Source organism: Dehalobacterium formicoaceticum (assembly GCF_002224645.1).
Classification (GTDB): Bacteria; Bacillota; Dehalobacteriia; order Dehalobacteriales; family Dehalobacteriaceae; genus Dehalobacterium; species Dehalobacterium formicoaceticum.
Genome location: NZ_CP022121.1, coordinates 115,343 through 171,919, shown reverse-complemented (window position 1 = coordinate 171,919; position 56,577 = coordinate 115,343). Strand labels below are relative to the sequence as shown.

At 50.5% G+C, this 56,577-nt stretch carries 64 protein-coding genes and 1 riboswitch (2 of these 65 only partly in view); of the genes, 48 read left to right on the top strand and 16 right to left on the bottom strand.

Translation table 11 applies throughout. The features are described from left to right. The 11 genes from CEQ75_RS00850 to CEQ75_RS00800 form a co-directional block, all read left to right on the top strand. On the top strand, window positions 1–190 hold the 3' portion of the coding sequence (locus CEQ75_RS00850) for a CpaE/TadZ family protein (protein WP_089608664.1). The gene continues 626 nt to the left of window position 1, outside the view; only the last 190 of its 816 coding nucleotides appear in the window; the start codon falls outside the window, past its left edge; it ends in the stop codon at window positions 188–190. Beyond that, the gene (locus CEQ75_RS00845; RefSeq protein ID WP_089608663.1) at window positions 187–1,764 is read left to right on the top strand and encodes a type II/IV secretion system ATPase subunit; all 1,578 of its coding nucleotides are present in this window, start codon (window positions 187–189) and stop codon (window positions 1,762–1,764) included. Before CEQ75_RS00850 ends, CEQ75_RS00845 begins: the two co-directional genes overlap by 4 nt. Further along, window positions 1,761–2,690 (top strand): type II secretion system F family protein, encoded by a 930-nt coding sequence (locus tag CEQ75_RS00840; protein WP_089608662.1) that lies wholly within the window; start codon window positions 1,761–1,763, stop codon window positions 2,688–2,690. Before CEQ75_RS00845 ends, CEQ75_RS00840 begins: the two co-directional genes overlap by 4 nt. A gap of 10 nt (window positions 2,691–2,700) precedes the next feature. Further along, a complete protein-coding gene (locus tag CEQ75_RS00835) occupies window positions 2,701–3,573 on the top strand; it encodes a secretion protein F (RefSeq protein WP_089608661.1) in 873 nt (290 codons plus the stop codon). Between the two features lie 16 nt (window positions 3,574–3,589). Next, window positions 3,590–4,246, top strand: coding sequence for a DUF3848 domain-containing protein (locus CEQ75_RS00830; protein WP_089608660.1), 657 nt, complete (start codon window positions 3,590–3,592; stop codon window positions 4,244–4,246). Beyond that, entirely contained in the window at window positions 4,243–4,638 is a 396-nt protein-coding gene (locus CEQ75_RS00825; RefSeq protein ID WP_089612451.1) for a DUF4320 family protein, read from the top strand. The genes CEQ75_RS00830 and CEQ75_RS00825 overlap by 4 nt, the downstream gene beginning before the upstream one ends. Next, window positions 4,635–5,183, top strand: coding sequence for a hypothetical protein (locus tag CEQ75_RS00820; RefSeq protein WP_089608659.1), 549 nt, complete (start codon window positions 4,635–4,637; stop codon window positions 5,181–5,183). The genes CEQ75_RS00825 and CEQ75_RS00820 overlap by 4 nt, the downstream gene beginning before the upstream one ends. A gap of 109 nt (window positions 5,184–5,292) precedes the next feature. After that, window positions 5,293–5,850 (top strand): DUF6550 family protein, encoded by a 558-nt coding sequence (locus CEQ75_RS00815; RefSeq protein ID WP_089608658.1) that lies wholly within the window; start codon window positions 5,293–5,295, stop codon window positions 5,848–5,850. Window positions 5,851–5,919: 69 nt separating this feature from the next. Beyond that, window positions 5,920–7,605 (top strand): DUF8193 domain-containing protein, encoded by a 1,686-nt coding sequence (locus CEQ75_RS00810; protein WP_089608657.1) that lies wholly within the window; start codon window positions 5,920–5,922, stop codon window positions 7,603–7,605. A 13-nt stretch (window positions 7,606–7,618) separates the two neighbouring features. Then, window positions 7,619–8,089: a hypothetical protein gene (locus CEQ75_RS00805; RefSeq protein ID WP_089608656.1), complete on the top strand. Its 471-nt coding sequence runs from the start codon at window positions 7,619–7,621 to the stop codon at window positions 8,087–8,089. A gap of 72 nt (window positions 8,090–8,161) precedes the next feature. After that, a complete protein-coding gene (locus CEQ75_RS00800) occupies window positions 8,162–8,500 on the top strand; it encodes a DUF3852 domain-containing protein (RefSeq protein WP_089608655.1) in 339 nt (112 codons plus the stop codon). A gap of 125 nt (window positions 8,501–8,625) precedes the next feature. On the opposite strand, the gene CEQ75_RS00795 is transcribed toward CEQ75_RS00800, so the two are convergent. From CEQ75_RS00795 to CEQ75_RS00780, 4 genes are all read right to left on the bottom strand, one after another. Then, window positions 8,626–9,072 (bottom strand): SufBD protein, encoded by a 447-nt coding sequence (locus CEQ75_RS00795; RefSeq protein WP_089608654.1) that lies wholly within the window; start codon window positions 9,070–9,072, stop codon window positions 8,626–8,628. 335 nt (window positions 9,073–9,407) lie between these two features. Next, a complete protein-coding gene (locus CEQ75_RS00790; protein WP_018213991.1) occupies window positions 9,408–9,755 on the bottom strand; it encodes a hypothetical protein in 348 nt (115 codons plus the stop codon). Window positions 9,756–10,079: 324 nt separating this feature from the next. Continuing rightward, a complete protein-coding gene (locus CEQ75_RS00785) occupies window positions 10,080–10,955 on the bottom strand; it encodes a methionyl aminopeptidase (RefSeq protein ID WP_089608653.1) in 876 nt (291 codons plus the stop codon). 49 nt (window positions 10,956–11,004) lie between these two features. Beyond that, window positions 11,005–11,346: a helix-turn-helix domain-containing protein gene (locus CEQ75_RS00780; protein WP_026184155.1), complete on the bottom strand. Its 342-nt coding sequence runs from the start codon at window positions 11,344–11,346 to the stop codon at window positions 11,005–11,007. A 346-nt stretch (window positions 11,347–11,692) separates the two neighbouring features. Between CEQ75_RS00780 and CEQ75_RS00775 the strand changes: the two genes are divergently transcribed. From CEQ75_RS00775 to CEQ75_RS00765, 3 genes are read left to right on the top strand one after another with little or no spacing between them, the layout of a single operon-like run. Beyond that, entirely contained in the window at window positions 11,693–12,370 is a 678-nt protein-coding gene (locus CEQ75_RS00775) for a DUF6088 family protein (RefSeq protein WP_242965434.1), read from the top strand. Further along, window positions 12,351–13,358, top strand: a complete 1,008-nt coding sequence (locus tag CEQ75_RS00770; RefSeq protein WP_089608651.1) for a nucleotidyl transferase AbiEii/AbiGii toxin family protein — start codon at window positions 12,351–12,353, stop codon at window positions 13,356–13,358. The genes CEQ75_RS00775 and CEQ75_RS00770 overlap by 20 nt, the downstream gene beginning before the upstream one ends. Window positions 13,359–13,376: 18 nt before the next feature. Next, on the top strand, window positions 13,377–13,799 hold the full coding sequence (locus CEQ75_RS00765) for a hypothetical protein (RefSeq protein WP_089608650.1): 423 nt from the start codon (window positions 13,377–13,379) through the stop codon (window positions 13,797–13,799). Window positions 13,800–13,899: 100 nt separating this feature from the next. Here CEQ75_RS00765 and CEQ75_RS18540 read toward each other — a convergent pair whose 3' ends face one another. Then, complete coding sequence (locus tag CEQ75_RS18540) at window positions 13,900–14,067, bottom strand: hypothetical protein (RefSeq protein WP_169008498.1); 168 nt, start codon at window positions 14,065–14,067, stop codon at window positions 13,900–13,902. 200 nt (window positions 14,068–14,267) lie between these two features. On the opposite strand from CEQ75_RS18540, the gene CEQ75_RS00760 reads away from it, so the two are divergent. From CEQ75_RS00760 to CEQ75_RS00740, 5 genes are read left to right on the top strand one after another with little or no spacing between them, the layout of a single operon-like run. Then, complete coding sequence (locus CEQ75_RS00760) at window positions 14,268–15,173, top strand: conjugal transfer protein TrbL family protein (RefSeq protein ID WP_089608649.1); 906 nt, start codon at window positions 14,268–14,270, stop codon at window positions 15,171–15,173. Between the two features lie 19 nt (window positions 15,174–15,192). Then, entirely contained in the window at window positions 15,193–15,576 is a 384-nt protein-coding gene (locus CEQ75_RS00755; RefSeq protein WP_089608648.1) for a DUF7768 domain-containing protein, read from the top strand. Beyond that, the gene (locus CEQ75_RS00750) at window positions 15,576–17,834 is read left to right on the top strand and encodes a DNA cytosine methyltransferase (protein WP_198306598.1); all 2,259 of its coding nucleotides are present in this window, start codon (window positions 15,576–15,578) and stop codon (window positions 17,832–17,834) included. The genes CEQ75_RS00755 and CEQ75_RS00750 overlap by 1 nt, the downstream gene beginning before the upstream one ends. Next, window positions 17,810–18,067, top strand: a complete 258-nt coding sequence (locus tag CEQ75_RS00745; protein WP_089608647.1) for a hypothetical protein — start codon at window positions 17,810–17,812, stop codon at window positions 18,065–18,067. The genes CEQ75_RS00750 and CEQ75_RS00745 overlap by 25 nt, the downstream gene beginning before the upstream one ends. Then, window positions 18,055–18,657, top strand: coding sequence for a hypothetical protein (locus tag CEQ75_RS00740; protein WP_476728649.1), 603 nt, complete (start codon window positions 18,055–18,057; stop codon window positions 18,655–18,657). Before CEQ75_RS00745 ends, CEQ75_RS00740 begins: the two co-directional genes overlap by 13 nt. Window positions 18,658–18,704: 47 nt before the next feature. Here CEQ75_RS00740 and CEQ75_RS00735 read toward each other — a convergent pair whose 3' ends face one another. Next, complete coding sequence (locus tag CEQ75_RS00735) at window positions 18,705–19,142, bottom strand: hypothetical protein (RefSeq protein WP_089608645.1); 438 nt, start codon at window positions 19,140–19,142, stop codon at window positions 18,705–18,707. Window positions 19,143–19,286: 144 nt separating this feature from the next. Between CEQ75_RS00735 and CEQ75_RS00730 the strand changes: the two genes are divergently transcribed. The 19 genes from CEQ75_RS00730 (at window position 19,287) to CEQ75_RS00640 (ending at window position 37,701) form a co-directional block, all read left to right on the top strand. Next, on the top strand, window positions 19,287–21,122 hold the full coding sequence (locus tag CEQ75_RS00730; RefSeq protein ID WP_089612449.1) for a VirB4 family type IV secretion system protein: 1,836 nt from the start codon (window positions 19,287–19,289) through the stop codon (window positions 21,120–21,122). Beyond that, window positions 21,122–21,622 carry a hypothetical protein gene (locus CEQ75_RS00725; RefSeq protein WP_170313359.1) on the top strand — a complete coding sequence of 167 codons (501 nt, stop codon included), beginning with the start codon at window positions 21,122–21,124 and terminating at the stop codon, window positions 21,620–21,622. The genes CEQ75_RS00730 and CEQ75_RS00725 overlap by 1 nt, the downstream gene beginning before the upstream one ends. Before the next feature lie 12 nt (window positions 21,623–21,634). Continuing rightward, complete coding sequence (locus CEQ75_RS00720) at window positions 21,635–22,672, top strand: amidoligase family protein (protein WP_089608644.1); 1,038 nt, start codon at window positions 21,635–21,637, stop codon at window positions 22,670–22,672. Between the two features lie 12 nt (window positions 22,673–22,684). Further along, a complete protein-coding gene (locus CEQ75_RS00715; protein ID WP_089608643.1) occupies window positions 22,685–23,188 on the top strand; it encodes a gamma-glutamylcyclotransferase family protein in 504 nt (167 codons plus the stop codon). Window positions 23,189–23,192: 4 nt separating this feature from the next. Then, the gene (locus tag CEQ75_RS00710; protein WP_089608642.1) at window positions 23,193–24,701 is read left to right on the top strand and encodes a peptidoglycan DD-metalloendopeptidase family protein; all 1,509 of its coding nucleotides are present in this window, start codon (window positions 23,193–23,195) and stop codon (window positions 24,699–24,701) included. Between the two features lie 23 nt (window positions 24,702–24,724). Continuing rightward, window positions 24,725–25,099, top strand: a complete 375-nt coding sequence (locus CEQ75_RS00705; protein ID WP_089608641.1) for a DUF3846 domain-containing protein — start codon at window positions 24,725–24,727, stop codon at window positions 25,097–25,099. 13 nt (window positions 25,100–25,112) lie between these two features. Next, window positions 25,113–25,370 carry a DUF6103 family protein gene (locus CEQ75_RS00700; RefSeq protein ID WP_089608640.1) on the top strand — a complete coding sequence of 86 codons (258 nt, stop codon included), beginning with the start codon at window positions 25,113–25,115 and terminating at the stop codon, window positions 25,368–25,370. Further along, complete coding sequence (locus CEQ75_RS00695; protein WP_240082207.1) at window positions 25,367–25,639, top strand: hypothetical protein; 273 nt, start codon at window positions 25,367–25,369, stop codon at window positions 25,637–25,639. Before CEQ75_RS00700 ends, CEQ75_RS00695 begins: the two co-directional genes overlap by 4 nt. Window positions 25,640–26,027: 388 nt before the next feature. Then, window positions 26,028–26,444, top strand: coding sequence for a hypothetical protein (locus CEQ75_RS00690; protein WP_089608638.1), 417 nt, complete (start codon window positions 26,028–26,030; stop codon window positions 26,442–26,444). After that, window positions 26,444–29,320: a MobP3 family relaxase gene (gene mobP3, locus CEQ75_RS00685; RefSeq protein WP_089608637.1), complete on the top strand. Its 2,877-nt coding sequence runs from the start codon at window positions 26,444–26,446 to the stop codon at window positions 29,318–29,320. Before CEQ75_RS00690 ends, mobP3 begins: the two co-directional genes overlap by 1 nt. Before the next feature lie 347 nt (window positions 29,321–29,667). Continuing rightward, window positions 29,668–30,885, top strand: coding sequence for a DUF3991 and toprim domain-containing protein (locus CEQ75_RS00680; protein ID WP_242965339.1), 1,218 nt, complete (start codon window positions 29,668–29,670; stop codon window positions 30,883–30,885). A 66-nt stretch (window positions 30,886–30,951) separates the two neighbouring features. Further along, entirely contained in the window at window positions 30,952–32,766 is a 1,815-nt protein-coding gene (locus CEQ75_RS00675; RefSeq protein WP_089608635.1) for a type IV secretory system conjugative DNA transfer family protein, read from the top strand. Between the two features lie 11 nt (window positions 32,767–32,777). Next, entirely contained in the window at window positions 32,778–33,044 is a 267-nt protein-coding gene (locus CEQ75_RS00670) for a helix-turn-helix domain-containing protein (protein WP_089608634.1), read from the top strand. A gap of 319 nt (window positions 33,045–33,363) precedes the next feature. After that, complete coding sequence (locus tag CEQ75_RS00665) at window positions 33,364–33,999, top strand: TetR/AcrR family transcriptional regulator (protein WP_089608633.1); 636 nt, start codon at window positions 33,364–33,366, stop codon at window positions 33,997–33,999. Then, entirely contained in the window at window positions 33,996–34,364 is a 369-nt protein-coding gene (locus CEQ75_RS00660; protein WP_089608632.1) for a hypothetical protein, read from the top strand. The genes CEQ75_RS00665 and CEQ75_RS00660 overlap by 4 nt, the downstream gene beginning before the upstream one ends. 499 nt (window positions 34,365–34,863) lie before the next feature. Continuing rightward, window positions 34,864–35,469 carry a TetR/AcrR family transcriptional regulator gene (locus CEQ75_RS00655; RefSeq protein WP_089608631.1) on the top strand — a complete coding sequence of 202 codons (606 nt, stop codon included), beginning with the start codon at window positions 34,864–34,866 and terminating at the stop codon, window positions 35,467–35,469. Next, entirely contained in the window at window positions 35,466–36,311 is an 846-nt protein-coding gene (locus CEQ75_RS00650) for an ABC transporter ATP-binding protein (protein ID WP_089608630.1), read from the top strand. Before CEQ75_RS00655 ends, CEQ75_RS00650 begins: the two co-directional genes overlap by 4 nt. Continuing rightward, window positions 36,308–36,991, top strand: coding sequence for a fluoroquinolone export ABC transporter permease subunit (locus CEQ75_RS00645; protein ID WP_089608629.1), 684 nt, complete (start codon window positions 36,308–36,310; stop codon window positions 36,989–36,991). The genes CEQ75_RS00650 and CEQ75_RS00645 overlap by 4 nt, the downstream gene beginning before the upstream one ends. After that, entirely contained in the window at window positions 36,988–37,701 is a 714-nt protein-coding gene (locus tag CEQ75_RS00640; RefSeq protein WP_089608628.1) for an ABC transporter permease, read from the top strand. The genes CEQ75_RS00645 and CEQ75_RS00640 overlap by 4 nt, the downstream gene beginning before the upstream one ends. A 175-nt stretch (window positions 37,702–37,876) precedes the next feature. Here the strand turns inward: CEQ75_RS00640 and CEQ75_RS00635 are convergent, their stop codons facing one another. The 10 genes from CEQ75_RS00635 to CEQ75_RS00590 form a co-directional block, all read right to left on the bottom strand. Next, the gene (locus CEQ75_RS00635) at window positions 37,877–38,269 is read right to left on the bottom strand and encodes a potassium channel family protein (protein WP_089608627.1); all 393 of its coding nucleotides are present in this window, start codon (window positions 38,267–38,269) and stop codon (window positions 37,877–37,879) included. Next, complete coding sequence (locus CEQ75_RS00630) at window positions 38,266–38,721, bottom strand: potassium channel family protein (RefSeq protein ID WP_089608626.1); 456 nt, start codon at window positions 38,719–38,721, stop codon at window positions 38,266–38,268. The genes CEQ75_RS00635 and CEQ75_RS00630 overlap by 4 nt, the downstream gene beginning before the upstream one ends. Beyond that, window positions 38,718–39,167 carry a hypothetical protein gene (locus CEQ75_RS00625; protein WP_198306597.1) on the bottom strand — a complete coding sequence of 150 codons (450 nt, stop codon included), beginning with the start codon at window positions 39,165–39,167 and terminating at the stop codon, window positions 38,718–38,720. Before CEQ75_RS00625 ends, CEQ75_RS00630 begins: the two co-directional genes overlap by 4 nt. A gap of 11 nt (window positions 39,168–39,178) precedes the next feature. Continuing rightward, the gene (locus tag CEQ75_RS00620; protein WP_089608625.1) at window positions 39,179–39,814 is read right to left on the bottom strand and encodes a K(+)-transporting ATPase subunit C; all 636 of its coding nucleotides are present in this window, start codon (window positions 39,812–39,814) and stop codon (window positions 39,179–39,181) included. Window positions 39,815–39,876: 62 nt separating this feature from the next. Continuing rightward, on the bottom strand, window positions 39,877–40,227 hold the full coding sequence (locus tag CEQ75_RS00615; RefSeq protein ID WP_089608624.1) for a hypothetical protein: 351 nt from the start codon (window positions 40,225–40,227) through the stop codon (window positions 39,877–39,879). 39 nt (window positions 40,228–40,266) lie between these two features. Continuing rightward, entirely contained in the window at window positions 40,267–42,321 is a 2,055-nt protein-coding gene (gene kdpB / locus CEQ75_RS00610; RefSeq protein ID WP_089608623.1) for a potassium-transporting ATPase subunit KdpB, read from the bottom strand. A gap of 13 nt (window positions 42,322–42,334) precedes the next feature. Next, window positions 42,335–44,062, bottom strand: coding sequence for a potassium-transporting ATPase subunit KdpA (gene kdpA / locus CEQ75_RS00605; protein WP_089608622.1), 1,728 nt, complete (start codon window positions 44,060–44,062; stop codon window positions 42,335–42,337). 21 nt (window positions 44,063–44,083) lie between these two features. Further along, entirely contained in the window at window positions 44,084–44,161 is a 78-nt protein-coding gene (gene kdpF / locus CEQ75_RS19420) for a K(+)-transporting ATPase subunit F (protein WP_089612447.1), read from the bottom strand. Window positions 44,162–44,382: 221 nt separating this feature from the next. Beyond that, on the bottom strand, window positions 44,383–45,075 hold the full coding sequence (locus CEQ75_RS00595; protein WP_089608621.1) for a response regulator: 693 nt from the start codon (window positions 45,073–45,075) through the stop codon (window positions 44,383–44,385). A 158-nt stretch (window positions 45,076–45,233) separates the two neighbouring features. Beyond that, the gene (locus tag CEQ75_RS00590) at window positions 45,234–45,728 is read right to left on the bottom strand and encodes a CBS domain-containing protein (RefSeq protein WP_089608620.1); all 495 of its coding nucleotides are present in this window, start codon (window positions 45,726–45,728) and stop codon (window positions 45,234–45,236) included. Between the two features lie 472 nt (window positions 45,729–46,200). Here CEQ75_RS00590 and CEQ75_RS00585 point away from each other — a divergent pair, with 472 nt between their 5' ends. The 10 genes from CEQ75_RS00585 to CEQ75_RS00545 form a co-directional block, all read left to right on the top strand. Next, entirely contained in the window at window positions 46,201–48,903 is a 2,703-nt protein-coding gene (locus tag CEQ75_RS00585) for a sensor histidine kinase (protein WP_089608619.1), read from the top strand. Then, the gene (locus CEQ75_RS00580) at window positions 48,896–49,612 is read left to right on the top strand and encodes a response regulator (RefSeq protein WP_089608618.1); all 717 of its coding nucleotides are present in this window, start codon (window positions 48,896–48,898) and stop codon (window positions 49,610–49,612) included. Before CEQ75_RS00585 ends, CEQ75_RS00580 begins: the two co-directional genes overlap by 8 nt. Before the next feature lie 370 nt (window positions 49,613–49,982). After that, the gene (locus CEQ75_RS00575; RefSeq protein WP_089608617.1) at window positions 49,983–50,357 is read left to right on the top strand and encodes an ATP synthase subunit I; all 375 of its coding nucleotides are present in this window, start codon (window positions 49,983–49,985) and stop codon (window positions 50,355–50,357) included. Window positions 50,358–50,517: 160 nt separating this feature from the next. Next, a riboswitch (cyclic di-GMP riboswitch) is annotated at window positions 50,518–50,606 on the top strand. 411 nt (window positions 50,607–51,017) lie between these two features. Then, entirely contained in the window at window positions 51,018–51,437 is a 420-nt protein-coding gene (locus CEQ75_RS00570; RefSeq protein WP_089608616.1) for a sigma-70 family RNA polymerase sigma factor, read from the top strand. Window positions 51,438–51,683: 246 nt separating this feature from the next. Continuing rightward, window positions 51,684–51,929, top strand: a complete 246-nt coding sequence (locus CEQ75_RS00565; protein ID WP_041271963.1) for a hypothetical protein — start codon at window positions 51,684–51,686, stop codon at window positions 51,927–51,929. Window positions 51,930–52,071: 142 nt separating this feature from the next. Next, window positions 52,072–52,458 carry a type II toxin-antitoxin system PemK/MazF family toxin gene (locus CEQ75_RS00560; protein ID WP_089608615.1) on the top strand — a complete coding sequence of 129 codons (387 nt, stop codon included), beginning with the start codon at window positions 52,072–52,074 and terminating at the stop codon, window positions 52,456–52,458. Then, complete coding sequence (locus tag CEQ75_RS18535) at window positions 52,455–52,613, top strand: hypothetical protein (protein ID WP_198306596.1); 159 nt, start codon at window positions 52,455–52,457, stop codon at window positions 52,611–52,613. The genes CEQ75_RS00560 and CEQ75_RS18535 overlap by 4 nt, the downstream gene beginning before the upstream one ends. Before the next feature lie 92 nt (window positions 52,614–52,705). Beyond that, window positions 52,706–54,286, top strand: a complete 1,581-nt coding sequence (locus CEQ75_RS00555; RefSeq protein ID WP_089608614.1) for a recombinase family protein — start codon at window positions 52,706–52,708, stop codon at window positions 54,284–54,286. Between the two features lies 1 nt (window position 54,287). Then, the gene (locus CEQ75_RS00550) at window positions 54,288–55,181 is read left to right on the top strand and encodes a recombinase family protein (protein WP_089608613.1); all 894 of its coding nucleotides are present in this window, start codon (window positions 54,288–54,290) and stop codon (window positions 55,179–55,181) included. Next, window positions 55,154–56,577: the 5' portion of a recombinase family protein gene (locus CEQ75_RS00545; protein ID WP_089608612.1), read on the top strand. 196 nt of this gene lie beyond the right edge of the window; the window shows 1,424 of its 1,620 coding nt (coding positions 1–1,424); it begins with the start codon at window positions 55,154–55,156; the stop codon falls past the right edge of the window. The genes CEQ75_RS00550 and CEQ75_RS00545 overlap by 28 nt, the downstream gene beginning before the upstream one ends.

Below are 56,577 nucleotides of genomic sequence, written 5' to 3'. Positions count from 1 at the left end.
CGTAAAACCCCGGCAGGCCGGGGAGCAGATCGGACAGGCGCTGGGCTCCGTAGCCTTTACCCTGACCCACTCGCCGGAGCTGGAGGAACAGTACCTTGCCGGGAATCTACTGGCGGATTTGTCCCTGAAGGACAGCCGCCCGTTTAAAAAAGAAATCGAAAAAATCGCAAAGGAGGTGTTCGGCATATGAAGTTGGGCAAAAAACGAAGCGCACCGGCATTTCAGAATAAGGCGGCACGCACAGAAAAAAACGGCAGTCATCCGTTATCCACAGAACCAGAGCTGATCACCGAAGTCGGGAATACCTCCGAACCCACGGCTGAGAGGTTTGCAAACTTGCAGTTCGGTTCCGATGTGGATGTTTTGAATCCGCCGGATGAGCAGGAAGCCGCGCCGTTGTGTGACAACCGCACGCTGCGTGCGCATGGTCTGTTCTTTACCCCGGAAACGGAGGGAAAGGATTTCTCCTCGGTGCTTGCCGAGGTGCAGGCGTACATTTCCGAGCATTACAGCACCCTCCTTACCGCAGGCGGCGAGGACGCCAAGGTGCAGATGAAGCGGTATATCCAGAAATTCCTGCAGGATCACCGGGTGTCAGTCAACGGCATGAGCGGCGGCAGGCTGGCGGACGCCCTCTACACCGAAATGGCAGAGTTTGGGTTTCTGACCAAATACATCTTCGGCACAGGAATTGAGGAAATCGACATCAATTCGTGGCGGGATATTGAGGTGCAGTATTCGGATGGCCGCACCGTCAAGCTGGAGGAACGCTTTGAAAGCCCCCAGCATGCTGTCAATGTGATTCGCAGGATGCTGCACATCAGCGGCATGGTGCTGGATAACGCCAGTCCCATCGTGCTGGGGCATCTCAGCAAAAACATCCGAATTGCCGTCCTCAAAAGCCCCATTGTGGACGAGGATGTGGGCGTGGCGGCTTCCATTCGTATCGTCAACCCTCAGAGTATGAAAAAAGAGGATTTTGTCCGAAGCGGTACGGCGACAGACCCAATGCTGGACTTTTTATCCCTTTGCATCCGCTACGGGATTTCGGTCTGCGTAGCGGGAGCCACCAGCTCCGGCAAAACCACCGTGGCAGGCTGGGTACTGACCACCGTACCGGATAACAAGCGCATCTATACCATCGAGAACGGCTCCCGTGAATTGGCTCTGGTGCGGGAAAAGGATGGGAAAGTGGTCAATTCGGTCATCCACACCTTGACCCGTGACAGCGATAACGACCGCCAGCGCATCGACCAGACCAACCTTTTAGATTATGCCCTCCGTTTTAACCCGGACATCATTGTGGTGGGCGAGATGCGCGGTGCAGAAGCAAATGCCGCGCAGGAGGCCGCCCGAACCGGCGTGGCGGTGCTGACCACCATCCACTCCAATTCCTGCGAGGCCACCTATCGCCGCATGGTGTCTCTGTGTAAGCGCGCCGTGGATATGTCCGATGCGACCCTCATGGACTATGTCACCGAAGCCTATCCCATTGTGGTGTTCTGCAAGCAGCTGGAAAACAAGCAGCGCCGCATGATGGAGATTCAGGAGTGCGAAATCCTGCCCGACGGCACAAGGCGTTTCCGTCCGCTGTTTCAGTATGTCATTACCGAAAACCGCATGGAGGACGGAAAATTCATTATTGAGGGGCACCATGCGCAGGTCAACACCCTCTCGGACAGCCTTGCCAAGCGGCTGCTGGAAAACGGCATGCCGCAGGCGGTCATTGAGAGTTTGCGGAGAAAGGAGGCGCAAACCGCATGACGACGGTACTTTTAATCGCCTGCATCGGCATGATCGCAGGCTCTTTCATTTTGCTTGGGCTGACCCCTATGGCATTTACAACCGCCATTTTCGGCAGGCTGACCGATCAGCCCAAAGCCCTCCGGGATGAAATCAATGAAACCACCCACAGGAAAAAGAAGTCCTATCTGCGCCGGGAAATTGCCGAGGTGCAGTCTATCCTCAAGGTCACCGGCCGGTCGGCGCGCTTTCCCATGCTCTGCGCATTGTCCCTGCTGTTCTTTGCCGTGGGTGCGTCGGTAGCTGTCATGCTCTCAAACTTTTTTTTGGTTCCTGTCATGGCGGCAGGCTGTATGCTCCTGCCGTTCTGGTGGGTGAAGCTCACGGCCAGCCACTTCAAAAAGGACATTGCGGCGGAGCTGGAAACGGCGCTTTCCATTATCACCACGGCCTATCTTCGAAACGAGGATATTCTGACGGCGGTGGAGGAAAACCTCCCGTACCTGAACCCGCCGGTGCTGTCGGTATTTCAGAGCTTTGTGTCCCGCGTCCGGCTGGTGGACCCCGATGTGACGGCGGCACTCCATGATGTGAAAACGAGAATTGACAACGCAGTGTTCCATGAGTGGTGCGATGCTCTCATTGCCTGCCAGCATGACCGCAGCCTGAAAACCACTTTGACGCCCATCGTCAGTAAGCTCAGTGATATGCGGGTGGTCAACGGTGAGCTGGAAAACATGGTGTTTGAGCCGAGAAAGGAATTCATCGTTATGGTGATTCTCGTCATCGGGAATATCCCGCTCTTGTATTTCTTGAATCAGGACTGGTATCACACCCTGATGCACACCCCGCTGGGACAGGTGGTGCTGACCATCTGCGCCGCCGTGATTTTCATTTCCACGGCGTTTGTGATCAAGCTCACCCAGCCCATTGAATATCGAAGATAAGGAGGAGCCCATGACAATCTATCTGTTTTTATTCGGAGTCCTCCTATCGACAGGACTCTTTTTCCTTGCCGCCGATCTGCTGCATCTGCCCACTCTCGCCACCCAAAAGGCGATGCTGTCGGCAGGAAAGCAGGCCAAGTCAAAGCCCAAAACCACCGATGCCCTGCTGCGAAACGCCGCCGTCGGGCTCTCCCGGTATCTCCGCATGGATGCATACAAGAAAACCCGGATGGCAAATGTGCTGTCGGCGGCAGGGCTTTCCGACTCGCCGGAGCTGTTCACGGCAACGGCTATTGTCAAGGCGGCGGCTATCGGGCTGTGTATCATTCCCTGCCTGATTGTTCTGCCGCTGCTGGCACCCATTGTACTGTTTACTGCCATACTGGTCTATTTCAAGGAAATCCGTAAGGCGGATGAGGCGCTTTCCGCCAAGCGGGGGAAAATCGAACAGGAGCTGCCGCGCTTTGTGGCTACCATCACCCAGGAGCTGAAGGCCAGCCGTGACGTGCTGTCCATGCTGGAGAATTTCAAGAAAAACGCAGGCGAGGACTTCGCCGCGGAGCTTGACATCCTCACGGCGGATATGCGCTCCTCCAGCTACGAGGCGGCGTTGACCCGCTTTGAGGCGAGGTTCAATTCGCCCATGCTCTCGGATATTACCAGAGGGCTGATCGGCGTACTGCGCGGGGACGACGGCGGGATGTATTTTCAGATGCTGGCCCACGACATGAAGCAGCTGGAGCTTCAGCGGCTGAAAGCGCAGGCCATGAAGATCCCGCCGAAAATCCGGGTGTTTTCCTTTGCCATGCTCATGTGCTTTCTCATGACCTATATGGCGGTTATTGTCTATGAAATCATCACATCCCTTTCCGGGATGTTCTAAGGGAGGTGCGAACTAAATGACGGAACAGGAAATGATGACGCTTCTGCGCAAAAAGCTGGACAACGGAATGGCGCGGTATCAAAAGGAGTGGCGGCAAAAACCGGCCTCCGAGCTGGTGGAGCTGGCAAGTGAAATTGCCGCTGCGCAGTTTGTGTATAAAGAGCTGGCCGAAGGCAGCTATTCCGCCGAATATATGGAGTATCTGCTCCGCTTCGAAAACCCGCTGGAGGTAGTAACGGATCAGTGGATATCCGAACAGAACGTTGATTTCAGCGAGGAGCTCACCCATGCGCTCTGGACGCTGTGGGACAAGGGAGAATCGGAAGCAGAGTATACTCTTGACCCGGACTATACGCCTGTTTCCGCAGAGGAAGTGAAAATCACCCTGCGGGAATTTATTGAAGCGCATCCGAACGCATCGTTTGATCTGATGACGCCCGGCGGATATGTATACCTCACACCGGAAACCGCACAGCTTCTGCTGGCGGGACAAAGCGTGAAAGGGAATCCCGGCAGCTCTGAGTTTGCCAGAGATGTTCCCGCAGAGGAACTGCTGGAGCAGGAAATCTGCACCGCTGATTTCAGCAAGGGTGCGTGGCGTATCTTAAGTGACCACAACCCGGAACCAAGGCTGGAGCAGGGACCCTTTGAGCAGGGGGTGACCATGTGCTGAGAAAACTTCTGAGAAACAAGCGCGGCGAGGGCTATCTTGATGTGGCGGTGCTGGTACTGTGCGCCATGCTGGTCATTGCCCTTGCCGTGAAGGTGTTCCCCGTCTATATCCAAAAGCAGCAGCTGGACACCTTTGCCACAGAGCTCATCCGGGAGGCGGAAATTGCCGGACAGGTGGGCGGCGAAACCAGCCGCCGTGAGCAGCTTCTACGGGAAAAGACCGGGCTTTCTCCCAGCGTAGAGTGGTCTGAAACCGGCAGAATCCAGCTGAACGAGGAAGTCACGGTAACGGTCACCTACCAGACCAACATCGGACTGTTTGGCGGCTTCGGCTCGTTCCCCATTACGCTGCGGGCGGACGCGGCGGGAAAGAGCGAGGTCTACTGGAAATGACGGATAAAATCAAGCAAATCCTACGGGGAAAAGGCGGCGCGGGCTTTCCGTTGATCATCGCAATCACCCTGTCGCTGGTCATCATCTTCACCGGCATTTCTGAATATTTCCGGCTGATGATCATAGCGCAGGGTGTTCGGGATGCAGTGCAGGCAGCTGTCATTTCCATGGTGGTGGAGAATTACGATGACGTGTACCACGGTGTGCGGGAGGGCTATTCGGGCGCGTATCAGCCCTATGCCGGAGATTTCGAGGAAAGCCTCGATTACGGCGATATTTATGACCGGCTGGACGACATCCTTGGACTTTCCTATAGCAGCGGCTATCATGAAAAGCGCACCCCGAACGGCAAGCTGGAGTTTAAAGTCTGGAATCTGGATGTGGACATCCGAAACGCGCCATTTGCATCGGGTGAACAAGCCTCCGCCCGCTTTGAGGCGGACAGCACCATCCTGCTGGAGGTTCCCGTATCCTTTGGCGGACAGCTGCTGCCGCCCATGACCATCAAGGTCAAGACCAGCGCTGGATACACACCAAGGTTTTGACTGTTATAAAAAAGTTTTCTATAATATAGATAGACTTTTTGAAAACTTCGTGGTAGGGTGTGACTTAACAAGAGACTTATCAAAATATGGTAAATAGGAGGATGCTCTTATGAAAAATATGAACCCCAAAATGAAAAAGTGGCTGGCCGTCGCCGGTGGACTCGCCCTCTGCGCTGTGCTGGTGGTGCTGATCGGGCAGCGGTTCCAGACACCCAAGCCGGTGGATGCGCCCCTCCCGTCCCAAAGCTCTGAGGTAAGCGATGTGACGGTAGACCCGTCCGAGCCGGACAGCACAGAGAAAGAAAAAGAGGTAGTGGTCACCCCGCCCGATACCACGCAGCCGGTGAGCACCGACAACGGTGCGGTTTCCAGCGGCACCGAGCAGACCATTCAGGGCGATGTGAGCAAGCCCGAATATACCGAGGAACAGCTTCAAGACCCTACGCAGAAGCCCAACGGCGAAAAGGTCACCGAGCCTCCCGCGGCTGTCGAACATGACAAGGTGGAACAACCCAAGGAAACACCGAAGCAGGAATCATCCTCTAAACCCAGCAGTGGCGGAAACAGCATTCCCGGCTTTGATAATGTGCCGGATGGCGGTGCTAATCATGGAGAAGTTGTTGACGGAGACGGTGATATCAACAAGCAGGTTGGTATCATGGACTAAATAGGAATATACCCCATGGCACGGTTGAAAGATACCGTGCCTTTTTATTTGCAGAAACAGGAGGTTAGGATGAAAAACTTACTTTTAAGAGTCTTGCCGCTGTTCCTCATTTTTTGTCTGCTCTGCCCGATGACTGCTTTTGCCGACACAGGCGGTAGCGGAAACATTGACGGCGGTGGTGGCGGTATGGGTCAGGGAACCAGCACCAATTCATGGAGTCCCGGCAATGAAGGTGTGCGTGTGACGGTGGTGCGTGCAAGCGACCATGCGGTGGTCACCACACCTTTTGATTTTACCAATAAGGCTCCCTCGGCAGGAATATACCACTTTGGAAAGGTTAGCAAACTGCAATACAATAACGGTGTTTCTCTAAACCCGGTAAAAGGTGGATATATCTATAAAAATCCCGGACAGACTATGCCCCGTATCATCAGCACCAACGGCAGCAACAACATTGAGGCCATAAAGAAATACTTCTGTTCCGAATATGTGGTTAAGCGTATCGCAGAAATTACAGGCATGAATTATGACGTTCTCATCGGCGGTAAGTATAAAATTCTTTTGGAGCCGCTGGCGTACTACAAATTTGAAGGAAATATGTTTGCTACGACCGCTACCGAAGCAGCGCTCTATGATGAGCAGACCAGCGGCCTGTTAAGGCGGCGCATGGTATCTCTCACCCACAAGAATCTGCCTCTCGCCATGTTTTTGGAGGTAAGCGACCTCGGCTATCCCGCATGGGGCGGCAGTAAGACCAGCGCCGCCACCAATGCGGATATCAAGTCCAGCCTTGGGCTTGGCATTGTCCGCTTTGAGAAAACACCGGAGGAACCGCAGATTGAAGCCTACGATTACGAGTACCGGGTCAACACCAACGTCATCACGGCGGTGCGGGTCAGCGGCGGCCAGTCCGACCCCGACAGCCCCACCCGCGTCAGCTTCAATATCGGCGGACAGACCTACAGTGTGGGCAATGTTTACTACCCCGACGGCGACAGCCAGCTTGCGTGGGTGAAATGGAAAACCCCGGATACTGAGCAGAACATGACCATTGCAGTGACGGTATCGGGCCCCGGCAGCACGGCAAAAACGACCCTCAACGTGAAAATTGTTGACCTTGATAAGAACACGCCGCCCAATCCCGTAGCGGATGACCGCAACGACAGCTTCTCCCGTGCTTCTGTCCCAAGCAGGGCGGTGAAAAGCACGGCAAGCTGGAGTGTCTGGCGTCCGTGGTGGCAGGAATATTGGGTGTGGCATGGAGACGACGAGGACGGATATTGGTGTGATCACGGCTGGTACGAATTTGACTTGGATCGCTACAGCGCCAGCCTGACCGCTGACATGAGCATCCAATGCGACAGCAAGAACCCCACTGCCAGCGGAACGGTAATGAAGTCAGGATACGGCATCAACCAGACTGTTACCGGGAGCATCAGCTCCAACCAAAGCTCGGCGGTAACCCAGCCGCAGAATGCGGTCAGCTATTTCCCCGAATTCGGCTACGAAACCTATTGGCGGCTCTTGGAGCGGATGGGTACAGGGCGGTTTGAGTTTCAGAAAAATCCGTATTCCACCTACAAAAATCGCACCCATTTCAGCCCGATCTGGATGCCGGACGGCGCCTATACCGTCAATACATGGCTCATAGATGCGTGGACGCCGGATGGAATGCTGTCCGCCAATCTGACCGACAGCCTGACCATAAAGGGCAATCTGTGGCAGGATTGGCATGCCGGTCCCCTCAAGCCGTAAGGGAGGGACGAAGATGGCATATGAACGGATTGAGGCTCCAAAGGGCAGCCTGTACCACTACACGAAAAAAGAGCGGCTGGATGCAATCCTGCAGGATGGCCGCATCCGGCGGTTCGGAGATCGGGAATGCTGGTTCTGCACCTCTCTTGCGGATACCCTGCGGCTTATGGAAATGACCGTCATGAAGGAGGGGCATCCTTACGTGGACACCCAGGGGCAGCTGCGAAAATACCCTGCTTTTGTACCGGAGGACTATGTCATCCTTCAGCTGGAACCGCGCTATCAGAACGGCGATTGGGTGCGCTGGAATCAGGAGCTGCCGCCCGGATGTTCCGCTGAGCTCCTTGCACAAGCGGAGGAATTCAGTGCGCTGAAAAAAGGGTTCCGGGGCGACCTGAAGTTTTACCGGAACCCCCAGGTGCTTGCGGTTGCCCCTCTTATGGAGGAACAGGCTCCCGGCATGGACATGACCATGCAGCTATAAAAGCAGAAAAAGAACAAGGCCGCAGGGGGTGAACTCTGCGGCCTTGTTCCTCATTTCGGAAAGGTGGTCTTTATGAAAAAATACAAAAAAATAGTGCTGGCGCTCTCGCTTGTCCTGATGATAAGCCTGCTGTTTTGCACAACCGCGTTTGCGGCAAACGGCGATGTGGCCGGGGCAATTGAGGGAACGTGGAACGACGCCTCTGGGCAGATTAAAACCGTGGTCAACAAGGTGGTATTCCCGGCAATCGACCTGATTCTGGCGGTGTTTTTCTTCGCAAAATTGGGGACGGCGTACTTCGACTATCGAAAGCACGGACAATTTGAGTGGGCCGCGCCAGCGATTTTGTTTGCCTGTTTGGTGTTCACTCTGACGGCACCGACCTATATCTGGACTATACTCGGATTATGACGGTGGAAATGAACAAGGTGCGACCAAGCCATATATGGCAGGGTCACACCTTGTTCATTAGTAATCGAATTTAGCTTTAGTAGGAAGCAAAGGCCTCATATCAAGTGAATGCTCATTTTGCTTGGTTATAGCTTTTCAATATCGTTTAAGCATTTTTGAATATCTTTTACTACCAGCGATTGCATACTTTCCTTGTATCTTGTCGGATTAGCACGATGCAGTGCATTCAATATATCCTGCCTTAAATCTGGCTTGTATTTTGCTATAACAGGTAGCACCTTAATGCATTGCCGTGCAGTAATCGGCTTATCGTCTGTAATATGCTTTAGATATTTATCGATAATTTCATCTATTTTATAGTCGCTATCCCATTGTGCATTAACAGCAATCAAAACAATGCCTCTTGTTCTGACATAAGAATTTTCATCATCGAGCATATCTGCAAATATGTCAAAAAAAGGGTACACGGCATCGGACTGACTGCTTTCACTTTTCAGTTGCTTTAAACATTCATAAGCCTTTTTATCATCATTATTCGATAACCCATAAACCAAGTCTTGAATGTTATGCACAATATCACCTCAAAGCTAATATAAATTTGCTTACTGAGCGTTAATTTCTCGTGCTACCGTTTCACAAAAGTTTTGCACGATAGATATATAAAGTAAGTTTACCATAGTAAAGCGGATCTTTCAATCAAACAAATATGAACAATAGTAAGGACACAGTTACTATGAAAGAAAAAATACGTTCACTGTCTTTATGCAAGAATACTCTGGACTATTCTTGGCATGTAGACAAAGCAAGAGCCGTCGCGTCAAGTTAGATGCAACGGCTCAATTTCGTGATAAGTCAGATTTTATTGTGTAGGTGAAGTTAAACACTAACAGAGGGTGTGCTCATACCCTTACACAATGTTTTCACCCAAAATAATTTTTGGCATAGTGGTTAAGCATCTGTTCCACCGCTTGTAAAAATGCTCTAACCCTAACTTTGACACCCTTGCGTGAGTTTCTTCATCTCTAACAGTCCAATGTAAAACATAAGTGACTTTGCCTACATTGCGTGTGAGGCGAACAGGCAATGCCCCTTCTTTAACGGCATTAAAATCTGTTTGGCGGTGGGTGCGTTTGATATATCTAACTTCAATAACACCATCCTGCTCCATATAAAAGGCGGCAACCTCTTTCATAAGTTGCTCAATTTCCTCTTGCTTTTCAATCTTTGCCTCATAGATACAAATTTCATTAAACATTTATTGCACCACCTCGCACATTATATAAACTTGCTCACCGAGCGTTAATTTCCCATGCTACCGTTTCACAAAAGTTTTACACGGTAGATATATAAAGTGAGTTTACCATAGTAAATCGGAACTTTCAATCAAACAAATATGAACAATGGAAAGGACACAGATACTATGAAAAAAGTCCGTTCACCACCCTTATGCAAGGATACTCTGGACTATTCTTGGCATGTAGTAATAATGAGTAGGTCCAGTTCTGCAAGGAGCTGGGTCTGCTCATTTAGGTTTTCATTATGCTCATAATAAGAAATTCTGGTTATTCCTAACTGTTCATTAATATGCCAACACCTCATAACCAGTTTCGGTTACTAACACCTGTTTTTCCCATTGCGCAGAAGGCTTCCCATCAGCAGTGCGAATAGTCCAATTATCGCATTTATCTGTTACTATATTGGATTTTCCCATATTTATCATAGGCTCTACAGTAAAAACAAGTCCTGGGACTAAGAGCATTCCTGTTCCTTGCTTTGTCACATAACCGACCCAAGGATCTTCATGAAATTGTAGACCAATACCGTGGCCTCCGATTTCTCGAACGACAGAATATCCATTTTCCCTTGCATGGTCTTGAACAGCTTGCCCAACATCACCAAGAAATCCCCACGGTTTTACCTGTTCAATGCCCAGCTCCACACACTCTTTCGCAACATCAACCAGTTTTTGTTTCTCAGCGGAAACAGCACCAATGCAAAACATGCGTGAAGAATCTGAAAAAAATCCGTTATAAATTGTAGACACATCAATATTTACAATATCGCCGTTTCGCAGGAATATACGATCAGAGGGGATACCATGACATACAACATCATTAATTGAGATACACACGCTCTTAGGGTATCCGTCAAAATTGAGTGTTGCTGGAACGCCTCCCAGTTCCTTGGTTTTTTCGAAGATAAGCCGGTCAAGCTCTTCCGTGGTGATTCCATCAACCGCATAATTTGCAATGAAATCCAGTAAAGCGATGTTTCGTTTGCCGCTTTCCCGAATACCTTCAATCTGTTGTTTTGTTTTAAGCAATTTTCGATAAGGCACTTCATATCCCTTTAAGCGGTAGATTTCAATTTGCTCATCAATAGGGCCATGACATTTCTTATATTTTCGACCGCTGCCACACCAGCAGAGATCATTTCTTCCAAACTTGTCAGACATTTTATCTCCTCGCATTTACAAATTCGGAGGGAGCAATACGCCCTATAGACTAAGGTGAGCTAAGAGAAACACCGGAAGTTTTCCGATATTGGCGTGGCGAGCATTGAAACGCTTGTGAAAAAGCTCTTGCAAACGCTTCAGATGACGAGTACCCATATCGAAAAGCAATATCGGTTATTCTGTCATTGGTTATGCAAAGATCATTAGCAGCAGCTTTTAATTTACATTGGGCAAGAAATTGTTTATATGTCATACCCATGTGCTCCCGAAACTTTGTAGAGCAGTAATACGGTGAATAACCAACATATGATGACATATCTTGCAGGCTTGGGCTTTCTGTTATGTTATTTTCTACCCACTTTGCCATTGTTTCTATTGTTTGAACAGACATTTGCTTCACTCCTTTCTCCAGTATATCAATTCTCACAGACAATTACCTGATATAAGTTGCACATATGAGATAAAGTGCTTGCCGATAATCTCCGTAATTTGGCTGCAGCAGGAGTTTACGGATGCCTTTAATTACTGTACAGATTATAAATAATTAGCAATTCAAATACTTGTTAAAAGTTATCGTACCATATGTTGCCGCAAATTTCCACTGTCCTTATGCAAGTATTGACTGGACGATACTTGGTATGTAAGCAGGGACAGATTGACTTCCGGTGCATAAAGTGATATTATAGTGGCAAATATAACAAATGAAAACAAGCCATATAATATCACTCGACCGGGAGGTGAAACACTTGGAGCAGATTGGATATGGAGAACACATTGCAGAAACCGTTAAAAATATTCCCTACGAAGCAGCCATCCAAACAGAAAATATAGCGGCACAGCTGGCGGGAACCTTTGACTTGCCCTATGAGCAGGCCAAGGCCCTGACCAATGTGAAGCTGAAGCGGATGGCGGACAAGGGCGAAATCGAAAGGCTGCAAAAAGGTATCTATTGCCAGGTGAAGCAGACCGTGTTCGGGAGGGTTACGCCCAGCACGGAACAGGTGATGAAGAAAACCCTGACGGAGCAAGGCGGTGTAAAAATCGGATACGAATCGGGCGCATTCCTGATGAATAAGCTGGGACTGACTACCTTGATTCCCCGCGACATGGAAATCACCACAAACCGCTATGGTGCAAAGCTGCCGAAGGATTGCCATATTAAACTCAAGAAGCCTGCTGTGCCGGTAACGGAGGACAACTGGAAATATCTCCAGTTCATCGATTTGACAATGGCGCTTGCCGATGCGCACATAGATGCACAGAGGCCGGAGCTGCTGCTGGCAGGCTACGCAAAGCAACAGGAGCTTGACGGTCTTGCCCTGCTGTTTACCGCACGTAAACATTACCCGGCAAAGGTGATCCTGCCCCTTATTGACTTACTCATGGAGGTGAACGATGAACTTACATCAGGATAAAGACGCATTTGAAGCCCTGCTCTCGGACGTCAGCCGCAGAACAGGCATCCGAAGTGACATTGTCGAAAAGGATTATTATCTGACGCTGCTGTTATGGGAACTGTCCGAAAAGCAGAATTTCCTTCCCGCATACTTCAAAGGCGGAACCGCCCTGTATAAATCCATCGGCCGCATGAAACGCTTTTCGGAAGATATTGATCTGACGGTTGCGGTTCAAGACTGTTCAAAAAGTCAGGGAAAAAAGCGGCTGGAAACATCGGCAAACGGCTATCATACTCTTTCAAGGACAACCGATAAAGCCAGAGAAAGCAATCAGAGGGGCAGCATCACCAGCGTATATGAATATGTACCTGTGACTGCGGTGGATTCCGCTGACTCACTGCAGCGTTTTGGCTATGTCAAAGTGGAAGCAACCTCCTTCACCATCAGTGAACCGGTGGAAGCCCTTGAAGTTTCACCGCTGCTTTATTCGGAGGCAACCGGTGAGCAGCGGCAAATTCTCGAATCGGCTTATGGCGTAAAGCCCTTTTCTGTGCAGACCATCAAACTGGAACGGATCTTCGCGGATAAAATACTGGCTGCGGAGTTTTATTACCAGCGGCGGATGCTGTTTGATACCGCAAAGCACCTTTATGATCTTTCCATCATGATGGAACAGGAAAGAATCCGCACCCTGCTCTCAGCGCCGGAAGAGCTCACAGCCATGCTCGCCTATAAGCGGAAAGAAGAAAGGGAGCGGATCGGAAGTGATCTGTCGGAAAAGCCGTTTTCCGAATTCACACTGTTTGATGCGGTTGGCACAGATGACGAGCTGGCGGCGGCCTTTTCAAAAATGCAGAAGATTTATGTGTTTTCGCAGCGGGATATTCTTTCACCGGTACGGTTATCCGAAAGCATGGCAGCCTTGAATCAAACCCTGCTCCAGTTGGATGAGGGGCTTGAAAGGACGCAGGCTCCCGGTGGGCAAACCCAGCAGAAAATGCTGTAATGCGCAGGAGGTGATGCGGTGAACAGCAATGATATGAAAGGGAAAATCCATAACTCCATGTATCAGCAGCTGCAAAAGAGCGGCATAGCTGTCCCCGTGCAGGTGCTGATGGATTTAGACATCCTATCCAAAGAGGATTATGAGCAGTGGCGCTTCGGCAAGGTGGATTATTTGGAGCGTGTCTGCAAAGTGAACCTCTCCAAACTGTCCCTTATCATGCGGGAAATCCGAAGCTATGCCGCGAAAAACAATCTCAAGGCTTCGTGGACCTTTTATAAGCAGTGGGGACTGAAAAACCGCCCTCACGCAAAGAAGCTCCGGTTTTCCAAAAGCGGCGGCGAGGACATTGAAAAAGCCTATGCCACCCACTATATAGACCCCGTCAGGATGAGCGAGCTGAAAAACCAATCGGAATTATGCTCCAAGGCGCACTGTGAATGAACCCATGGTGCGCTTTTTTATTTCCCCCAAAAGGCGTTTGTGGCAGCAAAACAAGGAGAGCGGCAGAACCGCTCTCCTTGCTGTTTGTAAACGAATTTCGCTATTTATCGCTGCCGTCAGGCTCGGAATCTCTTTTGAGCTCCACAATAACGCCGTCATTGCCGGAGATGAAAAGCTCCTCCGTCTTTTGCTGCGCACGCTGAAGCAGCGAAATGGCATCTGTCACATCGTTAAACAGCGAATCATACATTTTTTTGTAGTCTGCCACGCAATTGACCTCCTTTTCCTAATTTCGGTGGCCACCGTTGTGTGGTATTGAAGCTCTGAACGAGCAGATTGTCAAGTCGTTTTTGAAGTCTTCTAAATCTTTGCGCCCTGCCCGAAATTTGTTCAGACAGATATGTTGGCACACCGCAGGCATTGCTATGGTGTGCCTTTTTTATTTCCACAGAAAGGGGTGAGAATCCAATGTTTATCTGGGACTTCGTCCTTGGAACCGTCATGGATCAGATCATCGAATGGCTCTACGGACAGGTGGTCGGCTTTCTGGCCGACTTCTTTGCGCAGATGGGAAACATGGGCGTGGAGCTGTTTGAGATGAGCTGGGTACAGTCCATCGTCCTGTTTTTTTCCTATCTGGCTTGGGCGCTGTACGGAACCGGGCTGGTGGTGTCGGCGTTTGAAACCGGCATCGAATACCAGCACGGGCGGGGCAGCGTGAAGGACACCGCCTTAAACGCCATCAAGGGCTTTATGGCGGTGTCCCTTTTTACCATCGTGCCGGTGGAGCTGTTCAAGCTCTCGGTCAATCTCCAGAGCAGCCTCACGGCGGGCATCACCGGCTACGGTACCAGCTTCGGCGACCTTGCCGGGAATATCATTTCCGAGCTTGGCAGCTCACCGGATATCGGCGGCGCCATGGGCTCCGGTGTGTTCGGAGGTCTGTCTGTCATTACAAGCCCGATCTTGCTGCTCTTTATGATTATCATGATGGGCTACGCGGTCATTAAGGTGTTCTTTGCCAACCTGAAGCGCGGAGGCATCCTGCTGATCCAAATCGCCGTGGGCAGCCTGTATATGTTCTCCGTCCCTCGCGGCTACATCGACGGCTTTACCCAGTGGTGCAAGCAGATTATCGGCCTGTGCCTGACCACGTTTTTACAGGCAACCATCCTCGCCGCAGGGCTTATGGTCTTGCGAACCCATGCCCTGCTGGGGCTTGGTCTGATGCTGGCCGCCGGAGAAGTGCCGCGAATTGCCGGAGCATTCGGGCTGGACACCAGCACAAAGGCCAATGTGATGAGCGCCGTGTATACCGCACAGGCGGCCGTCAACACCACCCGCACCATCGTGCAGGCGGTTGCGCCAAAATAGCACAGAAAGGAAAAAGCCTATGAAACTAATCTATGTGGCGTCCCCCTACGCCGGGGACATCGAACAGAATACCGAATTTGCCAGGAAAGCGTGCCGCCATGTGATGAGCGAGGGGCACGCTTTTTTTGCGCCCCATCTGTTATACCCGCAGCTCCTTGATGATTCCAAGCCGCAGGAGCGCCAGGCGGGTCTGGATATGGGGCTTGCCATGCTGCCCCGCTGCGACGAGCTGTGGTGCTATGGCGACCGTATTTCCTTCGGAATGCACCTTGAAATCGAGGAAGCGGTCAGAATCGGAATCCCGGTTCGCCGGGTGATGGAACAGGAAAACGGCTTTGCTGTCGGCAGAGCCAAAGGCACCGAACCGGCCGAAGCTCCCCAGCAGGCGATGAGGATGGCCTGATGATGACGATGGGGAGCCTCTTCGATGGGATCGGAGGTTTTCCATTGGCGGCTATCCGCAACGGTATCACTCCCGTATGGGCCAGTGAAATTGAAGCCTTTCCCATTGAAGTGACCAAAATCCGATTCCCCGAAATGCTCCATGTCGGGGATATCACAAAGCTGGACGGATCGAAACTGCCGCCTGTGGACGTCATTTGCGGCGGCTCACCCTGCCAAGATTTATCGGTCGCTGGCCAGCGCCGGGGCTTGGCGGGTGAGCGTTCCGGGCTGTTTATGGAGCAAACCAGAATTACAAAGGAGATGAGAAAAGGTGATGAGCAACGAAACGTACCAGCTTACCTTGTTCGACCTCGATACCTCGTTTGGGAGAATGTCCCCGGAGCTTTCAGCTCGGCAGAGGGGGAGGATTTCAGGGCGGTCATTGAAGAGATCGTCCGCATTAAGTACAGTGCCTGTGATGTGCCTCGACCTGAGTCCGGGCGCTGGGAATCTGCTGGGGCTGTCCTTTTGGGAGATGAATTCAGCCTGGCTTGGCGTGTCATGGACGCTCAATTCTGGGGAGTCGCCCAGCGCCGCCGTCGCATCTTCCTTGTCGCAGATTTTGGAGGCACGACCGCACCAGAAATACTATTTAAGCAAGACAGCTTGTTTGGGGATATTGCGCAGAGCGGAGGCCAGAGGAAAGGAACTGCCGCTCCAGCTGAAGGATGCCTTGATGATACAGGCGGGACTTGCCTGACCCCATGGGATGTGCAGAGCCGCCGCATTTTTGAAGAAACCGGAACATGGCCCGCCCTCTATGGCGGCGAAGGCGGCGGGCACGGATATATCCAGACAGAAGAAAAAACAGCGATAGCCTTTGCCGCGAATCAGCGTGATGAAGTGCGGGATCTCCATGATGTAGCTGGTTCCTTGGGTGCGCAGCCAGGGATGAAGCAGCAGACCTTTGTGGCACATCCGCTGTTGTGCTTGAACGATCAGGGCGGCGAACGGATGGATGTCACCGAGGATGTGGCGTCCACACTGCGCGCCGGTATGGGAGGGCATCCTCCGCTGGTATCTCAGCCCAATTGCATGAACAGCTGGGACACCCAGCAAAGCCGTGTGTTCGCACCGGAGGGTGTGGCGCCGACCCTTGCCGGTGCGGACGGTGGCGGGGGCAGGAACCCGGCGGGGCTTCTGTTTGCGGCAGGCGTTGTCAGCAAAGGGGACGGGGATTGTTTTTTGACACCTGAAACGCACACCTCGCTAACCGGCGGCGGTGGACAGGCCGGACAAGGCTACCCCTGTGTGCTAACCGCAGGCTTCTGCGGCAGCGCCAGTGCCGATGCCAGAGGAATCGGCTATCAGGCGGAGTGTTCCCCTACCATTAAAACAGGCACAGCGCCATCGGTGCTGTGTCTCAACGATCAGGGCGGCAGCCAGATGCACTGCACCGAGGATATCACCGGCACCCTTCGCGCACAGGAGCATGGACACCAGCCGCTGGTGTTTGACAACCACGCACAGGATTCCCGCTTTACCGGGCCGGTGGCGGTATCGCAAACGGTATCCGCAGGCTTCGGGCAGGGCGGGAACAATCAGCCGCTGGTCATGGCAACCCAACAGGGCGGCGCTGAAATTGGCGAGGGCATCTGCCCCACCATTACAGCCAGTGCCGGGATGAGCGGAAATAATCAGCCGGTGTTGTTTGAAAATCACGGCATCGACAGCCGCTATACCGGCCCGCATGCTGTGGCGCCCACCATGTCCGCCCGTATGGGAACCGGGGGCAACAATGTTCCGCTGGTGGGGAATCCCGCAATGCAGGAAACCATCTGCATTGCGGGCAATACCATCGACAGGGAACCGGAAAACGGCGGGAACGGCCTCGGCTGTCAGTCGGACATCAGCTACACCATTACGACCTCTGATCGGCACGCAGTGTGTGAGCCATACCAAGAGGTGGTAGGTGCGTTGTGCCGGGGGGATGAGAAAGGCATCGGCAGCCAGTATGTCAGTCAGAATAAATGCATTGTCGAAAGGCGCAACCTCATCCGCAGGCTCACCCCACTGGAATGCGAACGGCTTCAAGGCTTTCCCGATGGCTGGACTCTGATTCCCGGCGCATCGGACAGCGCCAGATATAAGGCTCTTGGAAATAGTGTGGCGATACCCTGTGTGGACTTTGTCCTCCGCGGTATCGCCTATTTTTTGCGAAAAATTGATGAGGAACAGGAGGAATCACCCCCATGTACATCTACCCCGACAACCTAAAATCCAAGGCAACCCTGTGGCTGTGGGAGCTGCGTGACATCGGAATCATCGGCATCGGCTGCCTGATTTCAGTGTTCGCACTCTCACGGCTCGGCTGGCTGCCACCCATTGTCGTGACGGCGGTCTATGCCTTTTTATCCATCCGCTTCGAGGATGTGAGCATCCTTGATTTTATCCGCTACGCCGCCGCTTTCTTTTTTGGAAAGCAGCAGACCTATGAATGGAGGGCGTGAATATGAACCGGAAAAAGAAGCAGGAGGCCAGAGAAAAAGCCTCCACCCGCCAGCTCATGGACATCGAGGGCATCACCGGCCACAGCCTTGTGACTCCCCACGGCGAGCTGGTATTTTTTATGATCAAGCCTACCAATATCAGTGTCCTGTCCAATTCCAGCATCGGAGCAAGGATTTATGCCCTTATGAATGTGCTGAAAGGCATCTCGGATATTGAAATGCTGTGCCTGAACAGCCGGGAAAATTTTGAGGACAACAAAAGCTACCTGAAAGCCAGAATGGACGCCGAGCAGAACCCCGTCATCCGAAAGCTGCTGGCACAGGATCAGACAGCCCTTGACCATATGCAGGTGCAGATGGCAACGGCGCGGGAATTTTTAATCATTATACGGCTTCGGAATGAAAAAGAAAGCGATGTTCAGCCATACCTTTCCCGCATCGAAAAGAGCCTCAAGGATCAGGGCTTCACGGTGCGCAAGGCGGGTGAATCGGACATCAAGCGTCTGCTGGGTGTCTATTATGAGCAGAATGTCACGACCGAGGTGTATGAGGATTACGATGGGGAACGCTGGGTTATTTTGAATGAGTGAACAGATAAACGGAAAGCCGGAAGTATGCACCCCCGGCTTTCCGCAAATCACTTTTCCGCAGATTCATCTAAAACGTGTTTCCCTTTGGGATAAAGAATACTGTCCTTAAATATTCCGTCTCCCCAAATTTCACTTTCAGATAATGTCGTTTCGATTAACTCGATCAGCTGCTTGTTAATGATAACCATGGCGCAGCGATACCCGGCAAAAGGCTGATAAAGCGGCATGACGATTTCTTTCCCATCCAAGGCAGACTCAATATCATTCACCTTAAAAGCAACGTGAGGTTCTTTTTGGATTCTAACATCAAGTGAGGAATTTTCACCGAAAGCATGTAACTCTATTGGAAGGGACAAATCATTTTTCATATCCAACGAGTACATGTCGAACAGAGGACTGTACTTCGTATCCTTATTATCTTTAATGTTTTCTAACGGAACAGGTTTGCCTATGTGATGAAAGGTCATCTGAAAATTATCAATCATATATTTTCTCCTTAATTGAATACAGGGTTTAGAAAATAATTATACCTCACATCTTTATCAAAGTGAACCATTTTACTTCAAGCCGTCACTAATGTGGCGGCTTTTCCTATATTCAAAATCAAAATCAAAATCAGAAAGGAAGAAATGCCGATGGCAAGAAAAAGAAGTCCTCAATCTCCGCCACAGGAAGATGTAAAAATCAAGGATTTCCTTGACATGATCGCACCGGGCATCATCAAATTCAATACTGATCACTTCCTCTGCGGCAACACCTACCGCTGTGTGTGGGTGCTGCGGGAATACCCCACCACCACAGAGGAACAGGCCATCCTACGCCACCTTGGAGAAAAGGACGGCGTGACCCTGCGCATCTACACCAGACAGGTAACGGCGGCCGAGGAAAAGAAAATCATCCACAACGCCGCCAACAAAAACCGCATGGATAAAAGCAGCACCAACGACCTCCAGCAGACGGTCACCGCCGAGAGCAATTTGCAGGATGTTGTCACGCTGGTGTCCTCCATGCACCGCAACCGGGAGCCGCTCCTGCACTGCGCTGTGTTTCTTGAGCTGACCGCTCACGACTCCGATGCGCTGAAGCTCCTCCAGACCGACGTCCTCACCGAGCTGGTGCGCAGTAAGCTCAATGTGGATCGGCTCATGCTGCGCCAGCGGGAGGGCTTTCTCGCCGTAGGCCCCGCCGGATGGAATGTGTTCGCCAGCCAGTTTGAACGGGTGCTGCCCGCAAGCTCCGTGGCAAACCTTTATCCCTTCAACTACAGCGGCAAGACCGATCCTCATGGATTTTACCTCGGCAGGGACAAATTCGGCTCGAATATCATCGCGGATTTTGACAAACGCGACGATGACAAAACAAATGCCAATGTGCTGATTTTGGGGAACTCCGGTCAGGGCAAGAGCTATCTTCTCAAGCTCATTCTCTGCAATATCCTCGAATCAGGCAAGTCCGTTCTGTGCCTGGACCCCGAGCACGAATATGTGGAGCTGGCAGAAAACCTCGGCGGCTGTTTCATTGACCTTATGTCGGGCCGGTACCGGATTAATCCGCTGGAGCCGAAAACATGGGACGAGGGCGGCAGCCCGGAGGATACCGACGCGCCCCAGGCATTCCGCCAGTCCACCAAGCTCAGTCAGCACATCAGCTTTCTCAAGGATTTCTTCCGATGCTACAAAGATTTTTCAGACCGCCACATTGACGCCATTGAAATCATGCTGGGCAAGCTGTACGAACAATTCGGCATCAGCGACCGCACCGATTTCAGGAGCCTTGGCACCACGGACTATCCCATTTTGTCCGACCTGTATGCCCTGATTGAAGCCGAGTACAAGGGCTATGACAAGACCAAATATCAGCTCTACCCGCCGGAGCTTTTGCAGGAAATCCTGCTGGGGCTCCACTCCATGTGCATGGGCGCGGAGAGTCAGTTCTTCAACGGTCACACCAACGTGACCTCCGACCGCTTCATTGTGTTCGGCGTCAAGGGACTCTTGCAGGCCAGCCGGAACGTGAAGAACGCCCTGCTGTTTAACGTGCTGTCCTTTATGAGCGACAAGCTGCTGACCGAGGGCAACACCGCCGCCGCCATTGACGAGCTGTACCTGTTCCTCACCAACCTGACGGCTATTGAATATATCCGCAATTTCATGAAGCGTGTGCGTAAGAAGGAATCGGCGGTCATCCTTTCGTCGCAGAACTTGGAGGACTTCAACATTGAGCATATCCGGGAGCTGACAAAGCCCCTGTTTTCCATTCCGTCTCATGCGTTTCTGTTTAACGCAGGCAATATTGACAAGCGGTTCTATATCGACTCCCTCCAGCTGGAGGAATCCGAATATAACCTCATCCGCTTTCCCCAGCGGGGCGTGTGCCTTTACAAATGCGGCATTGAGCGGTACAACCTTGCGGTCCACGCTCCGGCGTATAAGGAGAAATTGTTCGGAACGGCGGGCGGCAGATAATGAAGAAGGGAGAAAAAATCATGAACAGACTGCAACAGCAGAAAGAAAACAAATCGGGACTCCTCGAAGATATGCTGTCCTTTATCCGCTACACCCCCAACCGGGAGGCGGATCTTTTAGCGTTTATGGAGAAGTACCAGAAAGCGGACTGCGACGAGCGCCCCGCCATTTTGGAGCAGCTCCGCAGCTGCATGGACGGCAAGGAATACCCCGATCCCTACGCCGGGAGCTACCACTATACCCCGGAGGATGTATCTCTCATGGGCCGGATTCTGGATGATTATATTGACGATCTGATGGAAGCGCAGGGCGATCCCGCCGCCGTTTCAGAGTGTGTGCGGGATACGGTATTGAAAATCAATGCGCTCAACGAGGAATGCGGACGGTATCTCATTGATACATGGCGCAGGGAGCGGCTGTGCGGATTCATCAATTCCGCGGCGGAGCTGGCGGGGCTGGCTCAGGAAAAAGACCTGACCCTGCAGCACAGGATGTGGTAAGGCGGTGGTGAAATGGAACTACAGGGTCAGGATTTTGGAATCGAAATTGAAATGACCGGGCTTACCAGAAGCCGCGCCGCCGAGGTGATTGCCGAATATTTCGGCACCACAAAAGAATATGAGGGCAGCTTCTATGACGCCTATTTTGCAAGGGATACCACCGGCCGCAAATGGAAGGTCATGAGCGACGGCAGTCTGGACTGCCAGCGGAAGGAAGGGCGCAGAAAGGTCAGCGCCGACCGGAACTACAGCGTGGAGCTGGTTAGCCCCATCTGTCAGTATAAGGATATTGAAACAGTGCAGGAGCTGATCCGTAAGCTCCGGGAGGCCGGGGCGTTTGTGAATTCCTCCTGCGGCATCCATATTCACATCAACGCCGCGCCCTTTGACGCGCCGCATCTCCGCAATCTGGTCAACATCATGGCGGCCAAGGAGGATATGATCTACAAGGCGCTGAAGGTTTCGCGGGGGCGGGAAAGCCACTACTGCCGAAAGATTGACCCCGCTTTTTTAGAGCGGCTCAACCGGCAGAAGCCCGCCACCCTCGACCGGCTGAAAAGCCTCTGGTACAACGGCAGGGACGGCAGCCGGGAGCATTATCACGACAGCCGCTACCACTGCCTGAATCTGCACAGTGTGTTCCAGAAGGGCACGGTGGAGTTCCGGGCGTTCAACGGAGAGCTGCACGCCGGGAAAATCAAGGCATACATCCAGTTCTGCCTTGCCATGACCGCGCAGGCGCTCAACCAGCGGTCGGCAAGCCCTACCAAAACCCAATCCAGCAATGAAAAATACACCTTTCGTGTCTGGCTTTTACGTCTCGGCATGATCGGGGATGAGTTCAAAACCGCCCGTAAGCATCTGCTGGATCATCTGGAGGGCTGTATTGCGTGGAAAGACCCGGCACAAGCCCAAAGACAAAAAGAACGGCTGCGGCAAAAGCGGGAGGCGGAGCGCTCCCAGGCGCAGACCCCGCCGGAAGAAGCGGTGCCAGAACCCATTATGGAAGCGGAGGACGATCAGTCCCCCGCTTTTACTATGTCCATGTAGAAGGGAGATCATATGAAAAATAAACTGTATATCGCCTACGGCAGCAATCTCAATCTGCCGCAGATGGCGCATCGCTGCCCATCCGCCAAGGTGGTGGGGGCATCCGAAATCAAGAATTATGCTCTTGTGTTCCGGGGCGGCCGAAGCGGAGCCGTTGCTACCATCGAACCCTGCGAGGGCTCCTCCGTCCCTGTTCTGCTATGGAAAATCACGCCTAAGGACGAGGCGGCGCTGGATGTTTACGAGGGCTTTCCCCGGTTCTATGACAAGGAAATGATGGAGCTGCCGCTGGACGGACAAATGGTGTCCGCCATGGTCTATGTCATGACGCCGGGGCATCGCTTGGGGTACCCATCGGACTATTACTACAACACCATCCGTGAGGGCTACAAAACCGCGGGGTTTGATCCCGCTGTTCTGGAGCAGGCGGTGGACTATACCGAGCAGCTCATGGAGAGTGAGCCGGAGCCGGAACAGCAAAACCTGTTCGGCTTTGGTGAAATGAAATGGTGGTGACGGCATGGCAGATCCCGCAACCATCACAGCGGTTGCCAAAGCCGCCGCTGCCGCGCTCTCGGATGAGCGCACCCGAAAGATCATCGGCTGGATAATCGCCGCCGTCCTGTCCCCGCTGATTTTAGTCGTCGTGCTGGTCTGTTCCTTGCTCTCCGGCACCACGGGCCACAACAACATCGCCGTGGAGCTGTGCTTCCATGGCGGTGTCATTCCGGCGAGTATGCCTGCGGAGTACCGGGAATACATCGGGGATATGCGCCAGAGCTTTACCCTCATAGACAATGCCATCAACGATGTGAACGCGGAAATGGAGGGCGGCGACAGCCTTGACGATTACCGGGTCAAGGCAATTTTTTATTCTCTGTTCTTCGGCGCGGAGTCCCCCTCCCGGCTGGAGCATCGAAAATATGTGGACTGCTTTGTGACCTACGAGGAACGCACCCGTACCGTGGACAACGGCGACGGCACCACCTCGGAAGAAACCTACACCGTAGCCGTTCCCATTGCTTCGCTGCCCACCGTCTACAACAACATCCGCGCACTGCTTGGCAGAGCCATCACCTATGAGGATCAGGCCAACGCCAACGAAATTTATTACCGCGCCCGGTACGGCACCGGCGCACCCATGGAGGGAGACGGTTCCGATTCGTGGCAGGACTGGACGCCGGATCAGATGGACGGCTTTTATTCCGATTTGCCTGTCGGAGAAACGGGCACGGAGGCTGTCCGGCTGGGGCTTTCCCGCCTTGGCGACCCGTATTCACAGGAGCTGCGCGGACAGGGCAGCTACACCGACTGCAGCTATCTTGTGCAGTGGGTGTATAAAAAGCTGGGCGTAAATCTCCCCGGCACGGCTGCGGCGCAGGGAAAATACTGCGTGGACAACGGGCTGACCATACCAAAATCCAGCCTTGCCTCCGGCGATTTGGTGTTCTGGAGCCACAAGCCCAACGGCCGCTTCATGAACATTACCCACGTCGGCATCTACGCCGGAGACGGCAAGGTGGTAGACGCATCCTCCTCGAAAGGACAGGTCGTCTACCGAGATTTGTTTGATTCCGGCAAGCAGGTTCTGTACGCAAGACCCTACGCCGAAGCGCCGAAAAGCTCGGCCTCCGGCTTGGTTTCTCCGTTGGGAAAGAGCTGGCGGTCCATGGTGACCTCCGAATTCGGCGGCAGGACGGACCCCATCACCGGGCAACAGGCAGGGCATTCCGGTATCGATCTCGGCGCCGCAAAGGGCACCTCCATCCGTGCGGCCAAGGCGGGAACGGTGAAAACCGTGGTCTATGGTAGCACCGGCTACGGCTATTACCTGACCATTGACCACGGCGGCGGGCTGGTGACTTTATATGGTCACTGCTCGGGGATTCTTGTCCGTGAGGGGCAGACGGTGAAAGCCTGGGAAACCGTTGCCAAGGTGGGCTCCACCGGGCGCAGCACCGGAAACCATCTGCACTTCGAGGTGCGGGTGAATGGCGTGAAGCAGAATCCGAGAAATTATCTGCCGTAAAAAGAGAAAGAAGGAATGATTTTATGCGTGAAAACAGGATTAAGGTACTCAAAATTGAGCCGGGGCAGGCGCCCCAAGTCAAGGAAATCCCAAATGACCTTGCCAGCCTGCAGGCGGAGGTTGGAGGGCTGATTGAATGCATCGGCTTTCCAAACGGCTGCGTTGCCGTCTGCAATGAGGAAGGCAAGATAAACGGAATGCTACCCAACAGAAGGCTGGGTGCGGACATTATCTGCGGCCCGTTTTTTGTCTGCGACACCGCCCATGACGGCAACTTTACCTCGCTCCGCAAGAGCAAGATCGCGGAATACAGCCAGCTCTTTGCTGACATTCCAGAATTCACCGGGCAGGAGCCGGAGCTTGAACCCGGCTTCACCTTTATCGGATTTGAGTATTAGGAGGGCTCCCATTATGAAAAAAGAAAGCATTACCATACAAATGGACGGCGAAAAGCTCCGTGCGGTAAAACGCTACATGGAAAAGAAGGACGCGGATCTCACGAAAGAGCTTTGTGATTCCCTGCAGAAGCTCTATGAAAAATATGTTCCGTCTTCCGTCCGGGAATACATTGACGAGGGCATAGAGGGTGAAGCTCCGGCGGAGGCTTCACCCAAAAAGCAGAAAGAAAAAATCAGGCAGACAGCAGAGCCGAGGCAGGAGGAGCAATGATGCAGTATTTTGATAAGCACAGCAATGAGATTAAGGCCGGAATGTTTCTCCGCATGGAGGACGGCAGCATAGAGGAAATATACGCCTGTACTGACGCATACGGCAAAGAGGATCTCGGCATCAATGCCAGCAATGATGAATTTCTGAAACGGCACGGCTTGGGTGAGTTTGACCGGGAATTCTATTCGCTTTCCTCTTTCAGCCTCAGAGAAACAGAACTTTGCCAATCCGAGCCTATCCAAGGTCATTCTGGCATGGAGATGAAGTAGCATACCGCCCACTGCACGTATCCCCCAGCGTTGCCCCCTGTTCGCCCCCGTGTGCCGTTTTCAGGACGGATGTGGCATCCATAACCCATCCCGCCCCAAACGGCAACGTAAAGGCTTTGTGCCGGGCGTTTGGAAAGGCGCACCGGCTCCCGAATCCGGCAGGTCCCCTCGGTCGAAAAAAGAGCAGGAGAAAGGCGGGTGGTCGCAAGCGACCGCCCGCCGCTCACTTCGCCCAGCAGTGCTGGGCGTTTTTCGCACTTCCCCATGAGGTGGTCGGATTGAGGGTTTGTCACAACCGGGGTGGTCGAAAATAGAAAAAATGCAGAGAACCACAGACTTTCTAACCGTCACCTTTGGGGTAGACGTCACACTTAAGGAGGATTTGCCGATGAAAAATAACAAGGAAAGAACCGCTGTCTGGATGTATCCCGAAACGATGGACCGGATGGACGGCTGGCTGGAAAAGGACAACTGCAAGAGCCGAAGCGAGTTCATAGAAAAGGCACTCGGCTTTTATATGGGTTACCTTGGATCGGAGGACATCACATCCTACCTCTCCAAAGCCCTGCTCTCCTCCGTTGAGGGAACCTTGCAGAAAACCGAAAACCGGGTGGCGGCTAACCTCTTTCGTCTGTCGGTGGAGATCAGCATGATGATGCATCTGCTGGCAACCACGCTCAATATCACAGATGATGAATTGCACCGGCTTCGCGGCCGATGCGTTGCCGAAGTGAAAAAGACCAGGGGCAAAATCCGTCTGGATGATGCGGTGGACTTCCAGAGCAGCCAGGATGATGAAGAATAATGGCCCGCATCGTTATAAAAAACGGTTACCTCAAGGGAGGCAGCGAAAAAACTGCCGCCCATCTGAATAACCTCGTCAAGTATATTGCCACCCGTGATGGTGTGGATAAAATAAAGAATGGCCGTGAGCTTTGGCACGCTACGAAAAAACAGCAGGCTCTCGTCAAGGAAATCCTCCGGGAGTTTCCCGACACCAAGGAGCTGTTCGAGTATGAGGATTACCTCGCATACCCAAACCGGGAAAACGCCTCGGAGTTTATCACCATCGCATTGGAACAGCATCTGGATAAAATCGGTGACCGGGAAAAATATCTGGACTACATTGCCAATCGTCCCCGCGTCGAAAAATTTGACAGCCACGGTTTGTTCACGAGCGGCGATGATCCACTGGTCTTAAATCAAGTTGCGGATGAGCTGTCCGCATATACCGGAAATGTGTGGATGCCGATTATTTCTCTCCGGCGTGAGGATGCCTCCCGGCTGGGGTATGACAATGCGCTTGCATGGAAGGCCCTGCTTTCCTCCAAGGCATTGGAGATTGCGGAGAATCTGAAAATCCATCCGGATCATCTGAAATGGTACGCTGCCTTTCATAATGAAAGCCACCATCCCCATGTCCACATGCTCTGCTACAGCACCGACCCCAAAGAAGGATACCTCACCAAGCAGGGCATCAAGAAGATGAAGTCCTCACTGGCAAATGATATTTTTCGGCAGGAGCTCATTCCGCTCTACGGGGAAAAGTCCCAGCGGCGGGATGACCTGAAGGAACGAGCTGCCGAGTCCATGCGGGGGTTAATCCGTCAGATGAAAGGCGGCGTTTTACAGAGTGACCGCATAGAGCAACTCATCACACACCTTGCCGAGCGTCTGCAAACGGTTGGCGGCAAAAAACAGTATGGATACCTCAAGGCGGAGCTGAAAAATATCGTGGACGAAATCGTGGATGAGCTGGCGCAGGATAGTCGTGTCGCGGAAGCCTATCGCCTGTGGTGGGAAACCAGGGGCAGGATCGAATCCATCTATACCGAAACGCCATCCGAGCCACCGCCTCTTTCCCGCTGTGATGATTTCAAGTCCATCCGTAACATGGTCATTCAGGAAACCTTGCTCCTTGGGACTATGACCTTCGAGGAACCGGCATCGGTGGAAACCGCTCTTCCGGAGCCGGAGAATGATCTGGAGATACCCTCCGCCGACACGGAGGATGAAGAAGATCAGGAGTCGGCAGATGATGAGGGGCGGTCCACAAGGGAAAAAAACTCTGACGGCAAGGAATCCTCTGACTCATGGTGGACGGAGGACTACACGCTGGCAAAGAAATACCTGTACGGCGATGAGGATGCCAGAATCCCGCAGGACTTTGAAAAAGCCCGTGAAATCTTCCTCGCGGAAGCGGGGGCGGATAATCCGCTTGCTCTATATGACCTTGGCCGAATGGCTGCCGATGGCCTTGGCTGCGAAGCGGATGCCGGAGAAGCGTACCAATGGTATGAAAAAGCCCTCGCCGTTTTCCATGCCGCCGAGGAAGAAAAGCCGTGGAAGTATACTGAGTACCGAATCGGCAAAATGGTTGCCGTTGGGCTTGGCACGGAGCAGGACTATCTGCAGGCGGCCGATTGGCTCACCCTCTCCGCGAATGCAAAGTATAAGTATGCTCAGTATTCCCTTGGCGGTTTGTATTACCACGGTAAGGGCGTGGAACAGGATCGTGAAACTGCCTTTGCCCTCTATACCCGCTCGGCGGATCAGAGCTTTCCCTATGCCAGTTTTGAGCTGGGTAAAATGCTGCGGGATGGAATAGGCTGTAAAAAAAATCAGCAGGACGCTGACCGCCGCTTTCAAGAAGCCTTTCTCGGCTTTGTTTCTCTGGAGGAAAAGGGCCATGATGATAAGCTCCAGTACCGTCTTGGCTGGATGCTTCTGAACGGCGTTGGTACTAACAAGAATGAAGCCAGGGCAAAGGAATACTTTGAAAAGGCGGCATCTGTGGGAAACCCCTTTGCCTGCTACCAGCTTGCCAAGCTCATCCTCTCCGATGAAAATGCACCGCAGCAAGAGGTAGAAAAGGCCCTTGGCTATCTCAGAAAAGCGGTGGAGGCAGAGAATCCCTATGCCGCATATTTTCTTGGAAAGCTCTATGAAAAGGGGCAGCACGTTGCGCAGAATACCGCCGAGGCGATACGACTCTATACCCTGTCGGCAGAACAAGACAATGACTTCGCCGCATACCGGCTCGGCAAGCTGTATCTTGGCGGTACGGGCGTACTGAAGGATGTGGAGTCCGCCGTTCGCTGGCTTACCTTTGCCGCCGACAAAAAAAATCAGTTTGCGGAATACGCCCTCGGCATCCTCTACTTCAAGGGGGAGGATGTTCCCAAGGATATCCCGAAAGCCATGGCGTACCTGAAACAGTCTGCCGGTCAGGGAAACCAGTTTGCACAGTACCGGCTTGGCAAGATTTACCTCATGGGTGAGGATGTGCCAAAAGACATACAGGCAGCCCTGCAATTTCTGACTGCCGCCGCTGAACAGGGAAATCAATATGCGCAGTACACCCTCGGCAAGCTGTATCTGATGGGCAAGGACGTTCCAAGGGACAAGGATGCCGCTGTCCGCTGGTTTACCCTCTCGGCAGCGCAGGGCAACATCTACGCTCAGTTTTTCCTCGACCATATGGACAGCTTCAAAGACCCCTCCGTCCTGCTGGCGGGGACACGGCTCCTGCATCACATGAGCCGTATTTTTTCTGACAATACGCCGCCGCTGAAGCCACCCGGTCCTCACATTGACCGAAAACGGCGTCTCAAGCTGAACGAGAAAAAGCGTGCGGCCGGTCATGCCCAGGGGGATCACGAACAGACTATGTCGCTATAACGATTGGAGGATAACTGTGAAGAAACAGAAAAATAAAATCAAGCAGCAGCCCATCAAGGGGAAATTGCTCCAGAACCATTGCCGTCCTGTAAAAAGGGCGGCTTTTTTCATAGAATCGGCAATCGCCACAGGTAGGAGGTGCATCTATGGGTGTCTATGTGCATTTTACAGATGAGCAGAAGTACCGTGCCAACAATGTGGATCTTGTGGACTTCCTCCAGCGTCGCGGTGAGAAGCTGATTCCCAGCGGCCGGGATAAAAGGTTGGCGTCCGACCGCAGCATCACCGTCCGGGGAAACGAGTGGTACGATCATTCCGCGGAGAGCGGCGGGTATTCCATTGACTTCGTGCGAAACTTTTACGGTCTCACTTTTCCCGAAGCCGTGACCATGCTGCTGGGTGGTGAGCAGGGGGAGGTCTATCGGCCCACCTCACAAAAGAAGCAGGAGCCGAAAAAGCCCTTCGCTCTTCCGGCTCCCCACAGCGATATGCGCCGTGTCTATGCCTACCTTACAAAAACCCGGCTCATCGACCGTGAAGTGGTCAGTTACTTTGCCAGATTAAAGCTCCTGTACGAGAGCTGCGAAAAGTCCAAGGACGGCACGAAGGAATACCATAACGCCGTATTTGTAGGATTCGATGAAAACGGTGTGCCGCGCCATGCCCACAAGCGGGGACTGTATACCGATGGACCCGGCTTCAAAGGCAACGTGGATAGCTGCGATCCAAACTACAGTTTCCACCATATCGGCACAAGCAACCGCCTCTATGTATTCGAGGCGCCCATCGACCTGCTGTCTTATATTACCTTGCATCCCCAGGACTGGAAGAAGCACAGCTATGTGGCTCTCTGCGGTGTATCAGAATACGCCATGATGAAGATGCTGGAGCTGTATCCAAACCTAACCCATGTGGTTCTGTGTCTGGACCATGATGAGGCTGGAATCGAAGCGTCGGAGAAATACCAGGACCTGCTGTTGGCAAAAGAGATTTCATGTGAGCGGGAGCTTTCCATGCACAAGGACTGGAATGAGGATATCAAGGCCAAACACGGATTGACGGCCATTCCCGCTGAGGAACATCCCCAGCATATTCTTCGGGATGATATCTGCCGGCAGCTTATGGAATCGGGATTGCCTGCGAAATCCGGCTGCTCTGCGGATACCCTGTCCGCCCTGCTCATAAAAACCCGTTCCCATCTGCATTGGGGACGCTTTTCCGAGGCGGATGATTGTCTTCGGGAGATGTGCCTCCACTCTATGGCTGGTGCCGTGAGGGAGTACCGGCAGATGGATCACAGCCGGGATCTCTCCGCTGTGCAGGCAAGTCTCCACAATGGGTTCAGAACCTATGAAAACCGCGGGCATCTGAAAACCCGGCTGGATTTACTGGAGTCCGACATCATGTCTCTGCGGAGCTATGAGCGTGTGGTGTCTGCCGTCGAAAAGGAAAAACTGGCAGAGTGCTATGAACACATTGCCGCCCACGGTCTCAAGGGAACCATCCTGCTGGAGAAACACCGGCAAAAGATGGAGCAGAATCAGGAAATGAAGCTGTCCATGTAAAGCCCGGCAATAGCACCACCTCCGCTTCTGACATTTCAAGTCGTCAGAAGAATAAGGAGGATCTCTATGCAATCTCAAGTTTACATCCTGATTGGCGCCGCAGCCATAATGTTCGCTGTCATCGGTGGCTTGTCTCTGCTGGCGCATTATTATACTTTAAACGGCATCAAATCCCGCACGGTAGGCGACGGGCAGCACGGCACGGCACGGTTCGCATCAAAGCAGGAAATCAAAAATACCTATAAACACATTCCATTTCAACCGGAGCTTTGGAGGCGGGGCGAAAGCCTCCCCACTGAGCAGGGAGTTATACTCGGAAGCAAGGGCGAGAAAAATGCTGTCACCGCATTGGTGGATACCGACGATGTTCACATTTTGATGATCGGCGCATCCGGCGTAGGAAAAACAGCGTTCTTTTTATACCCAAATATGGAATACGCCTGCGCCAGTGGGATGAGTTTTCTGGCATTGGACACCAAGGGTGACCTCGCCCGAAACTATGGAAGCATTGCTCAAAATTACTATGGTTACAATGTGTCAGTCATAGACCTGCGAAACCCAAGCCGCTCAAATGGAAATAATCTGCTCACCCTTATCAACCGTTATATGGATATCTGCCGCAGGGAACCCAATAATCTGGCCGCCAGAGCCAAGGCGGAAAAGTACGCCAAAATCTTGGCTAAAACCATTGTCAATCCAGAAGGGGATGCGTCCAGCTATGGACAAAATGCTTTCTTTTACGATGCAGCCGAGGGGTTGTTGACATCGGTCGTCCTTTTGCTGGCTGAGTATTTACCGCCCACAGATGAAAACCCCCAGGAGCAGCGGCACATCATTTCTGTATTCAAGCTGGTACAAGATTTACTGGAACCCTCCAAAGTAAAGGGGAAAAGCCAATTTCAACTTTTAATGAATAAGCTTCCCGGAGATCACAAAGCCCGCTGGTTTGCCGGTGCCGCTCTGAACAGTGCAGAGCAGGCGATGGCCTCCGTTATGTCCACGGTGCTGTCGCGCCTGAATGCTTTTTTAGATTCCGAGCTGGAGCAGGTGCTGTGCTTTGACAGCACCATTGATGCAGAAACCTTTGCAAACGAGAAGTCAGCCATTTTTTTAATTCTCCCGGAGGAAGATCAGACCAAGAACTTCATGGCCGGACTCATGATCCAAAACCTGTCCCGTGAACTGTTTTCCGTAGCCGATGAGAACGGCGGCAAGCTAAAAAACCGTGTGGTTCTTTTTTGCGATGAGTTGGGAACCATGCCGCCGTTTGATATCCTACCCTTGTTTTCGGCGGGGCGCTCTCGCCGGTTAACTTTGGTGCCGATCATCCAGAGTCTTGCACAGCTCGAAAAGAATTATGGCAGAGAAGGCAGTGAAATCGTGCAGGACAACTGCCAGGACACCATCTTCGGTGGCTTTGCCCCTAACAGCCAAACAGCCGAGGTATTGAGCAAGGCGCTGGGAAGCCGCACCGTCATGAGCGGCAGTATCAGCAGAGGGAAAAATGATCCCTCGCAGTCTCTGCAAATGATGGAGCGTCCCCTCATGACCCCGGATGAACTCAAATCCATTCCAAAAGGTAGCTTTGTTGTAATGAAAACCGGCACCCATCCCATGAGGACAAAGCTGCGGCTGTTTCTTGATTGGGGCATTCGTTTCGGGGAGCCTTATACTGTGGAGGAAAAAGCAAACCGAAAAGTGGTGTATGCTGATAAGCAGGCGCTGGAGGAAAATATTGTCCGTAGGCACACAGCCTGCATGATGGTGGATGAAGAAACCGGGGAGATTTTGGAGCCGCCATCTGGAACAGGAACCCTTCATACCCCGGCAGCAGAACCCTCTGAAAACACCATGCGCCGCCGTAGCACGCTCAAAACGTAAAGGAGGTTTCCGTGAGTTACTTCAACCACATTTATACCGCCTCGCCCGATGAGCTTCCCCATCGGGCGAGGGCTGTTTATATATATCTCCGTGACCGAGCTGGGAAAGGATCGGACTGCTGGCCTGCAGTAAAAACCATTGCCTACGACCTGCAGCTCTCACGTAGCACCGTCAAGCGCGCCCTCCATGATCTGGTCAAGGCGGGGCTCATTGAAAAGGAATCACGCTATCGGGAGAATGGAAGCAACACATCCAACCGTCTCATTTTAAAAAAATAGCAGGCCACGGCAGAGTGAAAAGACGAATTTACCACCAAGGGGTTGTTCCGTTTTTTCGCTGAACCCAGGTGCGGTTCACTGTGAACCCACCAGAACCTCTCACTCTAAGAAAAGATTATCACAGAAAAGAATAAAATGTATTAGTGTGGCCGATTGAAAGAAAGATATGTAGCACGAAACAGCTGGTTAGCGAAGAGGTTAGAAATGCCCATAAATAACAGCGTGAGGATATAATTTACTTCCCTTCTTGAAAAGTGAGCAGTTGTTCACTATAATGATGGTGAACAACTGCTCACTGCATTTATTGATGGAGGTTATTATGCCCAAAAACGAAACACGGGATACAAAGGAAGTTATTTTGACCGTTGCGCTAAAACTGTTTTCTGAAAAAGGTTATGATGGGGTTGGCATCCGTGACATATCAAAAGAAATCGGAATACGGGAAAGCGCCCTTTACAAGCATTATAGCGGTAAGCAAGACATTTTTGACTCAATTCTCAAAGACATTGAGCGTCGTTATCAAGAGGAAGTCTCTACTTTTCTTCCTCCTGAAGGCATAGCCAATATTCTATCGGAAGAAAGCGGCGTGAGAGAGGAACTATTCCGTATCAGCGTTACGATGTTCCAGTTCTATCTCAAAACAGAGTATGGTTCGCAACTGCGTAGAATGTTGACAATGGAACAGTATAGAAGGTCGGAGGCAAGCAAGTTTTTTAGGGAATTGATAATAGACAAGGGCTTAGATTATATATCAGACGTGTTCAATAATTTAATAGATGATAGGATTTATGTTGATGCTGACCCAATGGTAATGGCCTTGCAGTTTTATTCACCTTTGTATTTGCTGTTATCAAAATACGACAATCAGCCCAAAAAATATGAAGAAGCTTTATCTTTTTTAGAAAAACATATTACGATGTTCAATAAAACTTATTTAAGGAGCGATAAACAATGAAAGGAATTGGAATATTGGCAGCAGAGTGGTTTATAACCGGCCTGATTGTTTATGCAGGACTATCCGGCAAACAAATATTATTCATCAATGGGCCGAGATCGGCTGTTATTACTTTGGGTGCAATCGGCTTTGCAATGTGTATGATTATGCCGACCATCGGAAAATTCATCAGCAATGCACCTGCTCACCCACTCACCATCATGGGGTACATCTTTGGAACAATCGCATTACTTACAACAGCAGCACAAATATTCAAATGGAAAATTCCTATTCTTTATGACCCCAAAATTGCACTTCTTGTAGTTGCTGGCTGTATTGTCGTAAAGTCGATTATTGGCAGGTTTGCACCGTTAATAGTTAAATAAATAGCCGAAAAGAGGACGTTTTATAGTCTGCCGTAGACTTCAGCTTTATTTACGACAGGGTGCCGGATCACTCGATGATCTCCCAAAACCGGCGTAGACGGTTTCACGGGGAAAGTCTGTTCCGCCGCCTGATCGAGCATATCTTGCATCTGTGCATGGATAAAGGTCTGGTAGCCGGAGTATCCGCAAGAACATTTTCGAGGAAGCGGTAAAACGGTAGCGATAAACGGATGGCACGCCTACTCACGAGCACATTCTGAATCTGCAGCAGATTTGGTGCGAGGGCAGCTTTGCGGCACAAAAGTGGGAACATTTAATTTTTGAGATTTGCCGCAGGATTTTAAAGTCCTGCGGCAGATCTCTTGCATTAAACCCCGCCTACAGGTCCGGCGGGATTTGTCAAGCCGGCGCACAAATATCAAATGCAAGAACCTTGACAAAAATTCTATTTGACCATATAATTAAATATAGTCAAATAGAATTGGAGGGAAGAAATACAATGCCAAAGACTTTTTCGGACAGTGAAAGGGCATATATTAAAAAACGTCTCATGGAGGAAGCGCAAATATGCCTTGCTCAGTTCGGTATGCGCAAGACCACGGTAGACGAGCTTGTAAAACGGGTCAACATACCCAAAGGAACATTCTATCTCTTCTATTCCTCCAAGGAACTGCTGTTTTTTGATGTGTTCTGTACGCTCCATGATGAGTTGCAATCCACGTTACTTCTCTGGATTGACGAGTTAAAAGACAATGTCAATGTCGAGACGGTCACAGAGCTTATTTTTCGCTTATACAAGCAGGTGGATGCTACGTTTCTTTATTCCTTTATCGCAAGCGGGGATTTAGAACTGCTGGTGAGAAAATTGCCGCCGGATGTTGCCGCCGCCCATGCCAAGGAGGATGACTTTCATATGGAACAGCTGCTTTCCTTGCTGCCCGGCGTGCAGACAGAAGGCAACATCAAAATATTCAGCGCTGTTTTACGAGCTATCTTCTGCACGATGCTCCACAAACGGGAGATTGGTGAAGATGTATTTTATGAAACAATCCGCGTCATGCTGAGAGGGGCGGTACTTCAATTATTTGAGGAGGGAACGTTATGATACAGGTACAGGATTTACAATTCAGCTATTCAAAACAGCCCTTTATTGAAAACATGAGCTTTGATGTCCAAAGCGGTGAAATCTTTGGGTTTTTAGGGCCGTCCGGGGCGGGCAAAAGCACGCTGCAAAAAATTCTCACTGGCCTTTTGACCACATATAGGGGCAGTGTACAGTTAAACGGCACAGAGGTAAAGCATCATGACAACAGCTTTTATGAAAGTATCGGTGTAGACTTTGAATTTCCGAGCCTGTATGAAAAACTGACAGCGAGGGAAAATCTTCGTTTTTTCGCCTCGCTGTACAAGAAATATCAAGCGGTTGACTCTCTGCTGGAAAGCGTCGGATTGCTTAATGATGCCAACAAAAAGGTATCGGACTTCTCTAAGGGAATGAAATCCAGACTGAACTTTATTAAGGCGCTGCTCCATGACCCGGCGCTTCTTTTTCTTGATGAGCCGACCTCCGGGCTTGATCCGTCCAATGCAAAACGGATGAAGGACATCATTTTGCAGGAAAAAGCAAAGGGAAAAACCATATTGCTGACCACCCACAATATGTACGACGCGACCGAGCTTTGTGACCGCGTAGCCTTTATTGTAGATGGTAAGCTGCGTGCACTGGACACACCGCGGAATTTGATTATGTCCAAAGGCGCCTCCAGAATTCGATACACATATGCGGTAAATGGCCGTGAGGAAGAAGCGGAAATTCCGCTGAATCAAACGGGCGGGGACGATATACTGCAAAGGCTTATCCGGGAAAACCGGCTGCTGTCCATCCACAGCAGTGAACCTACCCTGAACGATATTTTTGTGGAAATAACAGGGAGGCGGCTGCAATGAGGACAAAGGCTCTGTTGATAGGCGATATCCGCTTTCAGTTTAAATACGGGTTTTATTTTTTATATCTGGTCTTTACGATACTATATATCAGTTTGCTCTATTTGCTGCCTTCCGAGTGGCGAAATCAGGGTGCTGTATTGATGGTCTTTAGCGACCCTGCAGCTATGGGGCTTTTCTTTATGGGAGCGATTGTTTTGTTTGAGAAGGGTGAGCGGGTTTTGGACAGCCTTGCTGTATCACCTGTCAAACCAATCGAGTATGTGGTTTCTAAGCTGGTATCCATCGCCCTTATTTCTACAGCGGTCGGGCTGCTCATCGGATTTGGCGGCGGCGTTATCTCAAACCCGCTGTTATTCGTCACAGGCGTATTCTTTGGTTCCTGTCTGTTTTCCGCCGTAGGGCTTATGGTCGCGGCAAATATTACAACATTAAATCAATTTATCGTTGCAACCATACCCGCCGAAATTATCATCAACCTCCCTGCTATTGCCTGGCTATTCGGATGGAAACCGCGGTGGCTGATCGTCCATCCGGGAGTTTGCATTGTGGAGCTGTGTCAAAACGGAGCCTATGCAGTCCCTGCAGCCGCTATCCTGCTGGTATGGGTGGGATTGTCTTTGCTGCTGGCATACCGGGTGGTGACAAAAAATCTTCGCTCATTGGGAGGTGTTAAACTATGAGGCCCCTGCTTCGATCTTTTTCCATGTTTGTGCGGCAGGTATTTAGAGACAGCATGCTGGCGGCCGTGTGCTGCGCCGCCCTCTTGAGCGCATTTTTTATCCGGTTCGGTATCCCGGCAGTCGAAACCGCGTTGTGCGGCTATTTTCAAAAGGAGTCCATTCTCGCAGATTACTACCTGCTGTTTGATCTGCTGCTGGCTCTTGTCACTCCCTATATGCTCTGTTTTGCATCGGCAATGATGATGCTGACTGAATACGATGAAAACATAGCCGGCTATCTGGCGGTGACTCCTGTTGGCAAAAGAGGGTATCTCCTGTCCAGGCTGGCACTTCCGGCTGTGATTTCCTTTATCGTTTCTGTGCTGCTTATGCACTGGTTTACCCTGACGGAGTGGTCGTGGGGGATGGCTCTGATTACCTGTTTACTGACAAGCCTTACGAGCGTTGCCGTGGCGCTTTTACTGTTTGCTTTTTCTCATAACCGGGTGGAGGGCATGGCAATGGCAAAGCTGTCGGGGCTATTGATGCTGGGTCTGCCTGTGCCGTTCTTCCTTTTGTCGGATACACAGTATCTGTTTTCGCCCTTGCCGTCCTTTTGGATTGCCAAGCTTTGTCTCGGGCAGAATCTTGTGTTCTTAATTCCGGCGCTGCTGTCCTCGCTGATCTGGATTTTACTTCTGTACAGGAGATTCAGCCGGAAAATCATATAATAGCAGCTGACAAAGTCCATGCATAATGTTTATATTAAAAAAGGAATTGCCGCACAATCAGATGATCGCGCAGCAATTCCTTTTCCTATTCAGGCTTCTAAAAAATTCACTCATCCACAAGCCGATAGGCAATCCCAATGCTTGTTAAGCACCCCCATTTCTTACTACCTTAAGGTTAATCAAAGTTACTCGCGATTACGCTGGTGACACATACGACAGAATCAATCCCCATTTGGCAGAAGAATTCAGTTTTCTTTGGGTCTTCCATCAATACTATTGTCTTTTTTACATGGAATTGCTTTTTACAAAGCTCGCAGATAATCAAGTTATCGGCATCCATTTCTGTACAAGCAATCGCTATATCGGCATCCCGCGCGTTGGCCTCTTCCAGGATGAATGGGAGCGTTCCGTCACCGTTGATAACGGTGACGGAATCATTCTCCGCCATGATAAGGCAGTCCCCATAATCATTGTTGATCACCGTGACACGATACCCCTTCTCTATCAGCATATCGGCAAGCGGACGCGCCTTATGTAACCCTCCGGCCAACAAAGCTCTTTTCTTCATACGTCCACCGCTTCCTGAGCACCACTAAGCCAACTGCAGCTCTCTTTTACGAACAAAGCAGCAGGGGATATCGTATCAATACCTAATTTACGATATACGCACTCTCGTTCAGTATCGTTCAGCTTTGCGATAACACGCTCTTTTTTGAAAAGCTCCTTCACAATCTGTGCGATCATAATATTGGTGTTGTCATTGTTTGTGGCGACAATAACCGCTGTGGCTTTCTCCACTTGTGCTTCGCGGAGCACATCAATATCCGTAGCGTCACCAATCAGCGTAGTAAACCCCAAATAGAGTGACGGTGCCACAATCTTGCTGAAAGCGTCGTTATTACGGTCAATGACCAAAACAACCCCGCCTCCATTGCATAAGGCGTTAGCAAGACTGGAACCGAAGCGCCCACAGCCTATAATCACGGTGTAATCTGTTTTTTTTTTCTCAAACAGCTTCATGATTGGTCCTCCTTTACAACATGACCAATGCCGTTCGTATCGTATTCAACTTTATGTGTGCTGACAACATGGCCAACACCTTTGGCGTCATATTCAATTTTGCAACTATTACTTTTCTTCTCCTGCGGGCAATCCGCCTCGTTGTAAGCCCATTTTCCACTTGGATAAAAACTTCCGAAGGTGTCGAGATTTTGCCGTGCGGGAAGATAAGTAGGGTCTAATGCCCATGCCGCGCGGAAGTGCTTCATGGCAGTCAAATGATCATTCCGCGCTTCAAGCAGCAGACCCAGCAGATTATGCGGGTGGGGCGCTCCGGGATATTTCCCGACAGCTTCTTTGATTAGCAGTTCAGCTTGTTGATATTCGTTTTGCTCAACAAGCTTTTTGACTGCATTGCACAATACCGCTAATTCCTGCTGGGCTTCCAGCGTATAGTGCTGTTCCACAAAAATCCCCCCTATTCCACCGCTTCAATTAGTCCTAACTCATTGGCAATATCCAGATTCACCAGCAGAACATTCACGGTTTCTTCACCGAAAATACCGAGGAACTTGCCCTTCGTATTCTCATTGACAATAGACTCCAGCGTCTCCTCCGACAAACCGGTCGATTCAACCAGAGCCGGTATCTGGATAGAAGCCGAAGCGGGGCTGATATGCGGGTCAAGACCGGAGCCGGATGCCGTTAACAGGTCTGTGGGGATATCCTCCTTGGTAACAGACGGATTCGCCGCCAAGAACTCTGTAATATCGGCTTCAACACGTTCAACAAGCGCGGGATTGGTCGGTGCGTAGTTGTTAGAACCGGAACCCGGCCCGGCGTAATCGCCGCTCTCTTTGGCCTCCTGCGTGTACGTGTTGTAATTCACGGCAGAGGGGCGGCATTTCATGAACCTTGAGTCCGTAAAATCCTGCCCGATAAGCATCGAGCCAACGGCCTGACCATCTACCTTGATCAAACTGCCATTTGCCTGATTTGGGAAAATTAGTTGACTGATCCCCGTGAGCACCAGAGGATAAGCCAGCCCGCAAATCAGGAGCATCGCCACTGTAATCAAAAGCGGCTTCTTTAGTCCTTTCAAAACTTTAACCATATCGATAACCTCCTGTTTTTAACTTAAAAGCAATGGGAGCGATCAACCGTTGGATACTGAATTCATTCAGTTCCATGTACATGTCGTTTTTCATCATAAACCTCATCGCCCAACACTTTGTTCACAGACCTTATGAACGCTTTATACCCTCCGTCCTTGTCAGTCCTATGAGGAGTTGACAAGGACATGATTTTTTTGGCATCTCCTTCATCGAAATCAAAACAGTCTGCTAAAAGGGTCTTGACATCATCAGAAGATGCTCCATGGACAAACTCATCGGCCGCCTTATATACTTTCTCATCCGCATAGAAACCTGAGTGTCTATAGTCGTGCCATTCCAGTATTTTCTTGTAGATATAGATGATCAAAAATGCGATAGCCAAGATGCCGACATTTTCCAGGAAACTATCCATAAACAACATCTCCCTTCCCGAAGTTCACCCGTTCTCCTGTTACATTCCCAAAGCGGCCAGCAGCGGTGTGATCAATAGATCGATCAGCTTGATGCCCACGAAAGGCGCGGCAATGCCGCCCAACCCGTAAATCAGCATGTTCCGGGACAACATCTTTTCCGCACGCATCGGTCTGTATTTGACGCCCTTCATGGCGAGGGGAATCAGGAGCGGGATAATGATTGCGTTGAAAATCAAAGCGGACAAAATCGCACTGTAGGGCGTGGACAGCCCCATGATATTCAGCACGCCCAATTGTGGGATGACCGCCATAAACATAGCGGGGATAATCGCGAAATACTTGGCGACATCGTTTGCGATGCTGAACGTCGTCAGAGAGCCGCGTGTAATCAGAAGCTGCTTGCCGATTTCCACTACATCCAGAATCTTTGTGGGGTCGGAATCCAGATCGATCATATTGGCGGCTTCCTTAGCGGCCTGAGTGCCGCTGTTCATCGCGATGCCGACATTCGCCTGTGCTAAGGCAGGGGCGTCATTGGTGCCGTCGCCCGTCATGGCGACGATTTTGCCTTCAGCCTGTTCCACCTTGATTGCCTTGATTTTATCTTCCGGCTTGCATTCGGCGATGAAACTGTCCACACCTGCTTCCTGCGCAATGGTCGCTGCTGTCAGCGGATTATCGCCGGTGCACATGATGGTTTTGATACCAATTTCGCGCAGCCTTGCGAAACGCTCCACCAGCCCTGCCTTAATGGTATCCTTCAAATAAATAACTCCTAAAATCCGGTTTCCGACACTGACAACCAGCGGCGTACCTCCCAGCTTGGCAACTTCATTAACCCGAGCCTCCAGATCCCCGGGAATCGTGCCGCCGAGCTCTTGTACATATTTTTGAATCGCATCATATGCGCCTTTGCGTATCTTCGTTCCGTCCGGAAGATCAACGCCACTCATGCGGGTCTGTGCGGTAAACTCCAAAAACTCCATGCCGGTGATGGCTTCCTGATGCTTTCCACTCAGCCGTTCACCCAGATCGACCACTGATTTTCCCTCCGGGGTATCATCTTTGATTGAACTGACGACGGAATAGTGAATCAGGTCCTGTTCACCCGTGCCGCCCACGGTAATAAATTTTGCCGCCATGCGGTTGCCGTAGGTGATGGTACCGGTTTTGTCGAGGATCATCGTGTCCACGTCTCCGCAGACTTCCACGGCCTTACCGGACATGGCGATAACATTAAAGCGTGTCACACGGTCCATACCGGCGATACCGATAGCAGACAGCAGCCCGCCGATGGTCGTGGGGATCAGGCATACGGTCAGGGCAACCAGTGTGGATATCTGCAGGCGAACACCACTATATACTGCGATGGGATAGAGGCTGACGATCACGATCAGGAAGATAATTGTCAAACTGACCAGCAGCGTATTCAGCGCGATCTCGTTGGGCGTTTTCTTACGGGACGCTCCTTCCACCAGTGCGATCATTTTATCAAGAAAGGATTCGCCGGGGTTAGACATGATTCGGACTTTGAGCCAGTCGCTGACTACCGTTGTGCCGCCGGTGACCGATGAAAAATCTCCTCCGCTTTCCTTGAGTACGGGCGCGGATTCACCGGTGATGGCGGACTCGTCCACCGAGGCGATGCCTTCGATAACCTCGCCATCGTTGGGGATCAACTCTCCGACTTTTACCAGCACCACATCACCTTTTTTCAGTGTGCTGGCGCTCACAATGGATTCCGCACCATCTTCATGCAGGATGCGGGCCTGCATATCCTTTTGCGTTTTCTTTAGGCTTTCTGCCTGCGCTTTGCCTCTGCCTTCGGCCACAGCTTCGGCGAAGTTTGCAAACAACACCGTGATCAGCAGGATAACCGACACAATCGCGTTATACAGCACCAAGTTGGCGCCTTCGTCTCCGAACAGGCCGGGGAAAAAGCAGAGCAGCAGCGTCACCACAAACCCTATTTCCACCACAAACATGACGGGGTTTTTTATCATGTACCGGGGATTCAGTTTCTTAAACGCTCCCAAAATGGAGGATTTCAGAATATCCCTGGTAATAAATTTTGATTTCTTTTCTTTACTCATAAAAGTATCCTCCTTAACTCCACAAAGTCATATGCTCTGCAATCGGGCCAAGAATCAATGCCGGGAAGAATGTCAATGCGGCAATGATTAAAACGACCATGAGCAGCGCAATGGTAAACGTTCTCGTATCGGTTCTTAATGTACCGATAGATTCACTCACTGGCTGCTTCATCATCAGCGAGCTTGCGATGGCCAGTATGATGACAATAGACAGATAGCGGCCAAAGAACATGGCTAACCCTGTGGTGATATTCCAGAAATACGTATTATCCGCCAGCCCTTCAAAGCCGGAGCCATTGTTGGCGGCAGCGGACGAGAATTCATACAATACCTGTGTCAGCCCATGCTGACCGGGGTTCGTGATACCCGCAAGGCCCGCAGGTACGGCCACAGCCAGCGCTGAGAAGAACAGGATCAGCAACGGGTGGATGATGATACCCAGTGCCGCCAGCTTCATTTCCTTGCCCTCAATTTTTTTAGCCAGATATTCCGGCGTGCGGCCTACCATCAGCCCACAGATGAACACAGTTAAGATCACATACAGAACCATGTTCAGCAGCCCGACGCCCTTGCCGCCGAATACGAGGTTGAGCATCATATTCATCAGCGGAACCATGCCTCCGAGCGGTGTCAGGGTATCATGCATGTTATTGACGGTGCCAGTGGTAAAGGCGGTCGTTACGGTTGTGAAAAGTGAGGACTGAGCAATGCCAAAACGCATTTCCTTGCCTTCCATGTTACCCATGCTCTGGTCTAAGCCTACCTGTGCCAGCGCGGGGTTTCCAGCTTGTTCCGCTCCAAAGCAAACGGCAATACCCACAATAAAAATAGTAAGCATGACTGCAAAAATTGGTTTGGCTTCGCTGCCGAACAGGACCTTTTTTTCTATAGCGTTTGCTTTTTCGGTCTCCTTTTTACGGTTGCGCACCATAAGCCCAAACATGACAACACAGGCTCCGGGCAGAATCATCATCGACAACATTTCGATCATATTTGTCAGGACATTTGGGTTTTCAAAGGGCGTGGTTGAGTTGGCCCCGAGGAAGCCTCCGCCGTTCGTTCCCAAATGCTTAATGCTCTCCAGCGCGGCCATCGGCCCCATGGCAAGGTCTTGATTGCTGCCTTCAATTGTCTGAACCGTTACGTTGGGCGACAGGTTCTGAACAACGCCCTGAGACACGAGCACCAGCCCAACCAACAGGGCAAGAGGCAGAAGCACACGGGTTGTGATTCGGACAAGATCGGCATAGAAGTTACCGAAGGTTTTGGTTCTGCCGGAAAATCCCCGGACAGCGGCTGTGCAGACAGCAAATCCGGTGGCCGCCGAGGTGAACATCATGAAGATAATCACCATCATCTGGCTCAGGTAGGAAAGACCGGATTCTCCAGAATAGTGCTGGAGGTTGGTATTCGTCATAAAACTGATGATCGTGTTAAATGACAGTGTGGGTTCCATCCCTCCGATTCCATTTGGATTAAAAATCGGAAGCGATTGAAGCCTTAAAATCAAGTAGCCGACCAGCACCATGATTGCATTGGTCGCAAGCATGGCAAAAACATATTGTTTCCAATTCATTTCTTTTGTTCTGTCAATACCGCACACCCGGTAAAGCCCATTGTCCACCCGGTCGAAAACCGGATCGGCAAAGGTGTGCTTACCGAGAGCAATATGATAGAGATATTTTCCCATTGGGAAAATCAAGGCAATAAAGACTGCCAAGAATATTATAATTTGCAGCATATTTTTTCCTCCACCTTCCTGTTAAAATTTTTCAGGGTTGACCAGAGCGTATACCAAATACCCTGCCAATCCTACAATTAAAATTCCAAGAATTAACATAAAAAATTATCCTCCTCTATGATTTTTCCACTTGGCGTCCGCACCAATCGGCAAACAGCTTGATCAACAGAAAGCAGGCTGCCAAGGTCCCCGCCATTAATAAATCCATCATTCAAAAATCCTCCTTATCGTTTATTGTGATTCAGTTTAGCACTTTTCCTATTAGTTTGGGATTAGGGTTTTCATGGGCGCATTAAGGTCATATTAAGAGCCTTTTCTCCTCATGGTAAATTGTTATTCATGCGATAGCCAACGCCAAGCTCCGCCAGAATGTACTTTGGCGTTGCAGGGTTTGCTTCTATCTTTCTTCGTAGGGCCGCCATATTGGAGCGTAGCAACTTCCTACCATCGCTATTTTCGCCCCATATCTGCTTGATTATGGAATCATGTGTAAGTATTTTTCCCGTGTTTTTTGAGAGCAGCGACAGCAACTCATACTCAATGGGTGGCAGACGAATTTTTTTATTAGAGAGAAAGACCGCCCGTTTGTCATAATCAATCACAAGTTCACCAATTACAACTTTTCCATTACCATCAATAAACTTAGTATCGCCTTTTATTACCATACGTATCCGAGTAAGTAATTCATCGGTCGTAAAAGGCTTTGCGAGATAATCATTCGCACCCATATTAAGCGCCGCAACTTCTTCGCGCTCGTTCCCGTGCGCCGTATCGATAATAATGGGGCTATTGGAGCGCTCACGTATGTTTTTCAAAACTTCCAGCTCATCGATATCGGGAAGTCCCAGATCCAACAAGATGATATCAGGTGTGCAAGTCGCAGCCATCAAAGTTCCTTCGTTCCCCGTCTTTGCGTTGATAACTTGAAAACTATTATTAGTCAAAACGAAAGAAACAAAATTGCTGATGCTCTCTTCATCCTCAACAATTAACACCAAGGGCTTTGTATTCATTTTAATCTCTTCCTTTCAGCGGCAGGGCTGTTCTGAACTTCATTGTAGCCCTTTTAAAACTAAGGTAGTGTTAGGATAAATGTGGCGGCATGAATATTGCATTAAGACCATCAGAATTGCCATACGCTGTTCAAGGGAGGATCAAGCAATCTTCGAATCTATGGTTTACCGCTTGTAAGCAATCCGTAATAATATCTGATGACCGACTTGCGGGTAACAATCCCTACGAATTTTCCCCGGTCGTCGATTACGGGGACAAAGTTCTGATCCATTACACGCAGGAAGAGTTCGTCCATCGTTGCGTTGATTCTGACCGGAGGATTCCAATCTTTCCGGAGGATATCTAAAACCATAAAATCTTCCTGATCCTTTTTAGCACAAATATGACTATCCAGCATATACCAAAGGAAATCCCCTTCACTGACGGTTCCTATGTAAGTCCCATCTTTCGCAACTATCGGCATGGCCGTATATCCATGGTTTCGCATTTTTTCAAGGCCCTGACGCAAGGTATGGTGATCTTCTAAAAATGCGAGCATCACTTTGGGCGTTAACAAACTGGCAATGGTTTTACTTTCCCGTCTATTTACCGGTTCGTAGTCCTTATTCCAAGATGTGTCGTTTTCATCTATATCTTTGACAGCGGTTTTCATTTCAGACTCCATTCTGCCGCGTAACGGCGGCATAAGCAGGCAAGAATAATGGGAGGTGCACAAAAAAGATGAAATCCATCCCTCTCAGCGTCCAAGTCCATTTTTACAAGCGTGAAAAGTATTTTTCACAGTATCGCCCTCACTTATCGGCTTTAGTTTACTGGAAATAAACCAGATTGCTTACCTCTGGTTCAGTGTATCATTTTCAACATAAATGTGAGGTTAGGGTTTCCATGAGGGGATTAAAATGACATTAAGACCGACTGAAATGTGAGGCAGAAGGACAAACTTAAAATAGGGGGCTTGATGATTGTTAAAAATAAATATAAGAAATCTATGCAATCCCGATTTACTTTTCCAGTGAATCTTTATATGATCTTAATGTAGTGCGGGAAATCATAATGCTACGGTAATTTCTCCTGTGCTATAATAATTTGAAAGTAATTTATTGAAGGAAGGAGGCATATTTGAGATGACAATTCATCAAACCGATTCCGAACCTTTGCAGGAGCAGCTTTCCTCCATACCGGTTGTACAAAAGCGCGGAAGGCTGAAAATTTACTTTGGTTATGCAGCCGGAGTTGGCAAAACTTCCGCAATGCTCAAGGATGCTCACGAAATGAAAAGTAACGGCATCGACGTGGTTGCTGGATACATTGAACCCCATGCACGTCCGGAAACAGCCGCCCTTCTGGAAGGGATAGAAGCCCTGCCCGTTCTGAATATCACCTATAAAGACGTCTTACTAAAAGAGTTTGATCTGGACGGAGCCCTTCGCAGAAAGCCCGAGCTCATTTTGGTAGATGAGCTGGCCCACACAAACGCCGAAGGCTGCCGCCATATAAAACGGTATCAGGATGTGGAAGAACTGCTGCGGGCGGGCATCGATGTGTATACTACTATCAATGTGCAGCATATCGAAAGCCTCAATGATGTAGTGGCTTCCATTACAGGGATCACTGTGCGGGAGCGAATTCCGGACAGCGTATTCGACAGCGCCGATCAGATTGAGGTTGTCGATATCGAGCCGGAGGAACTGATAGAGCGCCTGAATAAAGGGAAAGTCTATCGTGAGGAACAGGCGCAGAGGGCTCTTACCAATTTTTTCACCAAGGAAAAGCTGATCGCTCTGCGTGAAATAGCGCTTCGGCGTACAGCCGATCAGGTCAACCGAATAGCGGCGCATAACTGCGACCCATTTAAAAGCAGCGATGCTTATTTTAGTGAGCACATATTAGTTTGCCTATCCTCGGCCCCCTCTAATGCCAAGGTAATTCGCACAGCCGCAAGAATGGCGGATGCATTCCATGGTACATTCACAGCGCTTTTTGTAGAGACACCGGAAACAGCGGAGCTGGAAACTAAGAACTTAACGCGGCTCAGGGAGCATTTACGACTTGCCGAACAGCTCGGTGCACAAATTGCAACCGTGTATGGAGAGGATGTCCCCGGACAAATCGCGGAATACGCCAAGGTAAGCCGTGTTTCTAAAATTGTCATAGGGCGCTCCAATCATACGAAAAAATGGCTCACAAAGCGTAATTTCGTGGACAGACTATCTGCGCTCGCACCAAATATCGATATTTATATCATCCCGGATACACAGCCTTCCTTCCATTTTCGGCTGCCCAGATATATATCAAAGGACACAAAATTTTCTCTGGCGGATTTCTTCAAAACGATAGGAATTTTGATTGTCTGCACGATGATTGGGTTATGGTTCAATTCTCTTGGCTTTAGCGAAGCGAATATCATTACTGTCTATATTTTAGGAGTACTGCTCAATTCCATCATTACAAAAGGTCGGATATACAGTGCAGTAGCCTCAGTCTTGAGCGTGCTTGTCTTCAATTTTGCCTTTGTTGAGCCGCATTTTTCTTTTCAAGCCTTTGGTACGGGTTATCCGGTTACTTTTTTGGTTATGTTTACAGCTGGTCTCATCACCAGCACGCTGACCAAGCGGGTCAAGGAGCAGGCGCGCCAAGCCGTGCAGAAAGCCTACCGCACGGAAGTGCTTTTGGAAACAAACCGCAAATTGCAGCAGGCAAAGGATCAATCGGAAATCTTGAGCGAAACGGCGCAGCAGATGATCAAGCTGTTGGACAGAACTGTAATTTTCTATTCCATACAGGAGAATACTCTGTCTGAACCGATGGTTTTCTTAAAAGAAGGATCAGAGGTTCCCCAGCAGACTTATTGTGGGGCAGATGAGCGTGCGGTAGCTGAGTGGGCGTACAAGAATAATAAACGGGCGGGTGCTACTACGAACACGCTTTCAGCCGCCAAATGCCTGTATCTTGCGGTACGCAGCAAAAATGTAGTATTTGCTGTTGCAGGCGTTGTTATGGATCGGGAGGCTCCTTTGGAGGCTTTTGAAAAAAGCCTCATGATCGCTATGTTGGGAGAGTGTGGTCTGGCACTGGAAAAGGAATGGCTGAACGAAACACAGAAGGAGATTTCTATACAGATGCAGCAGGAACAACTTCGAGCAAATCTCCTTCGGGCCATTTCTCACGACTTGCGTACACCGCTCACCAGTATTTCCGGCAACGCAGCTATTCTAAGAGGCAATTCCCATGTTTTGAGCGAAGAGAAAAAGCAGGGCCTCTATACCGATATTTTTGACGATTCCATGTGGTTAATCAATTTGGTAGAAAATCTGCTTTCTATTACTCGGATCGATAACGGGACATTGAATTTAAATATGCAGCCAGAGCTTTTGGATGAGGTGATTGCGGAGGCACTGCTTCATGTCAATCGAAGAAGCGTGGAGCATACGATTGAAACGAATCTTAAGGAAGAGTTCCTGATGGCAAAAATGGATTCCCGTCTTATCATTCAGATCATTATCAATATTCTTGACAATGCGATCAAATACACGCAGCAAGGCTCTCGTATTACGATCTCAGCAAAGCGGAACGGATCGGTTGTCCGTGTTGAAATAGCCGATAACGGTCCCGGCATTCCGGATGCGGCAAAAGAAAAATTGTTCGATATGTTCTATACGGCTGAAAATATCAGTGCAGATAGCCGACGTGGCCTCGGGTTGGGGCTGCCGTTGTGTAAATCCATTATTAATGCGCATGGAGGCAGCATTTATGTAAAAGACAATATTCCCCAAGGTACGATATTCGGCTTTACCTTGCAAGCGGAGGAGGTGCATATTCATGAATAAACCTTTGATTCTGGTTGTGGAAGACGATAAAGCCGTTCAGAAGCTGATCACTACCACTTTGGAAACACAAGGGTATCAGTATCACGTGGCCGGAACCGGCGAAGGCTCGATCTTTGAGGCTGTTTCCAAGCAGCCGGATATCATGATTCTTGATTTAGGGCTTCCCGATATGGACGGTGTAGATATTATTAAAAAGGTCAGGGCCTGGTCCAACATGCCTATCATCGTGGTGAGCGCCCGCAGTGAAGATCGCGATAAAATCGATGCGCTGGATGCCGGCGCGGATGACTATCTGACAAAACCGTTCAGTGTGGAGGAACTTCTGGCGCGGCTCCGGGTCAGCTTGCGCCGGGTGCGATATGACAGTGAAAAACTGCAAAGAGATGCAACCATCTTTACCAATGGAAATTTGAAGATCGATTATGCGGCGGGCTGCACATGGCTGGATGGAGAGGAAGTACACTTAACCCCTATCGAATATAAGCTCTTGTGTCTGCTGGCGAAAAACGTAGGAAAAGTTCTGACACACAACTTCATCCTCCATGAAATATGGGGCAATTATAGCAATGACATTCCCGCCCTGCGTGTTTTTATGGCAACTCTACGGAAAAAAATTGAGAAGAATACATCACAGCCCAAATATATTCAAACGCATATCGGGGTTGGTTACCGAATGCTTCGGGTTGGTGATGACGAAAAATCCGGTTGAATTTCTTGTAGTCCTGTGCTGTAGTTATTAACTACTTACCGGATCGGTAAATTGATCTAAGCATTATAGAAGCTCCGTGTTGTTACAACACGGAGCTTCTTGCATGGGGCAATGTTTTGCTTAGAAACACGCTTCACAAAATAGGCCCTTAATGTTTTCTTAATGCGTCGGCGAAAACCCTAATCCTATACTAATGTGAAAGCTGGTAAATTTAAAGTAAATTACTCTGTAAATGCCGTCCTCAATCAGGGTGATCTTATAGCGCCTCTGCTGCGAAAGGCCTGTCCATGCTTTAAGGCATGGCTTTCTGTCCTGCGATGCGGGATTGTTCAGCTTCAGAGAATAAATGGTTATGGATTGGAGGGGAAGCATGATACCTGAAGCAAAAATAAATCAAGAAATAAAGAGTATGACCCTGTGCGTGGCTGGATTGTCTTTTATACTAATTGGTGTATTTGTATTGACGGACAAGTTCAGCCTTTCTGTTTTATTAGGTATAGCCGTTGGCAGTGCAGCCTCAATAGGGAATTTCATGCTAAATATATATACTGCAAAATTTTCTGCAAAGCATGATCAAAAGCAGGCCTCCAGCATTGTCATACTCTCAAAAGTAATCCGAACATTTCTCATGGGCGCTATCGCATATGTCATATTGCTTGTACCGATATTACATGACATGTCCGGTATTGTTGCATTATTCTTCCCTCAAATAAGCCGTGCGATTTTATACATAACGAAAAAATGAAAGCGGCTCCCATACAAAAGCTCCTTTACTAACAACAGGCTTCCATAAGTTGGGTTGTACCATGAGTGAGCAGGAGTGGCTGAACAGCAAAGGCCAATTTTCCATCATTTACCTTGGAGATATACTCCAGGTGCCGGAAAAGCAAACAGGAACACCAATTTAATAAAGAGGGCAAACTTATCGAAAGGTAAGGTCGCAAAGCCATAGGGTCTAAGGCGTTTCACACGTTATGATAGCCTGGTTGCCAAAAACTATGCTGAGCCTGCCCTCTAAAATGAGGGCAGGCTCCTATTATATCTGTCGGTTTTTGACGGATAAGCAGGATATCAGGATACCGGATTTCGCCATGCTCTGGTGAGAGGGATGTCCTATGAAAATTTATATTCATAAGAGGTGGAGATAGAGCAGACAAAGCTCGTACATATTACCCACCACCTATACAAATTCATATTGTAATTTTGAAAAAGTCAGCATTTCGCCATGGGCGCAGTGTTGACTTTTTTCTTTCGACAAGAAAATCTATACAGCGACTAAATATTCCAAATAATGGGATGTTTTTCGCTGTTTTTTATATTGGCGAAGTTATTCCGCGCTGCCGCTCTCCTCCGCTTCTGACATTTTGATTCACCATCAAAATTCAGAAAACGGAGGACAAGCCATATGGCAGAGAAAAAAGAATATCGAATCAAAGTGCAGGGTCAGTTCGTCCCTGTCACTGAAGAAGTCTATTTGACCTATTACCGCATGAAACGTCGGGAATTGCATCTGGAGGAAAAGGATGCAAGGCATGGCGTATTTTATTACAGTGCTATGGACACGGAGGAAACCAATGGAGTGGATGCGATCCCAGACCTCACCTCTCCCCGCGTGGAGGATGTCGCTGTGGACAAGCTGTTGACAGAAAAGCTCCATCAGTGCCTCTCACAACTCACTTCGAAGGAACAGGAGCTAATTTTTCTCCTGTTTTTTCAGGACAAAAGTGAGCATCAAGTGGCAGCGGAAACAGGAATCCCGCGCATGACAATTCATGATCGGAAGATGAAAATTCTACGCACTTTAAAAAAACTTATGGAAAAGTAAAACTTTTTCCGTCCAACCCCCTCACGAAACCGGATTAGTAGTGAGGGGGTTTTTCTATTCTCCCTCACTGCTCATTGAAAATTTCATAACCGATGACCTGAATACGTTAGCTGACGGACCCGATGAGGGAAAGCGACCCCGGAGGATGCGCCAAGACCACCTGTAGGCAGGCAGCAAGAAAAACGAAATCACTCATTTTTCTGTTCGCTCGTTTCTTTCTGCTCCTATCAAAGACGGCCAAATAAGGTGCAAAGCGGTACCCATCCGACCGGAAAACAGGCTGTGGCAGCCTGTCTCGCAATGATTCCGTCAGCCTATATTGATACTTCTGTCCAGTCACAGCCCCCCTTGACCGGGGGATCACGCAATGAGGGCAGCCGGCAGAGATCCTGGCGGGGGTGGAATTCCCATGATGCGGTGAAGCCAGCCGCAGTTCAGGCCGTCGCCTTTGTTGTGCAAGGCATTGCTTTGCACAGTGCGCTTGGGGAGTAGTGTCGAATTAAGCGCCTTGATTACAGTAAAATGACTTAATGTCAGAAGCGATGGGGATCGCTCTGCCTTTACAGCAGAGCGGTCCCTATATTTGTGCCATTAAGAAAAAACAGAAGGATATCGAATCAAGGAGGTGCAAAGTTTGGACACGACAAAGCAAGAGATCAGCCGAGGCGATATTTACTACGCCGATTTAAACCCCGTTGTGGGCTGCGAGCAAGGGGGCATCCGTCCCGTACTTATCCTGCAAAATGATATCGGCAACCGCCACAGCCCCACCACTATCGTCTGCGCCATCACCGGCAAACCGAAAAAGCCCTTGCCCACCCATACGGCCATTGCCGGGGCGGGCAGATTGTCCAGGGAGTCCTTTGCACTCTTGGAGCAGATACGCACCATCGACCGGGCCCGGCTTCGGGAATGGGTTGGCCGTCTGGACGAGAATGAAATGGAAGAAATCGACCAGGCACTTTCTATCAGCATCGGACTTAGCCCGACACTTTTTTTATTTGGGAGGGAAACGCCATGACAAATAATCAGGTAGCCGATAACCTTATGTTCGTTGCCGCCCTGCAGCAGCTCGTGCAGCTTGCGGCCGCCAAGGGCATGTCGGAGTCGGAAATCGAAAAGGTCAAAAAGGACTTGGAACGCAGGCTGCGGCCCACCATTATTGCCCCCTGCTGACCCCTGGACTTGTTTTCTGAATGTTATCAATTATTCAGTAGCTATGTGCAGGGAGGTGTGGTAGTGTATGTCGTTGAAAGGAGGGAAAAAAGATGTATAACCCCAATTTAGCATCGGTGGAACCGCCGAAAATCACTGTCATATCAGCAAAATCGCAAGAGGTTGCAAAGCTCCGCGTGGCGGCATACGCCCGTGTGAGCAGCGACTCGGATGACCAGCAGAACTCCTACATCGCACAGGTGGACTACTACACCAAAAACATTGCCACCCATGAGGGCTGGGAGCTGGCGGACATCTACGCTGACGAAGGCATTACCGGCCTTGTGGCAAGCAAACGGGACGATTTCAACCGCATGATACAGGACTGCCGGGACGGGAAAATCGACCGCGTCCTCGTTAAATCCATATCCCGATTTGCGAGGAACACCAAGGAATATATCCAGTATGTGAGGGAGCTCCTCCGGCTGGGCGTCTCCATCCACTTTGAAAAGGAAAACATTGATACCGGCAAGATGACGTCGGAGCAGATCGCCACCATCTACGGCGCCTTCTCACAGATGGAATCGCAAAACCACTCGAACAATATGCGGATCAGCATCCGTATCCGAATGGAAAAGGGCGACTACGTTTCACCGGCAACTCCCTATGGCTACAAGCTGGAGGAACGTACCCTGGTGGTCATCCCGGAGCAGGCCGAGGTGGTGCGCCGCATTTTCACCGCCTATCTGAGCGGCCAGGGCAAGGAGGATATCGCAAACGAGCTGAACCGGCTGTGCATCCCCCGCACGAAAGACCGAAAGATGTGGTATTCAACTACAATAGGGTATATCCTCACCAATATCTCCTACACTGGGGATATGGTCTGGCAAAAGAGCTTCGCCACCAACGACATCCCATTCCGGCAGGTGCGGAATAAAGGAGAAAAGCCCAAATACTTCGTGGAGAACTGCCATGAGCCGATTGTCTCCAAGGATGAATTCCAGCGAGTGCAGGCACTTCTGGAAACTCGCAGAGCGCAGATAGCGGGTACGGTTTCCTCCGCACTGCTGAAAAAGAAACTCCACTGCGGAAACTGCGGTACCCTGTTCCGAAGGAAAATCGTCAATGAAAAGGTCTACTGGATTTGCCGGAGGCATGACAGCCACAAAGACCTTTGCCCGATTTCTCAGGTACCGGAGGAACAGATTATCACGGCAATCCTCCGAATGTACCACAAGCTGAAACGGCACCGTGAGCAAATCCTGTCGCCGCTCCTAAGTCAGCTCACCGAGCTAAGGGAAAAGGAACTCCGCTCCAACCGCAAGATAAATGACATAGACAAGGAAATAGCACAGTTAACCGAGCAGAATCTCGTTCTTGTTCGACTCAAGTCGAAGGGATACGTAGATTCTGCTCTTTATTTATCCCAAACCGGCGATATTGATTTCAAGCTGCGGGAACTGCGCCGTCTGCGCCGCCGCATCATGGAAACCACTGGCGAGGACGGGCAGATCAAGGCCACGGAAGCGATGCTGGATTACCTGGAATCCAGCCCTGAGCACTTAGGGGAGCTCACCGAGGAACTGTTTGAAACGCTGGTAGAGAAAATCACCATCTCCTCGGAAACCGAGATGAACCTCACCCTTTACAACGGGCTCACCCTGAAGGAAACCATAGAAAGGACGGTGCGGTAGCATGGCATGGCAGAGAAATATCCCCTTCGGCTATATGATGAAAAACGGCGAAATCCTGTGCTGCCCCACGGAGTCGGCAGCCGTCAAAGAGATTTTCAGGCTTTACTCGGATGGAATGGCCTACAGCAAGATTGCCGATGAGATGGTGCTCCGGGGCATCGTCTATCACAAGCACACCGACCAGTGGAATAAGCACATGGTCAAGCGCATCCTCGAAAATGAACGCTACCTCGGAGAAAAAGAGTACCCGCCGATCATCGAATCGGAAACCTTTATGCGTATCCAGCTTATCAGGGGAGATAAAAATACCTATACCCCTTGCCCGGAGTACATCAGGCCCATCCGTGAAAAGGCGGTCTGCGGTGTGTGCGGCGGGAAGATGATCAGGGACACAAGAGCATCAAGCAAGGTTCGCTGGTACTGCCAGACGGAAGGTTGTACCAACCGCCGATACATAGAGGACGAGGACATCCACACCGCCCTGACAGGACGGCTGAACGCACTGGCTCAGAACCCCGACCTCTTCCTCTGGCCCCTCCCACAGCAGGCTGGAGAGCTGACGCTGGAGGTGGCCCGCATCCAGAATGAGGTAATCCGAGAGCTGAACAAAGCGGAGCCGGGTGTAGAATACACCAAAATGCTGATACTGGCCTGCGCCGCCGAAAAATACAGCGGAGTGCCCGATTATACCCCTTATCACCAAATGCAGATACTGAGGGATAGAATCACAGAGCGCCCGATGGACGATGAGCTCCGCAATGAAATCCTCAGAACCGCCGTACAGGAAATACGGTTTACAGGCGGCGGCTTGGAGCTACGGCTCATCAACGGAAAAACCCTTGAAGCGAATGGAAAGGAGATTGGACGATGCCTGCGACAGCAACAAGGAAAGTAACGGTTATCCCTGCCGATCCGATATACGCCCAAAAGGATATCCGCAAAAAAGCCCTGCGTGTGGCGCCTTACTGCCGGGTTTCCACCAACTCCGAGGAACAGCTTGACAGCTATCAGGCGCAGATTGAATACTACACGGAAAGAATCGCCGCCCAGCCCGAATGGACCATGGTGGATATGTTCGCGGACGAGGGCAAAACCGCCACCTCCACCAAAAAGCGCAAGGATTTCCTGCGGATGATCAAAGCCTGTGAAAAAGGTAAGGTGGATCTGGTCATCACCAAATCGGTATCCCGGTTCTGCCGGAATACGCTGGACGGCCTCGACTATGTCCGCAAGCTCAAGCGAATGGGCGTTGGGGTTTTCTTCGAAAAGGAGAATGTCAACACCCTCTATATGGACAATGAGATGATCCTCACCTTCATGATGAGCCAGGCGCAGGCCGAGAGTGAGTCCATGAGCGGCAATATCCGCTGGGGGCACCGCAAGAACTTCAAGGACGGCAAGGTCTACTACCACTATGCAGGCTTCCTTGGCTACCGCAAGGGCGAGGACGATCTGCCGGAAATTGACCCGGAGGAAGCGGAAATCGTCCGCAGGGTTTTCTCCCGGTATCTGGTCGGGCACAGCGTCGCTAAAATCATCGCTGACCTTGAGGCGGACGGCATCAAAACGGTGCGGGGCAAGGAAAAATGGAATGACGGCGTCATCCGCGGCATGCTTAAAAACGAGAAATACATCGGGGACGCCTTGCTACAAAAGACCTTCATCGCAGACCTCTTCACCCGCCAGTCCAAGAAAAACAACGGAGAGCTTCCCCAATATTATGTCGAGAACTGCCATCCCGCCATCATCGACAAGTTGACCTTTCAGCGGGTGCAGGAGGAAATGGCCCGCCGTTCCAGCCTGAGAAAGGTCAGCGCAAACGCTAAAACCGAGCTTGCCAAATACAGCGGCAAGTATGTGTTGACCGAGCTTTTATCCTGCGGGAACTGCGGAAGCCCCTACCGCCGTGTCACATGGACGAGGCCGGAGGGCAAGAAAATCGTCTGGCGGTGCATCAACCGGCTGGAGAACGGCAAAAAGTTCTGCAAGGATTCCCCTACGCTGGAAGAAGGCCGAATCCACACCGCCGTGGTCTCCGCCATGAACGAGATGTTCAGCCTGAAAACCATGAAATCTCTGCTGCAGGACAGCATCCTGTCCGCCCTTTCGGGGAACAGCGGAGAAACAAGCATCGCAGCCATCGACAGTAGACTGTCAGAGCTGCGGGCACGGCAATATGAGCTCCTCCAATTTGCCGCGTCTGTGGGCGCAAACTCCACCCAATACGATGAGGATTTAAACGAAGTCAGCATGGAATTTTCCGCACTGGTCTCAAAGCGCAGTGAGCTGGA

Bases quoted from the DNA above. Each gene is read 5' to 3' on its own strand.
- CEQ75_RS00845 (WP_089608663.1), top strand. From the start codon at position 187: ATGAAGTTGGGCAAAAAACGAAGCGCACCGGCATTTCAGAATAAGGCG.
- CEQ75_RS00840 (WP_089608662.1), top strand. From the start codon at position 1,761: ATGACGACGGTACTTTTAATCGCCTGCATCGGCATGATCGCAGGCTCT.
- CEQ75_RS00835 (WP_089608661.1), top strand. From the start codon at position 2,701: ATGACAATCTATCTGTTTTTATTCGGAGTCCTCCTATCGACAGGACTC.
- CEQ75_RS00830 (WP_089608660.1), top strand. From the start codon at position 3,590: ATGACGGAACAGGAAATGATGACGCTTCTGCGCAAAAAGCTGGACAAC.
- CEQ75_RS00820 (WP_089608659.1), top strand. From the start codon at position 4,635: ATGACGGATAAAATCAAGCAAATCCTACGGGGAAAAGGCGGCGCGGGC.
- CEQ75_RS00815 (WP_089608658.1), top strand. From the start codon at position 5,293: ATGAAAAATATGAACCCCAAAATGAAAAAGTGGCTGGCCGTCGCCGGT.
- CEQ75_RS00810 (WP_089608657.1), top strand. From the start codon at position 5,920: ATGAAAAACTTACTTTTAAGAGTCTTGCCGCTGTTCCTCATTTTTTGT.
- CEQ75_RS00805 (WP_089608656.1), top strand. From the start codon at position 7,619: ATGGCATATGAACGGATTGAGGCTCCAAAGGGCAGCCTGTACCACTAC.
- CEQ75_RS00800 (WP_089608655.1), top strand. From the start codon at position 8,162: ATGAAAAAATACAAAAAAATAGTGCTGGCGCTCTCGCTTGTCCTGATG.
- CEQ75_RS00790 (WP_018213991.1), bottom strand. From the start codon at position 9,755: ATGTTTAATGAAATTTGTATCTATGAGGCAAAGATTGAAAAGCAAGAG.
- CEQ75_RS00785 (WP_089608653.1), bottom strand. From the start codon at position 10,955: ATGTCTGACAAGTTTGGAAGAAATGATCTCTGCTGGTGTGGCAGCGGT.
- CEQ75_RS00780 (WP_026184155.1), bottom strand. From the start codon at position 11,346: ATGTCTGTTCAAACAATAGAAACAATGGCAAAGTGGGTAGAAAATAAC.
- CEQ75_RS00770 (WP_089608651.1), top strand. From the start codon at position 12,351: ATGAACTTACATCAGGATAAAGACGCATTTGAAGCCCTGCTCTCGGAC.
- CEQ75_RS00760 (WP_089608649.1), top strand. From the start codon at position 14,268: ATGTTTATCTGGGACTTCGTCCTTGGAACCGTCATGGATCAGATCATC.
- CEQ75_RS00755 (WP_089608648.1), top strand. From the start codon at position 15,193: ATGAAACTAATCTATGTGGCGTCCCCCTACGCCGGGGACATCGAACAG.
- CEQ75_RS00750 (WP_198306598.1), top strand. From the start codon at position 15,576: ATGATGACGATGGGGAGCCTCTTCGATGGGATCGGAGGTTTTCCATTG.
- CEQ75_RS00745 (WP_089608647.1), top strand. From the start codon at position 17,810: ATGTACATCTACCCCGACAACCTAAAATCCAAGGCAACCCTGTGGCTG.
- CEQ75_RS00740 (WP_476728649.1), top strand. From the start codon at position 18,055: ATGGAGGGCGTGAATATGAACCGGAAAAAGAAGCAGGAGGCCAGAGAA.
- CEQ75_RS00735 (WP_089608645.1), bottom strand. From the start codon at position 19,142: ATGATTGATAATTTTCAGATGACCTTTCATCACATAGGCAAACCTGTT.
- CEQ75_RS00730 (WP_089612449.1), top strand. From the start codon at position 19,287: ATGCCGATGGCAAGAAAAAGAAGTCCTCAATCTCCGCCACAGGAAGAT.
- CEQ75_RS00725 (WP_170313359.1), top strand. From the start codon at position 21,122: ATGAAGAAGGGAGAAAAAATCATGAACAGACTGCAACAGCAGAAAGAA.
- CEQ75_RS00720 (WP_089608644.1), top strand. From the start codon at position 21,635: ATGGAACTACAGGGTCAGGATTTTGGAATCGAAATTGAAATGACCGGG.
- CEQ75_RS00715 (WP_089608643.1), top strand. From the start codon at position 22,685: ATGAAAAATAAACTGTATATCGCCTACGGCAGCAATCTCAATCTGCCG.
- CEQ75_RS00710 (WP_089608642.1), top strand. From the start codon at position 23,193: ATGGCAGATCCCGCAACCATCACAGCGGTTGCCAAAGCCGCCGCTGCC.
- CEQ75_RS00705 (WP_089608641.1), top strand. From the start codon at position 24,725: ATGCGTGAAAACAGGATTAAGGTACTCAAAATTGAGCCGGGGCAGGCG.
- CEQ75_RS00700 (WP_089608640.1), top strand. From the start codon at position 25,113: ATGAAAAAAGAAAGCATTACCATACAAATGGACGGCGAAAAGCTCCGT.
- CEQ75_RS00695 (WP_240082207.1), top strand. From the start codon at position 25,367: ATGATGCAGTATTTTGATAAGCACAGCAATGAGATTAAGGCCGGAATG.
- CEQ75_RS00690 (WP_089608638.1), top strand. From the start codon at position 26,028: ATGAAAAATAACAAGGAAAGAACCGCTGTCTGGATGTATCCCGAAACG.
- mobP3 (WP_089608637.1), top strand. From the start codon at position 26,444: ATGGCCCGCATCGTTATAAAAAACGGTTACCTCAAGGGAGGCAGCGAA.
- CEQ75_RS00675 (WP_089608635.1), top strand. From the start codon at position 30,952: ATGCAATCTCAAGTTTACATCCTGATTGGCGCCGCAGCCATAATGTTC.
- CEQ75_RS00665 (WP_089608633.1), top strand. From the start codon at position 33,364: ATGCCCAAAAACGAAACACGGGATACAAAGGAAGTTATTTTGACCGTT.
- CEQ75_RS00660 (WP_089608632.1), top strand. From the start codon at position 33,996: ATGAAAGGAATTGGAATATTGGCAGCAGAGTGGTTTATAACCGGCCTG.
- CEQ75_RS00655 (WP_089608631.1), top strand. From the start codon at position 34,864: ATGCCAAAGACTTTTTCGGACAGTGAAAGGGCATATATTAAAAAACGT.
- CEQ75_RS00650 (WP_089608630.1), top strand. From the start codon at position 35,466: ATGATACAGGTACAGGATTTACAATTCAGCTATTCAAAACAGCCCTTT.
- CEQ75_RS00645 (WP_089608629.1), top strand. From the start codon at position 36,308: ATGAGGACAAAGGCTCTGTTGATAGGCGATATCCGCTTTCAGTTTAAA.
- CEQ75_RS00640 (WP_089608628.1), top strand. From the start codon at position 36,988: ATGAGGCCCCTGCTTCGATCTTTTTCCATGTTTGTGCGGCAGGTATTT.
- CEQ75_RS00635 (WP_089608627.1), bottom strand. From the start codon at position 38,269: ATGAAGAAAAGAGCTTTGTTGGCCGGAGGGTTACATAAGGCGCGTCCG.
- CEQ75_RS00630 (WP_089608626.1), bottom strand. From the start codon at position 38,721: ATGAAGCTGTTTGAGAAAAAAAAAACAGATTACACCGTGATTATAGGC.
- CEQ75_RS00620 (WP_089608625.1), bottom strand. From the start codon at position 39,814: ATGGTTAAAGTTTTGAAAGGACTAAAGAAGCCGCTTTTGATTACAGTG.
- CEQ75_RS00615 (WP_089608624.1), bottom strand. From the start codon at position 40,227: ATGGATAGTTTCCTGGAAAATGTCGGCATCTTGGCTATCGCATTTTTG.
- kdpB (WP_089608623.1), bottom strand. From the start codon at position 42,321: ATGAGTAAAGAAAAGAAATCAAAATTTATTACCAGGGATATTCTGAAA.
- kdpA (WP_089608622.1), bottom strand. From the start codon at position 44,062: ATGCTGCAAATTATAATATTCTTGGCAGTCTTTATTGCCTTGATTTTC.
- kdpF (WP_089612447.1), bottom strand. From the start codon at position 44,161: ATGTTAATTCTTGGAATTTTAATTGTAGGATTGGCAGGGTATTTGGTA.
- CEQ75_RS00595 (WP_089608621.1), bottom strand. From the start codon at position 45,075: ATGAATACAAAGCCCTTGGTGTTAATTGTTGAGGATGAAGAGAGCATC.
- CEQ75_RS00590 (WP_089608620.1), bottom strand. From the start codon at position 45,728: ATGAAAACCGCTGTCAAAGATATAGATGAAAACGACACATCTTGGAAT.
- CEQ75_RS00585 (WP_089608619.1), top strand. From the start codon at position 46,201: ATGACAATTCATCAAACCGATTCCGAACCTTTGCAGGAGCAGCTTTCC.
- CEQ75_RS00580 (WP_089608618.1), top strand. From the start codon at position 48,896: ATGAATAAACCTTTGATTCTGGTTGTGGAAGACGATAAAGCCGTTCAG.
- CEQ75_RS00575 (WP_089608617.1), top strand. From the start codon at position 49,983: ATGATACCTGAAGCAAAAATAAATCAAGAAATAAAGAGTATGACCCTG.
- CEQ75_RS00570 (WP_089608616.1), top strand. From the start codon at position 51,018: ATGGCAGAGAAAAAAGAATATCGAATCAAAGTGCAGGGTCAGTTCGTC.
- CEQ75_RS18535 (WP_198306596.1), top strand. From the start codon at position 52,455: ATGACAAATAATCAGGTAGCCGATAACCTTATGTTCGTTGCCGCCCTG.
- CEQ75_RS00555 (WP_089608614.1), top strand. From the start codon at position 52,706: ATGTATAACCCCAATTTAGCATCGGTGGAACCGCCGAAAATCACTGTC.
- CEQ75_RS00550 (WP_089608613.1), top strand. From the start codon at position 54,288: ATGGCATGGCAGAGAAATATCCCCTTCGGCTATATGATGAAAAACGGC.